At 38.9% G+C, this 57,671-nt stretch carries 51 protein-coding genes (1 of these 51 running past the window's edge); 41 read left to right on the top strand and 10 right to left on the bottom strand.

Translation table 11 applies throughout. The annotated features are described in order from the left end of the window. The 4 genes in view from nadA to E7274_RS11780 are tightly spaced (at most 22 nt apart) and all read left to right on the top strand, a layout consistent with a single transcriptional unit that may run on beyond the window. Positions 1-445, top strand: partial view of a quinolinate synthase NadA gene (gene nadA / locus E7274_RS11795; protein WP_304176144.1) — the end only. The gene continues 464 nt to the left of window position 1, outside the view; the window shows 445 of its 909 coding nt (coding positions 465-909); its start codon lies off the left edge, out of view; its stop codon occupies positions 443-445. Between the two features lie 22 nt (positions 446-467). Then, positions 468-1,775: an L-aspartate oxidase gene (locus E7274_RS11790; RefSeq protein ID WP_304176142.1), complete on the top strand. Its 1,308-nt coding sequence runs from the start codon at positions 468-470 to the stop codon at positions 1,773-1,775. Beyond that, on the top strand, positions 1,776-2,627 hold the full coding sequence (gene nadC, locus E7274_RS11785) for a carboxylating nicotinate-nucleotide diphosphorylase (protein ID WP_304176140.1): 852 nt from the start codon (positions 1,776-1,778) through the stop codon (positions 2,625-2,627). A gap of 20 nt (positions 2,628-2,647) precedes the next feature. Then, positions 2,648-3,175, top strand: coding sequence for a transcription repressor NadR (locus tag E7274_RS11780; protein WP_090395434.1), 528 nt, complete (start codon positions 2,648-2,650; stop codon positions 3,173-3,175). Between the two features lie 2 nt (positions 3,176-3,177). Here the strand turns inward: E7274_RS11780 and E7274_RS11775 are convergent, their stop codons facing one another. Then, on the bottom strand, positions 3,178-4,947 hold the full coding sequence (locus E7274_RS11775; protein WP_304176138.1) for a sensor domain-containing diguanylate cyclase: 1,770 nt from the start codon (positions 4,945-4,947) through the stop codon (positions 3,178-3,180). A 173-nt stretch (positions 4,948-5,120) separates the two neighbouring features. Between E7274_RS11775 and ung the strand changes: the two genes are divergently transcribed. The 6 genes from ung (at position 5,121) to E7274_RS11745 (ending at position 14,975) form a co-directional block, all read left to right on the top strand. Further along, on the top strand, positions 5,121-5,795 hold the full coding sequence (gene ung / locus E7274_RS11770; protein WP_074792298.1) for a uracil-DNA glycosylase: 675 nt from the start codon (positions 5,121-5,123) through the stop codon (positions 5,793-5,795). Positions 5,796-5,937: 142 nt separating this feature from the next. After that, entirely contained in the window at positions 5,938-8,382 is a 2,445-nt protein-coding gene (locus E7274_RS11765; RefSeq protein WP_304176136.1) for an ATP-binding protein, read from the top strand. Positions 8,383-8,398: 16 nt separating this feature from the next. Then, a complete protein-coding gene (locus E7274_RS11760; RefSeq protein ID WP_074792295.1) occupies positions 8,399-9,169 on the top strand; it encodes a response regulator in 771 nt (256 codons plus the stop codon). A gap of 126 nt (positions 9,170-9,295) precedes the next feature. Beyond that, entirely contained in the window at positions 9,296-11,365 is a 2,070-nt protein-coding gene (locus E7274_RS11755; RefSeq protein ID WP_304176134.1) for a methyl-accepting chemotaxis protein, read from the top strand. A 150-nt stretch (positions 11,366-11,515) separates the two neighbouring features. After that, the gene (locus E7274_RS11750; protein WP_304176132.1) at positions 11,516-12,352 is read left to right on the top strand and encodes a Cof-type HAD-IIB family hydrolase; all 837 of its coding nucleotides are present in this window, start codon (positions 11,516-11,518) and stop codon (positions 12,350-12,352) included. A 7-nt stretch (positions 12,353-12,359) separates the two neighbouring features. Next, positions 12,360-14,975 carry a PRD domain-containing protein gene (locus tag E7274_RS11745; protein WP_304176130.1) on the top strand — a complete coding sequence of 872 codons (2,616 nt, stop codon included), beginning with the start codon at positions 12,360-12,362 and terminating at the stop codon, positions 14,973-14,975. Positions 14,976-15,030: 55 nt separating this feature from the next. On the opposite strand, the gene E7274_RS11740 is transcribed toward E7274_RS11745, so the two are convergent. Beyond that, a complete protein-coding gene (locus E7274_RS11740) occupies positions 15,031-15,468 on the bottom strand; it encodes a DUF3284 domain-containing protein (RefSeq protein WP_090482122.1) in 438 nt (145 codons plus the stop codon). Between the two features lie 318 nt (positions 15,469-15,786). On the opposite strand from E7274_RS11740, the gene E7274_RS11735 reads away from it, so the two are divergent. The 9 genes from E7274_RS11735 to E7274_RS11695 all read left to right on the top strand — a co-directional run bounded on the left by E7274_RS11735 (position 15,787) and on the right by E7274_RS11695 (position 26,696). Further along, positions 15,787-16,119: a PTS lactose/cellobiose transporter subunit IIA gene (locus E7274_RS11735; RefSeq protein ID WP_090395441.1), complete on the top strand. Its 333-nt coding sequence runs from the start codon at positions 15,787-15,789 to the stop codon at positions 16,117-16,119. 35 nt (positions 16,120-16,154) lie between these two features. Next, the gene (locus E7274_RS11730) at positions 16,155-16,451 is read left to right on the top strand and encodes a PTS sugar transporter subunit IIB (RefSeq protein ID WP_090395442.1); all 297 of its coding nucleotides are present in this window, start codon (positions 16,155-16,157) and stop codon (positions 16,449-16,451) included. Between the two features lie 38 nt (positions 16,452-16,489). After that, the gene (locus E7274_RS11725; RefSeq protein WP_097075904.1) at positions 16,490-17,809 is read left to right on the top strand and encodes a PTS sugar transporter subunit IIC; all 1,320 of its coding nucleotides are present in this window, start codon (positions 16,490-16,492) and stop codon (positions 17,807-17,809) included. Between the two features lie 59 nt (positions 17,810-17,868). Beyond that, positions 17,869-19,353 (top strand): family 1 glycosylhydrolase, encoded by a 1,485-nt coding sequence (locus E7274_RS11720; RefSeq protein ID WP_304176128.1) that lies wholly within the window; start codon positions 17,869-17,871, stop codon positions 19,351-19,353. 14 nt (positions 19,354-19,367) lie between these two features. Beyond that, positions 19,368-19,625, top strand: a complete 258-nt coding sequence (locus E7274_RS11715) for an HPr family phosphocarrier protein (RefSeq protein ID WP_090395445.1) — start codon at positions 19,368-19,370, stop codon at positions 19,623-19,625. Between the two features lie 12 nt (positions 19,626-19,637). After that, positions 19,638-21,251: a phosphoenolpyruvate--protein phosphotransferase gene (ptsP, locus tag E7274_RS11710; RefSeq protein ID WP_304176127.1), complete on the top strand. Its 1,614-nt coding sequence runs from the start codon at positions 19,638-19,640 to the stop codon at positions 21,249-21,251. Positions 21,252-21,269: 18 nt separating this feature from the next. Then, positions 21,270-22,736: a glycoside hydrolase family 1 protein gene (locus E7274_RS11705; RefSeq protein ID WP_304176125.1), complete on the top strand. Its 1,467-nt coding sequence runs from the start codon at positions 21,270-21,272 to the stop codon at positions 22,734-22,736. 205 nt (positions 22,737-22,941) lie between these two features. Further along, positions 22,942-24,027, top strand: coding sequence for a metallophosphoesterase family protein (locus E7274_RS11700; protein ID WP_304176123.1), 1,086 nt, complete (start codon positions 22,942-22,944; stop codon positions 24,025-24,027). After that, positions 24,024-26,696 (top strand): AAA family ATPase, encoded by a 2,673-nt coding sequence (locus E7274_RS11695; RefSeq protein WP_304176121.1) that lies wholly within the window; start codon positions 24,024-24,026, stop codon positions 26,694-26,696. Before E7274_RS11700 ends, E7274_RS11695 begins: the two co-directional genes overlap by 4 nt. Positions 26,697-26,699: 3 nt before the next feature. Here E7274_RS11695 and E7274_RS11690 read toward each other — a convergent pair whose 3' ends face one another. The 3 genes from E7274_RS11690 to E7274_RS11680 are packed head-to-tail and all read right to left on the bottom strand — an operon-like array spanning position 26,700 to position 29,649. Continuing rightward, the gene (locus E7274_RS11690; protein WP_049960317.1) at positions 26,700-26,972 is read right to left on the bottom strand and encodes a hypothetical protein; all 273 of its coding nucleotides are present in this window, start codon (positions 26,970-26,972) and stop codon (positions 26,700-26,702) included. Positions 26,973-26,981: 9 nt separating this feature from the next. Next, complete coding sequence (murD, locus tag E7274_RS11685; RefSeq protein WP_074792286.1) at positions 26,982-28,271, bottom strand: UDP-N-acetylmuramoyl-L-alanine--D-glutamate ligase; 1,290 nt, start codon at positions 28,269-28,271, stop codon at positions 26,982-26,984. Continuing rightward, positions 28,255-29,649 (bottom strand): hypothetical protein, encoded by a 1,395-nt coding sequence (locus E7274_RS11680; RefSeq protein WP_074792284.1) that lies wholly within the window; start codon positions 29,647-29,649, stop codon positions 28,255-28,257. Before E7274_RS11680 ends, murD begins: the two co-directional genes overlap by 17 nt. An 89-nt stretch (positions 29,650-29,738) precedes the next feature. Between E7274_RS11680 and E7274_RS11675 the strand changes: the two genes are divergently transcribed. Next, entirely contained in the window at positions 29,739-30,704 is a 966-nt protein-coding gene (locus E7274_RS11675; RefSeq protein ID WP_044936285.1) for a helix-turn-helix transcriptional regulator, read from the top strand. Positions 30,705-30,763: 59 nt separating this feature from the next. Here E7274_RS11675 and ymfI read toward each other — a convergent pair whose 3' ends face one another. Continuing rightward, positions 30,764-31,495 (bottom strand): elongation factor P 5-aminopentanone reductase, encoded by a 732-nt coding sequence (ymfI, locus tag E7274_RS11670; protein WP_304176119.1) that lies wholly within the window; start codon positions 31,493-31,495, stop codon positions 30,764-30,766. Between the two features lie 232 nt (positions 31,496-31,727). Here ymfI and hpf point away from each other — a divergent pair, with 232 nt between their 5' ends. The 4 genes from hpf (at position 31,728) to E7274_RS11650 (ending at position 35,766) form a co-directional block, all read left to right on the top strand. Further along, complete coding sequence (gene hpf, locus E7274_RS11665) at positions 31,728-32,261, top strand: ribosome hibernation-promoting factor, HPF/YfiA family (RefSeq protein ID WP_044936281.1); 534 nt, start codon at positions 31,728-31,730, stop codon at positions 32,259-32,261. A 94-nt stretch (positions 32,262-32,355) separates the two neighbouring features. Then, positions 32,356-33,234, top strand: a complete 879-nt coding sequence (locus E7274_RS11660) for a helix-turn-helix domain-containing protein (RefSeq protein ID WP_304176117.1) — start codon at positions 32,356-32,358, stop codon at positions 33,232-33,234. A gap of 87 nt (positions 33,235-33,321) precedes the next feature. After that, positions 33,322-34,362, top strand: coding sequence for a D-alanine--D-alanine ligase family protein (locus tag E7274_RS11655; protein ID WP_097075894.1), 1,041 nt, complete (start codon positions 33,322-33,324; stop codon positions 34,360-34,362). Between the two features lie 24 nt (positions 34,363-34,386). Next, positions 34,387-35,766 (top strand): UDP-N-acetylmuramoyl-tripeptide--D-alanyl-D-alanine ligase, encoded by a 1,380-nt coding sequence (locus E7274_RS11650; RefSeq protein WP_090482090.1) that lies wholly within the window; start codon positions 34,387-34,389, stop codon positions 35,764-35,766. A gap of 35 nt (positions 35,767-35,801) precedes the next feature. Here E7274_RS11650 and E7274_RS11645 read toward each other — a convergent pair whose 3' ends face one another. Beyond that, complete coding sequence (locus E7274_RS11645) at positions 35,802-36,533, bottom strand: lysophospholipid acyltransferase family protein (protein WP_304176115.1); 732 nt, start codon at positions 36,531-36,533, stop codon at positions 35,802-35,804. Between the two features lie 321 nt (positions 36,534-36,854). Here E7274_RS11645 and E7274_RS11640 point away from each other — a divergent pair, with 321 nt between their 5' ends. From E7274_RS11640 to E7274_RS11575, 14 genes are all read left to right on the top strand, one after another. After that, a complete protein-coding gene (locus E7274_RS11640) occupies positions 36,855-37,094 on the top strand; it encodes a Veg family protein (protein WP_033152984.1) in 240 nt (79 codons plus the stop codon). Between the two features lie 209 nt (positions 37,095-37,303). Further along, positions 37,304-38,407, top strand: a complete 1,104-nt coding sequence (locus tag E7274_RS11635; protein ID WP_304176113.1) for a coiled-coil domain-containing protein — start codon at positions 37,304-37,306, stop codon at positions 38,405-38,407. Beyond that, complete coding sequence (locus E7274_RS11630) at positions 38,404-39,114, top strand: hypothetical protein (RefSeq protein ID WP_074792272.1); 711 nt, start codon at positions 38,404-38,406, stop codon at positions 39,112-39,114. Before E7274_RS11635 ends, E7274_RS11630 begins: the two co-directional genes overlap by 4 nt. A gap of 19 nt (positions 39,115-39,133) precedes the next feature. Continuing rightward, a complete protein-coding gene (locus tag E7274_RS11625) occupies positions 39,134-40,006 on the top strand; it encodes a methionyl aminopeptidase (RefSeq protein WP_044936754.1) in 873 nt (290 codons plus the stop codon). Then, complete coding sequence (locus tag E7274_RS11620) at positions 40,006-40,701, top strand: pseudouridine synthase (RefSeq protein ID WP_304176112.1); 696 nt, start codon at positions 40,006-40,008, stop codon at positions 40,699-40,701. The genes E7274_RS11625 and E7274_RS11620 overlap by 1 nt, the downstream gene beginning before the upstream one ends. A gap of 122 nt (positions 40,702-40,823) precedes the next feature. Further along, a complete protein-coding gene (locus tag E7274_RS11615) occupies positions 40,824-42,011 on the top strand; it encodes an ABC transporter substrate-binding protein (RefSeq protein ID WP_090482081.1) in 1,188 nt (395 codons plus the stop codon). Between the two features lie 231 nt (positions 42,012-42,242). Continuing rightward, the gene (locus E7274_RS11610) at positions 42,243-43,124 is read left to right on the top strand and encodes a branched-chain amino acid ABC transporter permease (protein WP_044936268.1); all 882 of its coding nucleotides are present in this window, start codon (positions 42,243-42,245) and stop codon (positions 43,122-43,124) included. A gap of 9 nt (positions 43,125-43,133) precedes the next feature. Continuing rightward, the gene (locus E7274_RS11605; RefSeq protein ID WP_304176110.1) at positions 43,134-44,207 is read left to right on the top strand and encodes a branched-chain amino acid ABC transporter permease; all 1,074 of its coding nucleotides are present in this window, start codon (positions 43,134-43,136) and stop codon (positions 44,205-44,207) included. Continuing rightward, positions 44,207-44,965, top strand: coding sequence for an ABC transporter ATP-binding protein (locus tag E7274_RS11600; protein ID WP_044936266.1), 759 nt, complete (start codon positions 44,207-44,209; stop codon positions 44,963-44,965). The genes E7274_RS11605 and E7274_RS11600 overlap by 1 nt, the downstream gene beginning before the upstream one ends. 27 nt (positions 44,966-44,992) lie before the next feature. Beyond that, positions 44,993-45,697, top strand: a complete 705-nt coding sequence (locus E7274_RS11595) for an ABC transporter ATP-binding protein (protein WP_304176108.1) — start codon at positions 44,993-44,995, stop codon at positions 45,695-45,697. A 12-nt stretch (positions 45,698-45,709) separates the two neighbouring features. Continuing rightward, a complete protein-coding gene (locus E7274_RS11590) occupies positions 45,710-46,330 on the top strand; it encodes a cytidylate kinase-like family protein (protein WP_033152996.1) in 621 nt (206 codons plus the stop codon). A 137-nt stretch (positions 46,331-46,467) separates the two neighbouring features. Beyond that, on the top strand, positions 46,468-47,124 hold the full coding sequence (locus E7274_RS11585; RefSeq protein ID WP_304176106.1) for an HAD family hydrolase: 657 nt from the start codon (positions 46,468-46,470) through the stop codon (positions 47,122-47,124). A 19-nt stretch (positions 47,125-47,143) separates the two neighbouring features. Beyond that, positions 47,144-49,618, top strand: coding sequence for an endonuclease MutS2 (locus E7274_RS11580; RefSeq protein WP_044936262.1), 2,475 nt, complete (start codon positions 47,144-47,146; stop codon positions 49,616-49,618). A gap of 92 nt (positions 49,619-49,710) precedes the next feature. After that, on the top strand, positions 49,711-50,124 hold the full coding sequence (locus E7274_RS11575) for a hypothetical protein (RefSeq protein ID WP_304176104.1): 414 nt from the start codon (positions 49,711-49,713) through the stop codon (positions 50,122-50,124). A gap of 34 nt (positions 50,125-50,158) precedes the next feature. Here the strand turns inward: E7274_RS11575 and E7274_RS11570 are convergent, their stop codons facing one another. After that, on the bottom strand, positions 50,159-52,201 hold the full coding sequence (locus E7274_RS11570; protein ID WP_033153001.1) for a beta-galactosidase: 2,043 nt from the start codon (positions 52,199-52,201) through the stop codon (positions 50,159-50,161). Positions 52,202-52,379: 178 nt separating this feature from the next. Here E7274_RS11570 and E7274_RS11565 point away from each other — a divergent pair, with 178 nt between their 5' ends. Together E7274_RS11565 and rlmD are read left to right on the top strand one after the other, a co-directional pair. Then, the gene (locus E7274_RS11565; RefSeq protein ID WP_044936258.1) at positions 52,380-53,330 is read left to right on the top strand and encodes a 3'-5' exoribonuclease YhaM family protein; all 951 of its coding nucleotides are present in this window, start codon (positions 52,380-52,382) and stop codon (positions 53,328-53,330) included. After that, positions 53,330-54,715, top strand: a complete 1,386-nt coding sequence (gene rlmD / locus E7274_RS11560) for a 23S rRNA (uracil(1939)-C(5))-methyltransferase RlmD (RefSeq protein WP_304176102.1) — start codon at positions 53,330-53,332, stop codon at positions 54,713-54,715. The genes E7274_RS11565 and rlmD overlap by 1 nt, the downstream gene beginning before the upstream one ends. A gap of 264 nt (positions 54,716-54,979) precedes the next feature. Here the strand turns inward: rlmD and E7274_RS11555 are convergent, their stop codons facing one another. Both E7274_RS11555 and E7274_RS11550 read right to left on the bottom strand, forming a co-directional pair. After that, positions 54,980-55,372 (bottom strand): pyridoxamine 5'-phosphate oxidase family protein, encoded by a 393-nt coding sequence (locus tag E7274_RS11555; RefSeq protein WP_044936255.1) that lies wholly within the window; start codon positions 55,370-55,372, stop codon positions 54,980-54,982. Positions 55,373-55,439: 67 nt separating this feature from the next. Then, positions 55,440-56,168, bottom strand: a complete 729-nt coding sequence (locus E7274_RS11550; RefSeq protein ID WP_044936254.1) for a CPBP family intramembrane glutamic endopeptidase — start codon at positions 56,166-56,168, stop codon at positions 55,440-55,442. A 173-nt stretch (positions 56,169-56,341) separates the two neighbouring features. Here E7274_RS11550 and E7274_RS11545 point away from each other — a divergent pair, with 173 nt between their 5' ends. Beyond that, positions 56,342-57,529 carry a hypothetical protein gene (locus E7274_RS11545; RefSeq protein ID WP_304176100.1) on the top strand — a complete coding sequence of 396 codons (1,188 nt, stop codon included), beginning with the start codon at positions 56,342-56,344 and terminating at the stop codon, positions 57,527-57,529. The last annotated feature ends 142 nt before the right edge of the window (positions 57,530-57,671 follow it).

Here is a 57,671-nt window from a genome sequence, read left to right as displayed (position 1 = left end):
TAGTAAGGTTCCGGAGAAGAATTTCATCTTTAACGACGGTTATTGCCATGTGCATAAGGCTGTTACTGTGGATTCAGTAAAGAGGGCGAAGGAGGCTCATCCGGATGCGGAGGTTCTGATTCATCCTGAGTGTACATTAGATGTATTGGAGTATGCGGACTATATTGGAAGCACTTCAGGAATAATTGATTATGCTACTGCATCTGATAAAAAAGAATTCATCATATCTACGGAGCTTGGGGTGCTTTATCAGCTCAAGAAGAATAATCCAGATAAGACATTTTATTCAGCAGGTTCTGTTCAGATTTGTCCAAACATGAAGAAGGTTACTTTGGAGAAGGTAAGAGATTGTTTGAGAGATAGAACTGGGGTTGTTGAAGTAAGTGATGAGAAGAGGGAAAAATCACTTATTCCACTTAAGAGAATGCTGGAGTTGGCAAAGTAGTTTGCGGGAAAGAGTATGAAGCATGGAAAAGAAATATGATGTAGTAATTGTAGGTACAGGTGTTGCAGGTTTGTTTTGTGCACTGAGCCTGCCACAGGATAAAAAAATATTATGTATCTCAAAGGATGCCTTGGATGGATGCGATAGCTTTTTGGCGCAGGGCGGCATATGTATGCTTAGAGATGAAGCAGACTATGAGGCATATTTTGAGGATACAATGAGAGCGGGTCATTATGAAAATCGTCGGGAGTCGGTTGAAATCATGATAAAGAGCTCTCAGAGTATAATCAATGATTTGGTTAACTATGGGGTAGAATTTGATAAAAAGGATGGTGAGTTCCTCTTTACAAAGGAGGGAGCTCACTCCAACAATCGTATTCTGTTTCATGCAGATATTACAGGACGCGAGATTACAAGTAAGCTTTTGGCGAGAGTACAGGAGCGAGATAATATCACATTGATGGCACACACAACTATGGTTGATTGGGTTTGTCATGAAAATGTATGCTATGGAATTGTTGTTGCAGATATGGATGGTAAAACAACAGCAATAGAAGCGGATGTAACAGTGCTGGCCTGCGGAGGCTTAGGCGGTGTTTATCCTCATTCAACAAACTTCAGGCATATCTCTGGGGATGCTTTGGCACTTGCTATGTATCACAATGTTAAGCTGGAGAACTGCGATTATGTACAGATTCATCCTACAACTTTGTTTACAAAGCAGGGTGGACGAAGCTTCTTGATTTCAGAGTCTGTTCGTGGAGAAGGAGCAGTCCTTAGAGATAAGAACGGTGAAAGATTTACAGATGAATTACAGCCAAGAGATGTGGTTAGTCATGCAATCTTTGACAAGATGAAGGAGCAGGGAACTGAGCATGTATGGCTGGATTTTTCACCAATTCCAAAGGATGAAATTTTAAATCATTTTCCAAATATCTACAATAAGTGCAAGGAGGCTGGATATGATCCTCTTACTGATTGGGTTCCAGTGGTGCCTGCACAGCACTATTTCATGGGCGGCATTTATGTAGATAAAGACAGCAAAACCACAATGGAGCAGCTGTACGCAGTTGGCGAAACCAGCTGTAATGGAGTACATGGAAGGAATCGTCTTGCTAGCAATTCATTGCTTGAAAGCCTTGTATTTGCAAAGCGTGCCGCACTGGATATTGCAGCAAGAAATGACTATAAATCAGCAGAGGATTTTGATAACCTTGTAAACATGGATGGTTATGAGGATCTTCCAAGCATTATGGAAAACTATCATGCAATGGTGGTTGGTGAAATCAAAAAAGAAGCAGACTTAAGAGCCGAAAAGGAGGCCATATAAATGAACAATATTACAATGAAGCTTAATGCTGATGAGCTTATTAAAATGGCGTTAAGAGAAGATATTTCAAGTGAAGATGTTACTACAAACTCTGTTATGCCTGGTCCACAGGCAGGCGAGGTGGAGCTTATCTGCAAGCAGGATGGTGTAATTTGTGGAATGGACGTATACGAGCGTGTATTCAAGTTGCTTGATGAAGATACAATTGTGGAAAAGTATGTAAAAGATGGAGATAAGGTCACAAAGGGACAGCTTATGGCAAAGGTAAAGGGAGACATTCGTGTGCTTCTTTCAGGAGAGCGCGTGGCTCTTAACTACCTTCAGCGTATGAGTGGAATTGCCACATATACAAATCAAGTTGTTAAGCTTTTAGAGGGCAGCAAGACCGTTCTTCTTGATACTAGAAAGACTACACCTAACATGCGTATTTTTGAGAAATATGCAGTAAAGTGTGGCGGTGGACAAAACCACAGATACAATCTTTCTGATGGTATTCTTTTAAAGGACAATCACATAGGAGCAGCAGGCTCTATTACAAAGGCTGTTCAGATGGCAAAGGAGTATGCTCCATTTGTTAGAAAGATTGAAATCGAAACAGAAACTCTTGAGCAGGTTAAGGAAGCAGTGGAAGCAGGTGCTGATATTATCATGCTTGATAATATGGACGTGGCAACTATGAAAGAAGCAGTTGCAATAATTAATGGTCGCGCTAAAACAGAATGCTCAGGAAACGTGACAAAAGAGAACATAAAAAATATAATAGACAGCGGAGTTGATTATGTTTCAAGTGGAGCATTAACTCATTCAGCTCCAATTCTTGATATTTCAATGAAAAACTTACATGCAGTTTAATCTGCATAAAGGGAGGAACTATGGACGGACAGGCAAGAAGAAAAAGACTTATAGAGATAATTCGAAAATCGGATAAGCCTGTATCGGGCACAGCACTGGCAAATGAACTTGATGTTAGTCGCCAGGTTGTGGTTACAGATATTGCATTAATTAGAGCTAATGGCATAGAAATTACTTCAACAAACAGAGGATATGTATTAGCATCTGAGAATAAATGCAAAAGAATAATAAAGAGTCATCACAATGATGATCAGATATTAGATGAGCTTTTTGCAATAGTTGATAATGGTGGTTGTGCAGAGAATATCATTATTAACCATCGCTTTTATAATCGCCTCGAGGCGCCACTTAATGTTAGCTCAAGACGTCAGGCAAAGGAATTTATGGAGGCGATAGCTTCAGGAAAATCAAAATCCCTAAGCTCTGCTACAAGTGGATATCATTATCATATCATTAGTGCAGATAATGAGGAGACACTTGATATTATTGAGCAGGAGCTTAAGGATTTGGGCTTCTGGTTACCTCTTGATGATTGGATTTTGCAGTAATACTAATCTAAATGGAATTTGACTTGATTTCGGCCATTTTCCTTGGCTTCATATACTGCGTCATCCGCTCTTTTTACAAATGATGCAAGGGTGTCATTTGGTTTTGCCAATGTGACACCTAAGCTTATTGTTATATGTTTTACAGTCACAAAGCATATATCGTCGATTTTCTTTCGTATAGATTCGGCAAATTCTACTGCAGTCTTTTCATCCGCATCCGGGATAATATAAACAAATTCTTCACCACCCCATCTGCCAAATATATGGCCTTCTTTCAGACTTTCCTTGATAACATTTACAACTGATAAAAGAACTGAATCACCAACATCATGGCCATAGGTATCATTTACATGTTTGAAATGGTCAATATCGATAAAGAACAGGCCATAGGACATGCCTTGATTTGTGAGTTCCAGCGCCTCTTCTATTTTTCTTTCTAATTCCCAACGGTTATAGATTTTAGTAAGTTGATCCGTATAGGCTACCTTGCCAAGTTCCTTGTTTAGGTTGTCCAATTCCTTAGAAGTGCTTTCCAGGAAAGTTAAGATACGTTCTAAAAATGGGATTTCTTGATCAACATTCGTATCCTGAGAGGCAGATTCTTCCACAATATACTCTCTACATGGAATTATACAGTCTGTAGAATTGTCAGACTCTTTGAAGCCTACTGCAACTAAAGCACTATTTAAGTCTCCACCAAATCCATCATCAGTATAGAATAGCTCAGCATAGCCGGTAGTTACTGATAATTCAGGATAATAGTGGTAGTACTGATTGATTTCTTCTAAATATTTATCCTTCAAAAACTTTACTCGATTGCCACATTCAAAGATGAAAAGCGCTTCTGGTTCAAAATTGTGTACATCATTTACGGATTGAGCAGTGAGAGCAAAGAGATTATCAGGATTTGCATAAGATAATCTAAAATGGTCTCCTTTTTGCACATCTGACGTGAAGGAAATGCTGCCATCTTGCAAATATCCAGAAGGAACTCTTGCAATTTTGAAATTATTTCGCTCGATTATCAATGGAAATTCGCAAACATTCTGAACAAAGTGATTATTGGGCGAAACTTTCAAATATTTAGAAAATATATCGACCGCAGGCTTTTTATCAACTTCAACGACAGTGCTATTACCGGATGTTTTGGTGATAGCCATTTCCAAACCGATGGGTTGCCAACCAAGATTGTTATCCATATATATTTTTAATGAAGTACTTACAAAGGCAACAACAATAAATCCGGTAGAGTATACACCTTTGCCATATATATGAGCAGGATTTAACACTCGAATGTTTCTTCCAGCCTTCGCTCCGAATGTAGGTATATGGTGATGGTTAAACTCATGGACAAAACTGTTTATTGAAATACTGTTTGCATAATAAAGTATTTGAAGACATTTTACATTCTCTAATTCTTCTAATGCTTTGCTCATAAAGCGGCCAGCCACGAAAGCGGTTGTGTTTTCCATATCGAATTCAAATTGAACAAGCTGTGTTTCTTTAAAATATGTAACAGATAGCTGCAATGGAAAATTGCTTATATCGTATTCTTCTGTGGCAATATTGGCTGCAGTCATACCAGTAAGACATGCCTTAGGACATTGGCTTATAATTATATTAATTATGGCCTGCTCATCCACGTCAGTCTTTGAGTTATATAATTGCATCAAAATACCAGAAGCAGAATTGTATGCTTCCGAATTTGAGATTGTATTTAATATATCATCGAGCTCATCTATGCTTTGAAAATAATAGGTTTTTTGAAACATATGACCTCCAAATTAATAGTTCAAAATTATATTTTGTAATCATAATACCATTATGTTGTGATTATTTTAAGACTAACCTATTACTTTGATAGTCGAATAGAATGGTTTTAATGAAAACAAGGATAAGATATAATAAAAGGCAAGAAATATATGACTTATAGAAGGGAAGAATAATGTCAGCAATTACTAATGATTGGCTTGAGCCTCTTACTCCAGAGTTTAAAAAGCCATATTATAAAGATTTATATGAAACAGTGAAGAAGGAATATCACGAGCATCCTGTGTATCCACCGGCAGATGATATTTTTAACGCTTTTGATTTCACGCCATTATCAGAAGTAAAGGTAGTTATTATTGGTCAGGATCCATATCACGAGCCTGGTCAAGCCCATGGACTTTGCTTTTCGGTTAAGCCTGGAGTAAAAACACCACCTTCACTTGTGAATATATATAAAGAGTTGAACGATGATTTGGGATGCTATATTCCAAACAATGGATATTTGGAAAAATGGGCACGCCAGGGTGTTCTTATGCTTAACAATGTACTTACAGTTCGTGCACATCAGGCTGCAAGCCATGCAGGTATCGGCTGGGAAAAATTCACCGATGCGGTAATTGATATTTTAAATCAGCAGGACCGTCCAATAGTATTTTTACTATGGGGCTCACCAGCTGCCAAAAAATGCGCAAAGCTAAATAATCCGAATCATTTAATACTTAAAGCGCCACACCCATCACCTCTTTCTGCATACAGAGGTTTCTTCGGTTGTAAGCACTTTTCAAAGACTAACGAATTTTTGAAATCTAAGGGATTAAGCACCATTGATTGGCAAATTGAGAATATATAGTTGATAGATGTGATGTTTTCACAGTTTTTTCACGAATTATTCTTGGGTCCGGTATTGTACAATTTTATTTATTCCTTTATATTTAATTTAGGGTATTTTCGGTGAAAATACACACTTTATAAGGAATAATGGGGACGTTGTTTTGAACAAACTAAGGGTATTTCAGAAAAAGTATTTTAGTCCAGACCTACCTATAGATTTGGTGTTATTCAATATCATTACTATTGTTGGATTGATTGGTGGAATTATCACTATTCCATTCAACATTATTAATGGTATGTCAGGAATTTTGACTGCAGTTATTTTCGTTTCTGTGATAATAGATGCAGTCTGTATATATATGGCCAACTATATGAATAGGCTGAAAAACAGCACTATCGCAGTATGTTTTGTGGTGGGAATAGCTCTGTTCCCAGTTATGTTCTTTGTTACCGGAGGAATCAACAGCGGTATGGTTTGCTGGTTCTCCATGGGACTTATTTTTATATTCATGCTTTTAGACGGCATGGATTTCTTATTTATGTTATTAACTGATGTGGCAATCATTATTGGTTGCTACGTCATTTCTTATTATCATCCAGAATATGTAGTGAGCTTACAGACAAAGCGAAGCGTATTTTTTGACGTGGTGCAATCAATGATGATTAGTGCCTTCGCCATCGGCTCAATTATTAAATTCCAGAGATCAATTTATGAAAAATTATATAGACAAGCTGCTATCAATAACGATGATTTGCTAGAAAAGACACTGCAGGCTAAAAAGGCCGAGAAGCAGGCACAGACAGCGACAGAAGCAAAGAGTAATTTCCTTGCAAATATGTCTCATGAAATCAGAACTCCAATCAATACCATCATGGGTATGGACGAGATGATTTTGAGAGAAACCTCAGAAAAGGTCGTTGAAGAATATGCTTTGGATATCAAGACGGCTTCACAAAACCTGCTTTCATTAATAAATGATATTTTGGATATCACCAAAATCGAGTCAGGTAAGATGGGCATCGTTAAAGGTGAATATGATTTCATGAGCCTTATGCATGATGTTTTAAATAATATCGTGCTAAGGGCAAAGGAAAAGAATCTGGAATTAAAGCTTAACATTGCAAGCAATATCCCTTGCAATATGTTAGGTGATGATATTCGAATCAAGCAGGTGCTTACAAACATCATCACAAATGCAGTAAAGTATACCCAGGAAGGCTACATTGAAATAACCACCACCTGTAAAAAGAGCTTTGGCGAATATGTTGAGCTTACCTTTTCTGTAAAAGATACAGGTATAGGAATAAAGCCAGAGGATATCAAAAGGATGTTTGAATCCTTTGAGCGATTGGAAGTAAATCGAAACAGAAATATCGAAGGTGCTGGCCTTGGAATGACCATTACTCAAAATCTTCTTAAGATGATGGGTAGCACATTAAATGTAGATAGTACCTACGGCGAGGGCTCTACTTTCTCATTTACCATTAGCCAAGAGGTAGTAAATCCCGAGCCAATTGGTGATTTTGAGCAGAAGTTAAAGCAGCTTACTTCAAATTACGAGTACAGCACAAGTTTTGAAGCACCAAATGCTACTTTCCTAGTTGTAGATGATAATGCTATGAACCGTAAGGTGTTCGTTGCATTGCTTAGAGATTCCAAGGTAAAAGTTGTTGAAGCTGAAAATGGATATGATTGTTTGCAGCTTATCAAGAATCAGCATTTTGATATGATTTTCTTGGATCATATGATGCCGGGTATGGATGGCGTCGAAACCTTCAAAGCTATGGCAAGGCTTGAAGGTAATAAGTGCTTGGGCACACCAGTAATAGCACTTACTGCAAATGCTATTGCAGGAGCAAAAGAAAGATATTTAACACTTGGTTTCCATGGCTTCCTTTCAAAGCCGGTAGTGCCTGCACAGCTTGAAAAAACAATCCGTGATTTTCTTCCAGAGTCGTTGCTGGAGTATCATGAGCCTGATGCAAAAGATGAAGCAAGAATGAATCGTGTTAAGAAAATTGAGCTTCCTGATATTGAAGGAATTGATTGGGATTATGCATTGTTGCATTTCCCTGATACAAACATGGTATTTCAGACGGCGGTGGATTTTTATGATTCGATAATGTTTGAAAGGGATGAGATACTTAGGTATTATAAAGATATAGACAGTGGAAACACTCTTGAAGATTATCGTATAAAAGTTCACGCAGTTAAAAGCATGGCCAATACAATTGGCGCTACAGCCTTAGGCGGACTTGCAAAGACTTGTGAGTTTGCAGCGAAGGACAATAATATCGATAGAATTAAAGCTATTACACCAATTCTTATTGAAGAGTTGGAAATAATGCATGACAGGCTGAAGGTGCTTTCATCGGATGTTGAAAAGCCAAAGCTGGAGGATATTGATGAACTGTTTGCTTTGCTTGAAATGTTGAAGATGTCTATTATGACACATGACTCAGAGCAGGCTGACAATATTATGAAACAGATTATGTCATATTCTTATGACGATGATAAACAAGTTAAACTAGAGCAATTAAATCTTCGTATTATGAATTTGGAAGAAGATGAGGCACTTGCAGATATTGAAGAGCTACAAAGCTAGTTAAGGAGAATACAAAATGCGTAAAATACTTATAGTGGGAGATTTCAGTAACGAATCTCCATCAGATGTAAATTCATTCCTTGCACAACATTTCCATACACAGTTATGTACTAGTAGTGCAAAAATAGTTAAGAGCATGTTGAAGTTGTACGCTCCTGATTTAGTTTTGATGGACATTGATGACTTCGAGATGCATCAGGAAGATATTTTTGAAGCGATTCGAGAATACAATGAACAGCTTCCTGTCATAACATTTGGACGAGAGCTTAAGAAACAAATGTTTATTTCATACTATTATTCAGGACAGTGCAAGCATATTCCGCAGCCAGGACGTGAAGAGATTATAAAGGAAATCTGCAAGGCTTTTAGTATGAATGCAGATGCTATTCTGAATGCTGTAGTAGAAACGGAGAAGCGTCACATCATTGTGGTAGATGACAACCCAGTACTTCTTAGAAATATGAGAAATATGCTTCAGGATAAGTATCGAGTTACTCTTGCAACATCTGCTGCTCAGTGTATGAAAGCTATGGGACAGGATAGACCGGATTTAATCATTCTTGACTATGAAATGCCAGTTGTAGATGGTAAGCAGACTCTTGAAATGATTAGAGCAGAGGATGATTACAAAAATGTTCCAGTAATTTTCCTTACAGGAATTGCAGATAAGGAGCATGTAGATGCTGTACTTGATCTGAAGCCAGCAGGCTATTTTGTAAAGCCTCCAATGCAAACAAAGATTATAAATGCGATAGAAAATATTTTCTTAAAGCAAGCAGAATCATAAAGCAAGCGCCCTTCGGGGCGCTTTTTTATGCACAAAATGTTCACTTGATGACGTTGAATTTTCAACATTTGTACACAAATATAGATTAAAATATAGACAATTATCCGACAATACGGAGGGGATAATATGAGTTTTAAGAAAATCGGAACCAAGATGCTGGTAATGATTTTGCCAATACTTGTTATTGCTCAGATAGTATTGACTATTATGTCTGCAACATCAAGTGATGCTCTTGTAGATACAAAAACACAAGAGTCAATGAGTGCAGAATTACGTGCAAATATTTCTGAGGTAAGTGGATATTTACAGGATGTTGAAACTCTGGCAGATTCAATCGCTATCAGTGTTGCTTCATCATATACATTCACAGCATGGGATGCATATGAGAAGATGCTTCAGGATATGATTGCAACAAACGATATCGTGTTAGGATCCGGATTGTGGTTCGAACCATATGCCTACGACCCAGAGCAGCAATACTATGGTCCATACGTATATAAGGATGGTGACAAATCAGTTACTACATGGGAATATAGTAATTCCGCATATGATTATTTCGCTCAGGAATACTATACAAATGCAATGGCAAGCGATGGCCCAGTTATAACAGATCCTTATTATGATCCAACATCAGGAACAGTAATGTCCTCATGTTCTACCCCTATTGTTGTAAATGGCACAAAGATTGGTTGTGTTACAGTAGATATTGAACTATCTGCAATCACTGAAATTATCAGTAATGTAACAGTAGGAAAAACAGGTGTAGGTATCCTTACAGCTGCAGATGGTCTTCTTATTGCAGGATATGACGATGAAAAAGTTCAATCAGGATCATATTTAACAGAAGATGAAAATGCATCAGTTGTTTCCATGATGAGTACAGTGCTTGCTGAAGATGAAGGAACATCTGGCTATACTGCAGGAAAGACTGATTACAAAGTATACTTTGATACTATTGATTTGACAGGATGGAAGCTTATGGTTTCCATTGATGCATATGAATTAAAGCAGCCAATATACCTGTTAATCAATCGTTTAATAATCGTATGTATTGTGGCATTGGTAGTAGCAATAGTAATTATTGTTATAGGTATCGGTGGCGTAGCAAAGACAATCAGAAAGGTTCAAAACTTTGCTACAGAGCTTGCGGAGGGTGATTTTACAATTGAGAAGCTTTCTGTAAAAGGTAAGGATGAGCTTGCTGTAATGTCAACGTCATTGAATGATATGTACGGAAATAACAAGGGTGTTATTCAAAGCATTTCAGATTATTCAGTGGATATTAACGAGGCAAGTAATAATCTTAAATCTTCTGCAAATGAGCTGAAGATTGAGTTCGATAAGATTGTAGATATTATGACAGCAGTAAATGAGGATATGATGAATTCCTCAGCTGCAACACAGCAGCTTTCAGCATCTGTTGAGCAGGTTGCAATGTCTACAGACAGCTTAAATGATGAGACAAAGGGCAGCTTGGATCTTGCTATTGATATTCAGAAGAGAGCTACAGAAATCGGTAAGAACAGCCAGGATGCATTCGATAAATCTCAAACCTTGCAGTCTAGCTTCGAGACTAAGCTGGAGGACAGTATTGCACAGTCTAAGGTTGTTGAAAACATTGGTGAGATGGCAAGTGTAATTGCAGACATTGCAGATCAGATTATATTGCTTTCTCTTAATGCATCAATCGAGGCAGCACGTGCAGGCGAGCAAGGAAAAGGCTTCGCAGTTGTTGCAACTGAAATTGGAAAGCTTGCAGGTCAGACAACAGATTCTGTAGAAAAGATTCAGGAGACTATTTCTGGTATACAGGATGCCTTTGAAGGCCTTGCTACTAACGCTAAATCCCTTCTTGACTATGTTTCAAATACAGTAACACCTGATTATAAAAACTTTGTAGGTGTTGCTGAAAGATACGGTCAGGATGCAGAATCAATTAAAGAAACATCTGAAAAGCTGTCGAACATGACAGAGTCAATTCAGGAGATTATGAACGAAGTAAAATCTGCAATTCAAAATATTGCAGAGGCTACTCAGAATACAGCTGCAAACAGTGGCGAAGTAATGGATTCTGTTTCCGAACTATCTGAGACAGTAACTGAGATTAACGGAATGTCAGATAAGCAGAATGGCATTGCACAGGATTTAACAAGAGTTGTAAGCCAGTTCAGATTAGATACAGAGACTGCGGAATAATCCGAATAATACAAAATTTTGATAAGGGGTGGGGCCATTTATGTAATCATAGGTGACCTCACTTTTTTATGCATATTTTAAAAATAATAGTCTAGACAGATATTTTTAATTATGGAATAATCGAATTAATTACGACGAGGTCTAGATATTATGAGTAAGAAAGTTATATTTTTTGATATTGATGGTACACTCATCAATTTTGGCGGGGAATTTCCAGAATCCGCCAAAGAAGCTTTAAGATTGGCTAAGGCAAATGGCCACAAGATTATTTTATGTACTGGCAGAAGCATCTGCCAAATTGAAGAAAGACTATTAGAATTCGGATTCGACGGATTCGTATCTGCAGCTGGAGCGAATGTTACATACGATGGAAAAGAAATTTTTGCAAACCATATGACGGAGGCCCAGCTATCTAAACTTCTTGATTTTATGAAATCTCAAGAAATGATTTACATGCTTCAATGCACCGACAAGGTGGTTGGTACATCTGAGTGCTTTGAGGCGATGCATGAGAATTTTAAGGAACGTCTAAAGGACAGAGTTCCAGAGAATATTTCCAAAATTTTTGAGCATGAATATGTTGATGACAATTTAATAAATAATGCAGGAAAGTATAAAAACGCTGAAAAAATATGCTATTACAAAGCTGGATTGTCGCTTGGGCAGATAAAAGAGATGCTTGGGGAAGATTACTACATTACTGCCATGAGTTTTAAAAATGAGAACGAGTCCTCTGGTGAAATAGCAGTTGGTGGAATCACAAAGGCTGTGGGAATGGAAAAGCTTGTTGAATACTTAGGTATCACAAGAGAAGACATAGTTGCATTTGGTGATGGGCCAAACGATTTTGAAATGATTGAATATGCTGGCATTGGGGTTGCCATGGGAAATGCTTCAGATGATTTAAAGGCGATAGCGGATTTCGTTACAACAAATATCACTGAAGACGGAATATATAATGGGATGAAGGAATTGAATTTAATCTAGGTGGGGTATGAAGAAAAATCGCGACATTGTCTATGAATATCTTTGGAAAGAAACCATAGCTACAGGAAAAACAAATTGGAAAACTGATGAGGTTGCAGAAGCTTTAAATATGCAACGAACAAACGTAAGCACACTATTAAATGAGCTTACAACGGAAGGTTTGCTGATAAAGTCAAAAACGAGGCCAGTTTTATACAAGGTGGCATCACGTACACCGGATACTGTTGAAAGAAAGCCTTTTGAAGAGCTGGTGGGCTTTGATGGCAGCCTGAAAAAGGCGGTTGATGATGTAAAAAAGGCTTTGATGTATCCAGCTGACTCATTGAATATTCAGGTGGTTACTGATGCAGGCAGTGGCTCAACTGCATTTTGCAATGATATTTATTACTACGGTTTGATGATGGGAAAGTTTGGCAAGAACAGTCCATTTATTTATGTTAATTGTAGACATTTCAATAAAAATCGTAGTGCATTAAATGATGTGATTTTTGGTGATGAAAGTGGAATAGAAAAATCAGCATTCTATCAAGCGATGGGTGGAGTGCTGTTTATCGACCATATGGAGCTTTTAGAACCGGAACAATATAGCCGAATATCAGGGTTCCTTGAAACAGGAAAAATCGATAGTGCGGTTGACAAAAGAACAGAATATATAAAGAATCTTGTATTTGTATTTACCATGACATCCTGGGATGAGGAACAGGTTGACTGGAGAAATACTGTTTCTATACCATTACCACGGCTTAATGACAGACCAATGACGGAGATTTTTAAGCTTATTAAAAACTTCTTTGAAAAGGAAGCTGAAAACTCAGGATGCCAGATTAAGGTAGACGCGGATGCCATGAGAATATTGATGAATGTGGAATACCCTCATGGAATAAAAACGATGGTAAATGGAATAAAAAGTGCCTGCGCTAATGCATACATAAAGCTTTTGGACGAAGAAGGCAAGACCATGTATGTAACAGGACAGGATTTACCAGAAGATGTCCAAGCTAATTTCAGACCAATAGGAGCCATTGGTGCTCAAATCGATAGTATTATTGGTACTGCAAACTATTTTTCTTTTGGAGATAAGTCCAGTGATGAAGGTGAAATAGAGGCCACTGAAGTTTACGGTCAGTTAAAGAATCAGTATCAGGGAATGATAGACAAGGGAATATCAGCGGATGCAATCAAAAAGGTTATTGGTTCATATCTGGATAACATATGCTTTGATATGCCTAAAAATCTGATTTCAGGCTCAAACATAAATATAGGCCAGCTGGCTCAGATTGTTGATACAAATGTAATAAACTATGTCAGTCTATTTGCTGAAAGATACAAGCATGACTATGGAAAAGAGCTGTCTGATAGCATGTTTTGCGGTCTTTGCTTGCATATTAATAGCATTCTGAAAAAGGATAAAATCAGTCCAAAGAGAATTGATGATGATCAGGTAAGAGCTATCATTACGCATTATCCTAAAGAGTATGCAACTATGCTTGATTTCACACATGTTTTGTATGAGCGCTTTTCTCTAAAGTTTTCGATTGAGGAAGTTGCTATACTTACCATGTATTTGATAGATACCAAGGAAGCAGATGATAGTCCTGTTTTGCTATATGCTATGCATGGAAAAGGCGTGGCTTCTGGCTTGGCGGAGGTTGCCAATACAACTACAAAGGAAAATAATGCATTTGCCCTGGAACTTGATGTCAATGAAGATGCATCTGCAACTAACCTAGCTTTGGAACAGAGGATTAAAGAAGTGAATCAAGGTGGTGGAGTGGTTGTAATATACGACTCGTCTTCCATGGAGGTAATGTTAGATAGCATAGCAGAGCGTTGTAATATAAAAATACGTGGTATGAATATACCGATTACAACCATCGGAGTGGTGGCCTCACGAAATTGCAAAAAAGAAAATGATATTGATAAGGCATATCATGGAATCAGAAAATCCATGAATCATATGTACTACGAATATAAACGTCCAATGGCAATTGTAACCTTATGTCATACATCTGAAGGTGGGGCTGAGCAGCTAAAGAATTACATCAGCAGATATTCAAAGCTGGAAATGCCGATATTTGCCCTTTCAATGGGAAATAAAGATAAGCTTATAAAAGAGGTTATCGAGATTAAGAAAAGCTACAGAATACATGCCTTTGTAGGTACATTTGATCCTGAAATTTTTGGTATTCCATTTATATCTATTGCAGATGTGTTCGAGTGCAGCAAGGAAGATTTGGACCATGTGTTGATGTTTGAAACAGTTCAAAGAAAATATATGGGCTATGAAAAAGTAATTGATAATTATGGCAGAGAAGCAAAATATCTTACTGCTGAAAAGCTTCGTAAATACGTACCGGATACAGTTGAAAAGTTGGCCGTGGCTTATGATTTGGATGCTGATGAGCGAGTAGGATTGTGTGCTCACATTGTCTATATGCTGGATGTCCTTAGCTCGCCAAACTATAAAATCAAGGGAATAAACAATTCAAAGTATTTTGCAGATAACCCTACCGACTATAAGGTAATATCTAATTATCTAAAAGCACTGGAAAAGAACTTTCATGTGATAATTAGCGATGAAGAGGTTGCAACCTTAATGCGCATACTGAAAAAAGAAAGATAAACCTAAAAAAGAGTGGAACCATTCACTGGTTACCACTCTTTTTCAGTGCGAAAAATTAGTTTGCTCTAGCTTTCAATACGGCTCTTTCAACATCGTAAAGAGAGTTAGACATGCGAGAGAGATATAAGGCTTCGCCGAGCTTTGCAAAGAACCCTTTGCTTTCGGCTTGGAAATTGTTTAAATTAACTTGCTCATAATCTACAAGGATATTATCGTCTTTCGGAGTAATCAGATAACTCATCCTATATGAATCAGTCAATGAAGAAGCAGTCGCTTCGTAAAATTCCCCTTTTTTGTACTTGTTGATAAGTAATTCGACCTTATTGATATCGGTATCACGATTCTGAATAATGCGAAAACCTTCCTGAATATCTGAATTGGTATAGGCCTCCTGCTCCTCATCCAAATTATCGTTAGCGATTTTCAGTAGCTGGTTTTCCAGGTAGTCAAAGAACTCATCTGTTGTAATAGTAAGTGTTCTTGATATCTTCATAGGGGCATATTAGCACAGTAATTTTATACAAACAAGGTCACTAAAATCCGGATTTTTTAGACAGAATTTATACAAAAGCATGATAAGACTAGGAGGATTTATACACAAAGAAAATACGGCAAAAAAACTATACACAAACAAATGTGTAGAGTTTGTGTATAAAAATTTAACTGTGTCTAAATTGTGAAATTATACACTATGAAAAGAAATATTGTGCAATATTCACTAAATAAATATAACGAAAATATTGATATATTGACACTATTGCACAATGAATGTAAAGTAGTAACATAACAACTAGCAAGGAGGGTTTTAGCTATGGCAGAGGTTCAAGAGCCTATCGATGGCGAGATGATTGCGATGGGGATAATTGCCAGTGCAGGTGATGCTCGTTCATATGCTTTCGCAGCACTCGAGGAAGCAAAGAAAGGGAATTACGAGGAAGCAGATAAGCTGTTAGAAAAATGCAAGGAAGCTGGTGTTGGGGCACACCAGAGTCAGATGGATTTACTTACAGCTCAGGCAAATGGCAATGCTCCTGAAATGGATGTGCTTTTAGTACATGCTCAGGATCATTTCATGACAAGCATGTTAGCAGAAGAGTTAATCAGGGAAATTATCCAGCTCTATAAAAGACTGGACGAAAAATAAAAACTAAAGGGTTAAAGAAAAGGAGAGGTAAAACTATGAAAATCTTATTAGTATGCGCAGGCGGAATGTCAACAGGTCTTCTTATGAAGAAGATGAAAGAGTATTGGGAGCAGCAAGGAGAGGAACTTACAATCGACGCTGTTGGTTTGGCTGAATATAAGGATGTATTCCAGGATTACGAATGCGTTCTTGTAGGACCACAGGTTAGATATAAGTTAGAGGATATCAAGAAAGATACAGGTCTTCCAGCAGACGTTGTAAATTCACTTGATTATGCTGTTGCTAACTGTCCAAATATTATGAAGCAAGTAAAGGGGATGCTGGCTTCTTAATATAAAACTATTTACATATCTAGAAGGAGAAAAATTTTATGGAAGGTATTTTTAACTCAAAGGGCATGATTGCCTTGCAGGAATTTGGGCAGAAATTGGGACAGAACAAATTCCTTAGCTCTTTACAGGCAGCAATGATGGGTTCAATGTCACTCATCATGACTGGTTCGGTATTTCAGATTATATGTGCAGTATTGTCGATGCTTGGGGTATCATCAGATTCAACAATCTACACAATACTCTATCAGCCATATAATTTTACAATGGGTTTGGTAGCTCTTTGGATTACAGGTATGATCGCATTCAATTACGCAAAGACAAGAGGAGTTAAATCTCCACTTCTTTCAACAATTGAAGCATCAGCAGTATTTGCAATGGTAGCTTGCTTTGATCTTACACAGGGCTCTTCAATTGCAAATCTTTCAGTTACATATCTTGGTTCACAGGGAATGTTCCTTGGATTCGTAGTTGCATTCTGCTGTGTAAATGTTGATTACTTCTGCCAGAAGAATCACGTACAGATCAAGATGCCAGATGTTTGCCCACCATCACTTGTAAACGCTATGGCAGCAATCATTCCATCATTCTTCAATGCAACAATTTGGCTTGGTATTTCAGCAATTGTTATCTCTGCAACAGGCGGAGCATACAACCTTGCATCAGGATTTATGGCTGTTCTTTCAGCTCCTCTTGCAGCACTTACATCAACAGCAGGTATCTTTGTACTTTGTGCATTTGCTTGTTTTATGTGGTGCTTCGGTATTCACGGAACAATGCTTATGATTTCAGTTCTTATGGCTCCAATCATTATGGCAACTTCTGAGAATGCAGCAGCTTATGAGGCAGTAATTGCAGCAGGAGGAACAGTAGCAGAGGCACAGGCAGCTCTTACATTCTATCCAGTTGCACTCTTTGCTTGCATCGCAATTTGTGGTGGTACTGGTAACACTCTTCCACTTTGCTTGTTCGGACTTAAAGCAAAGTCAGAGCAGATTCGTGCCGTATCAAAGGTTGGTGTTGTTCCTGGATGGTTCGGAATTAACGAGCCTGTAACATTTGGTATGCCAGTAATGTACAATCCAATCCTTTGCATTCCATACATCTTAAACTGCTTAGTAATCATGGTGCTTACATACTTTGCATACAAGTTTGGATTCTTAAGACCAGCACATGTATACATCGGTGCATTGATGCCTATGGGCTTTGCACAGTTCCTTGGAACATTCCGTTGGCAGAATGCTCTTTGGGATTATCTTATGATTATCCCAGCAGGCCTTGTTTGGTATCCATTCTTCAAGGTATATGACAATCAGCTTGCAGCTAAGGAAGCAGAAGCTAAGGCAGCAGAGAATCAGTAAAGCTATTGAACTGCCGTTGAATTAAATATCAATGGCAGTTCTCTTTTTTAGGAGGAGACATGAGTAAATTTCCAAAAGATTTTTTATGGGGAGGCGCTACAGCAGCCAATCAGTATGAAGGAGGCTACCTTGAGGGGGGCAAGGGCCTTAATACTTCTGATGTTATGACAGCCGGAAGTCACACAGTTCCACGTAGAATTACATGGAAAAATGAAAAGACAGGTGAGACAGGTTACACAGGAATGGGTTTTGGAAGTGATATGACATTTCCTGAGGGAGCTGTCCCAGCAGTGCTTGATAATACATATTATCCTAGTCATGTTGCGACAGATTTCTACCATCATTTTAAGGAAGATATTGCATATATGGGGGAGATGGGATTTAAAACATTTCGTCTTTCTATGAACTGGGCTAGAATCTTTCCAAATGGGGACGACGACAAGGCAAATGAAGAAGGACTCAAGTTTTATGATGAGGTTTTCGCTGAGTGTAAAAAATATGGTATCGAGCCACTAGTTACTCTTTCACATTATGAAACTCCACTTCAGCTTCTTATCAACTACGGGGGCTGGAAAAATAGAAAGCTTATAGGCTTTTTTGAAAAATACGCAAGAACAGTATTTGAAAGATATAAAGGTAAAGTTAAGTATTACCTTACATTTAATGAAATTAATATTATGGACATGGCTCCATACATGGGCGGCGGAATGATGGATAATTCTGACCAGGCAAAAGCCCAGGGTGCACACAATCAATTTGTTGCCAGTGCTCTTGCTGTAAAAGCAGCTCATGAAATTGATCCAGAAATTAAAGTGGGACAGATGCTTGCATATGCACCACTTTATCCATACACATGTGATCCGGCTGATCAGATTCTTCAGCTTGAAATGTCACAGCACACATTATTCTATTCTGATGTACAGACTGGAGGATTTTATCCAGAGTACAGACTGAAGGAATATGAAAGGAAAGGAATAGTATTAGATGACACTCCAGAGGATTATGAGTTAATCAAAAATTATTCATCAGATTTCCTTAGCTTCTCATGCTATGGTGGACACACACTCACAACTCATAAAGATGTGGAAGGCTCAGGAGGCAACTTCTTTATGGGAGTTAAGAATCCATACATGGAGACAAATGCATGGGGATGGGCTACTGATCCAGCATGCCTAAGACTTGCATGCAACACACTTTATTATCGCTATCGCAAACCAATCTGGATTGTAGAAAATGGAATAGGTTGGAGCGATGTAAAGGAAGCTGATGGAAGCGTTCACGATGATTATCGTATAGATTATTTGAGAAAGAACATTAAATCTATGTCAGACGCAATCAATCTTGACGGTGTAGATTTGATGGGCTACACGATGTGGGGATGCATTGATTTAGTATCTGCAGGTACAGGTGAAATGAAAAAGCGTTACGGTTTTGTATATGTAGATATGGATGATGAAGGAAATGGTACGCTAGAACGTTCTAAGAAGGACAGCTTTGAGTGGTACAAAAAAGTAATTGCCTCAGATGGCGAAGATTTAGATTAAAGGGGAAAGAGAAAATGGTAAGTTTCAATTATACAATCACAGATGAAGTAGGAATTCATGCAAGACCAGCTAGCCTTTTGGTTACAGAGGCAAAGAGCCATGCAGATAAAATCACAATAGTTAAAGGCGAAAAGAGCGCCGACGCAAAGAAGCTAATGGGATTATTGTCACTTGGTGCAAAGCAAGGGGAGGAAGTTACTGTACAGGTTGAGGGAGAGACAGAGGCTGACACTCTGGTTAAGCTTGAAGAATATTTCAAAAACAATTTGTAGGAAGAAATGATTATGAAAAAACTTACTGGAAAGAAAGTCTTTAATGGTGTTGCCATTGGAAAGATATATTTTTACGCAAAAAAAGAAAATATAGTAACAAGAACAAAAATCACAGATACAGATGCAGAGTGGCAAAGATATTTGGATGCAAGGGAAGAGGCAATTTCCCAGCTTACTGCTTTGTACGAGAAAACAAAAAAGATTGCATCAGAGGAAGAAGCTGAAATTTTCAATGTTCATATCATGATGCTTGAGGACGAGTTTAGCGATTCAATTGAGAACATGATAAAAACTCAAAACGTAAATGCGGAGTATGCAACAGCTCAGACTGGCGATAATTTTGCGGATATGTTTGCAAACATGGATGATGATTATTTCAAGGCGAGAGCTGCAGATGTAAAAGATATTGCAGAGCGTGTAATTTCGATTCTCCTTGGTAATCAATCAGGTGAGACAAACTTTGATGAGCCTGTAATTGTGGTGGCAGAGGATTTATCTCCAAGTGAAACTGTTCAGATGGACAAGGACAAAATTCTAGCTTTTGTAACAAAGCTTGGATCTGAAAATTCTCATACAGCTATTCTTGCAAGAACAATGGGAATACCTGCATTGGTTGGCGCCGCAGATGTATCTGAAGACGTAAATGGTAAAGAGGCAATAGTTGATGGTACTGAAGGCTTAATGATTGTTGAACCTGATAAGGAGACATTGGAAAACTACGAAAAGGTTCGCGAGCAGAACAGACGTCAGAAGGAATTGCTTAAAGAGCTGAGGAATAAAGACACTGTTACTAAGAGTGGCAGAAAAGTAAATTTGTATGCAAACATTGGTAGTATCGGTGATTTAAATTCTGTTCTTGTAAATGGCGCAGAAGGTATTGGGCTATTCAGAAGTGAGTTTATATATTTGAAATCAGACAGTTATCCTACAGAGGAAGAGCAGTTTAAAATTTATCGTCAGGTAGCAGAAACAATGGCCGGTAAAAAGGTTATAATCCGAACACTAGACATTGGTGCAGACAAGCAGGTAGATTATTTTGATTTAGGACATGAAGATAATCCGGCTCTTGGCTTTAGAGCTATAAGAATTTGTTTAGAGCGACCAGAAGTTTTCAAGACTCAGCTTAGAGCTTTATACAGAGCAAGCTACTATGGAAATATCTCGATTATGTTTCCGATGATTATTTCAGTTGATGAGGTTATACGTATCAAAGAAATAGTAGCAGAGGTAAAACGCGAGCTAGATGAAGATGGCATTCAGTATAGGGATGTAGAGTTAGGTGTAATGATTGAAACACCAGCAGCTGTAATGATGAGTGAGGAAATTGGAAAAGAGGTTGATTTCTTCTCTATAGGAACCAATGACTTAACTCAGTATACGCTTGCAATTGACAGACAGAATCAGCGTTTGGAAAACTTCTATGATCCACATCATCCTGCAATTTTGAAGATGTTGAAAATGATTGTGGATAATGGGCATAAGAGTGATTGTTGGGTTGGCATTTGTGGAGAACTAGGTGCCGACCTGGAGCTTACAAAAACATTTGTTGAAATGGGATTTGATGAATTATCAGTCAGCCCTGCAATGGTACTTCCAGTAAGGGAAGCAATTAGAAATGTGGATTAATACTTGGAGGATTTAAATATGTCATTTCCAAAAGACTTTTTATGGGGTGGCGCTGTAGCAGCAAACCAGTGGGAAGGTGCCTGGGACGTAGATGGAAGAGGCCCAGCAAAAACAGATGTTACCACAGGTGGTACTGTAAACACACCTAGATATATCACATACATAGACAAAGATGGCAATCCAGGAAAGGTAATGCAATTTGGCAAAATTCCAGAGGGTGCAAAATTTGCAGTCCTTGAGGATTATCACTATCCAAACCACAATGCGGTAGATGGATATCATCACTACAAAGAGGATGTTGCTCTTATGGCAGAAATGGGATTTAAGCAGTTTAGAACTTCCATTTCATGGTCAAGACTTTATCCTACAGGCTTGGAAAAAGAGCCAAATAAAGAAGGAGTGGAATTCTACAGAAATCTTTTTACAGAGTTAAAGACAAACGGAATTGAACCACTTGTTACACTATGGCATTTTGATACACCTTTATATATAGAGCAAAACTTAGGTGACTGGAAAAATCGTGATACAATCGAGCTTTTTGTTCGCTACGTAACCACCTGCTTCACAGAATTCAAAGGCTTAGTTCACAACTGGCTTACATTCAACGAAATCAACAATACAATCCAGTTCCTTGATATGATGGGCAATCCATCTGACAAGGACTTCCAGGATTCATATCAGCATCTACACTATCAGTTTGTTGCATCTGCAAAAGCAGTTCAGATAGGACACGCCATCGATCCAACAAACAGAATTGGCTGCATGATTTGCGGTATCACATGGTACCCTGCAACATGCGATCCTAACGACATACTTGCAAATCGTCATGCATGGGAGAGAAATATATTCTACTGTGGAGATGTTCAATGCAAAGGCGAATACGGCACATATGCAAAACGTCTTTGGAAAGAGCACAATGTAAATCTCGATATCACAGAAGAAGATTTGGCTGACCTCAAGAGAGGCACTGTTGATATGTACACATTCTCTTACTACATGTCACAGCTTGTAACTACACATGAGGTAAAGGAAAAGGTAGGCGGCAACTTCTCAGCTGGTGCAAAAAATGAGTATCTTCAGTACAGCGATTGGGGCTGGGCTACTGATGCAACAGGCCTACAGTACTACCTAGAAACAATCTATGACAGATACCAGATTCCGCTCATGGTTGTAGAAAACGGACTTGGGGCATACGATACAGTAGAAGCTGACGGAAGCATCCACGATGATTACCGAATCGACTACTATCGTCCACACATCCAGGCAATGTCAAACGCCATCGACAACGGCGTAGACCTGATTGGCTACACAACCTGGGGCTGCATCGACGTAGTATCTGCCGGCACAGGTGAAATGCGCAAGCGCTACGGATTCATCTACGTAGACATGGACGACGAAGGCAACGGAACCATGGCCCGCAGCCGCAAAGACTCCTTCTTCTGGTACAAGAAAGTCATCGAAAGTAACGGCACCCACTTAGACTAGTAAAATGGCCGGGCTCCCCCACCGTGGTACGGGCGCTGTCACTCCCTTGCAGTGCCAGCGCCCGTACCACAGTGGGGGAGCCCGGCCCCATGAAAAAGTGAATAGTGGGTGCCGTTACTTTTTGGTGAAAAAGAAGATGTTACGGGGGCGGGAGATGTGCTAGAATTATAGGCAAGAATAAGGGAGATATTGTTAGGGAGATTGTATGCGAATTATTCATTGTGCAGACCTGCACTTAGACTCCAAGATGGAAAGCAATCTTGATAAAGACCAGGCACTTCTTAGGCGTTCAGAGTTGATTGAGACTTTTGAACGTATGGTTCAGTACGCTCTTGATAATCAGGTGCGTGCTATTCTTATTGCCGGAGATTTATTCGATAAAATCCACATTAGAAAAGAAGTTAAAAGAAGAGTTGTTGAGCAGATAGTAAATAATCCTCAGATTGAGTTTTATTATCTGAAGGGCAACCACGATAGATGCGATTTTATGGAAGAGGGTATAGATGAGATACCTTCTAATTTCCATATGTTTACAGATGATGGATGGACCAGCTATGAGCTTGATGATGTTGTGATTACTGGTATGGAGATTAACTCTACAAACGTTGCAACTATGGCTCAGCGATTGGTGCTTGATTCTGCAAATACTAATATCGTTATGTTGCACGGGCAGCAGTCTGATTATGATGGCAGGGATGGTGCTGAGATTATCAATACCACTGCTTTGAAGGGCAAGTTTATTGATTATCTTGCTCTTGGTCATGTGCATAAATACATTTATGAGCAGTTGGATGACAGAGGAGTGTATTGTTATCCAGGATGTCTGGAGGGCCGTGGCTTCGATGAGACCGGAGATAAGGGCTTTGTTTTGATGGAGATAAACGATGGTCAAATCACATCAGAGTTTATTCCTTTTGCCCTTAGAAGACTTCATGAGATTCAGGTAGAGGTTACAGCTGATATGTCATTGCAGGATACTGTGGCAAAGGCAAAAGAGCTGTTGGTCGATGTGGATGATCAGGACCTTATCAAGTTTGTTATTACTGGTGAGCGTGAGCTGGATGATGAGCTTGATATTGTGCGCTTCGTTCGTCTCTTTGAGAATAAATACTTCTTCGTAAAATGCTACGACAGAACAAAGACATTAGTTGATTACGATAGCTTCAAATATGACAAGAGCTTGAAGGGCGAATTCGTTCGACTTGTTCAGGCTCAGGATATGGATGAAGAGGAGAAAGCCAAAATTATCGAACTAGGAATTAGAGCCATTATGGGGGAGGATATTGAATGAAATTAGTATCATGCTATATTGCCCACTTTGGCAAGATTACAGAATTTAAATACGATTTTGATGAAGGTTTCAATCCAATACTTCAGGAAAATGGATGGGGAAAGACCACATTTTCAGTATTCATCAAGGCCATGTTTTATGGATTGGAATATTCTCCAAATACAAAGAAAAAGCTTTTAGAGAGAAATCATTATCTTCCATGGGATGGTAGTCTTTGTGGAGGAAATATCGTCTTTACGGCAAAAGACCGTAGATACCGAATTGAGCGTACCTTTGGCAAGACAGACAAGGATGACACATTTGCTCTTTATGATGATGTGACAGGGCTTTTATCAAACGACTACACCGAGGATATTGGTGAAGAATTATTCAGAGTTGATAGGGATTCATTTGAGAAGAGTGTTTATATTCCACAGCTTTCTTTGGGAACAGGAATGACAGATTCCCTCAATGCAAAAATGGGAAATCTTACTGCTGCCAGAGATGACATAAGCAACTTTGATGTAGCCTTAAAGAGCGTAAAGGATGCACGTGTTGAATATACTAGAAATAGTAAAATCAATCCAGGCAAGCTTTATGGCGTTAAAAGCGAAATAAATAAATGCAAGGAAGAATACGAAAAGCTTCCAGCTATAGAGGAAAGCGTTGAGGCTATGAGTTGCCTGGTAGAGGAAAAGCAGGGCAATCTTAATCAGCTTAATGCAGAAAAAACTAAGCTGGCCGAGACAATTCAGCTTCAAAGCAAAAAGGAACAGGAGCTTGGCGCATACAAGATTCATAAAGAAAACCTTGATAGCGAGCTAGGAAAGCTATCTGAGCTGGAAGAATTCTTTAAATCAGGGCTACCAACTGATGATGAAATTGTTATGCTGGAACAGACTGAGCGAGATTTGGCTGTTCATGAGCGTGCCCTAAGAGGATTATCAGAGGATAGAAGTAGAGAAACTCCAGTTTTTGATAAGCCATTTTCAGAAAGAATACCAGATGATTCTGAGTTTGCTATGTGGAACAAAATGGCATCGAATCTTTCAGAGCTCCGTGCAAAGGCAGAGCATTCAAAGCTCTCAGAGGAATCCAATAAGCAGCTCACAGAGCTTAAATTCTTCTTCGATAAAATGGAGCCTACCGACGAACAGCTTTCTCATATAGAACGCCAGACAACGTTGATTACTGGCCTTGAGGCGAGGGTGAGTCAAAGCAACGAAAGGCTTATCGCCCTTAGAGCGGAGCGAGAGGCAAATGAAAAACTCAACAAGAAAAATACAGTTAGCGTTTGGCACATTATCGGCACAATCTTCCTGGCTATCTTTATTATGACAGGTGTTGTGTTTAGCAACTATCTGACAGATATTGTTGGAAGAATTGTAGAAATAGTCAGCTTTGTAGCTATCATTGTGGATGTGGTTATTCTTTCAATCAGCGGAAGACGCACCCACAAAAATAAAATGAAACAGGCTGCAGAATACGAGGAGCGTGTATCGGAAGAAGAGGATGCTCTTGAACTCAGCACATTAGAGCTTAGAGAATTACAGGAAGAGTGCTCAGAATTTCTGTCTCACTTCCTTCTTACCAGAGCTGATACCATGCAGGAAAATGTATACGAAATTCGTAGAAAGCTGGATCAGTATCGTCATCTTCTTGAAGAAGAAAAATCAAGACATCAGGAAGCAGAAGGCACACTTGATGAGCTTGCAGATTTGCAGCTAGAGCTATACACAAAGATACAGCCTTTTGCTACATGGTATGGAATCAATCTCTACGAAATGGGTGGAGAGTACGAATTCCTTGCTCAGCTCAAAAAGGATGCTGAAAAGTATGCAAAATACCTTGAGGAGCAGGAAGAGATTGACAGTCATGAAAGCTCTATAAAGACTATGACTGAGGATATTAACAACATCCTTTCAAGATATCCAATTGATAAGTCACTTGAGCGTCTTGAACAGATTCAAAGCATCAGTATTAAAAAGCGCGCCTACACTGCTATAAAAGAGCGTGTGGACAACCTCAAGGAAGAAATAGCCAAATTTGAGGAAATGTACGATGTGAATGAGCAGGTTCAGTCAGTGGATGATCTTCAGCAAAAGCAGAATATTTTGGATGAGCAGATTATGGAGCTCAATAGACAGATTATGCAAGAGAAAGATAATCTTGCGCAGGCACTTGAGGATGTTGAAAGATTAAGCGATATTTCTGAGCAAATAGAACGTCTTGAGGTAAAGGAAAAGGAGTTCAAAAAGAACGCAGAGTTACTTACAAAGACAGAGGATTTCCTTCAAAGAGCCAGGGAGAGCTTCCAGTCAAAGTATATGCAACCACTTCAAAATGGACTTCATAAATATCTTAGCTTGATTAATGGTCCAGAGGCTACAAAGTCAGGCTATGCCATTGAAGACTTCGAGCTTGATATGGATTTAAATATAAAGCTGGCATACTCGGGAAGTACCAAAAGCGCGGAATACCTATCTCAAGGATACCAGGATTTGGTAGCGCTTTGTTCCAGACTTGCTCTTGTTGACGTGCTTTATCCGGATGAGAAGCCAATTCTTATTTTGGATGATCCATTTACAAATCTTGATGACAAAAAAATAAAGGAGTCGTTAAAACTCCTTCATAAAATTGCCGACGAACGACAAACAGTATATTTCACATGCCACGACAGTAGAATATAAATTCTACAGTTGTGGACGTGTTTTATATTCCAAGTGACCATCACGGACCCACTCATGGATGATACTTCGGTCGATACCAAACTCTTGAGCAACAATCATTTCGTTGACATCATAGTTTTCATTAATGAACTCTTTCACCTTTGGAAAGAGTTCTTTTTTCATGCATTCTTTGCACTGGTCATAAGGCGAGCTAAGTGGTATACGTCTACCACATTTAGAACAGTGTTTTACTGCAGGACCTTCATCATTCAAAAAAGAATATCGTGTATTACTCATACTTTATCCTCATAGTCCAATATGTTCTTTAAAGAAATCGCCTCTCTGCTCAAAATTCTTGAAGTGACCATAGCTTGCCGAAGCTGGAGAAAGAATAACAGCAGTACCCTTAGATGCGTTTTCTTTAACATAGGTGCAAGCATCTGCAAGTTCTTCTATGTAGTGTACATGAGTCATGAACTCATCGTTTGTAGCTGCTTTAAGCTTTTCTAAAATAACTTTTCCGCTATCATACATTAAAATAATATGCTCTAAGCTTCGTGTCTGTAAGAAATCAACCAAAGGATCGTAATCAATACCTCTGTCCATTCCTCCGAGAAGAATTGTGCCAGCATTTGGAATGGCTTTAATTGCACTAATAGCAGATTCTACTGTTGTAGAGATTGAATCATCGTAGTAATCAACGCCATCTAAAGAACCGAGGAACTGTAAACGATGAGCCAAAGTCTTGAAAGAAGCTAATGCCTTCTTGAACTCATCATCGGTAATGTCATATCTTCTGCAGATATCGTAAACAAAGGCGGTATTGAAAAGATTGTGTGTACCGCGGAGTGTTACGCCTTCAATCTCGTCAAATGAGTTGAATGGTAAATCAGCAGATTTAACCTTGATAACAGTAGCTTTGCATTCACCAGGAGCTGGTAAAAACTCTGGATTGCAGAAAAGGAAATCGCAGTAGCCTTGATTTCTATAAATATTTTTCTTTGCATTCCAGTATTTTTCAACTGTTCCGTAATGATCAAGGTGGTCCTCATAAAGATTTAAGAGGATTGCCTTTGATGGTGAATAGTGAGCATATTCAAGCTGGTGGCAAGAAAGCTCAAATACAATAATAGTACGAGGATGAATCTGATCAGTGATATCGAAAATTGGTAATCCGATATTTCCTCCGAAGAGAACATCCTTACCACACTCCTTAAGTATATGATATAAAAGTGAAGATGTTGTGGATTTTCCCTTAGTTCCTGTAATTCCTATTGTCTGAGCACCATAAACCTGTAAAAACAGGTCAGCCTGACAGGTAATATGGCAGCTGTATTCCTTAATATCCTTAGGAAGAACAATTCCTGGACTTTTGAAAACAACATCATATTCATCAAGGCAGTCAAGATAATTAGCACCTGTGATAACCTTGTGGCTTGCTGTTAAATCAGAACTAACAGCATTTGCATCGGCAATATCAAGCACCTGGTACCCGCCTACAGAGCTAATCATACGAAAGCTTGATTGTCCTTCTCGTCCATATCCTAGAATTAAAACTTTTTTGTCTTTGATTAAATTTCTAATTGTTTCTTTCATTATTAAGAGCGTCCTTGATTATTTTTTCAAAGTATTCATTTAAAGCATGTTCTGTTGAATATTGCTTTATATATTTTGCAAATGGAATAGCTGGAACAACAGCTTCATCCTGATAGTGCTTAAGTAGTACAGGAAGAGGCATTTGACGAGCTGCGTATTTGCTGATTGCTTCAGTAACAGATGCATTTACCTCGTCACGACTTCCGACACATTCAAATGGTTTTTCTGGAAGAATGCCGCAAAGCTTATCAAAATCTTCCATTAAGGTTTCATCCTCAAATAAGCGCTTTCCAAATATTGCATCCAATTCCTCAACTGAAAGATAAGGAGAAAGGATGATATAAACAAATAAGCACTTAGGGCAATGTCCGCACCAGATATCCTGTTTACTTCCTACATTACAGCTCTTGAAAATGCCATGGTATTTTTTGAAACGAGAAAACAGCATGGCAATCTGAAGCTCTGAAAGTGGACGAAGGAAGCTGAAATAAAATACCCCAGAACCGATATAATTTTTTTCGTAGCTTCTAAAATCAGCTTCAAACTCGAAGCTTTTAGAATACTGATGGTTTACATAGCTGTTCAATACTGTGGACTCATTGGCACTTCCCTCATTTGAAAGAGCAACAAAGCTTAATCCGTTAAGGTATCCTGCGATGATGCTTGAAAAAGCAACTAAGGCAGAAAATGGTGTGTGCCCGTTTAAGAAGCCCTGCTTGTTTAAATCAAGCATGTTTTTATCTAAAGTACGCTTTGCGTAGATTGTATTGTCAGTGAGATTTGCAACTTCAACAGTGGCGTCAGTGGCGCCTCGTGAATTAATAACATAGCAATTGATATCGGCATGTTCTTTGAGTAATTCAATAGAAACAACACTGTCCTTGCCGCCGCCTACAGGTATAAGAACCTTTGGCTTTTTATTAGCAGAAGCTGTAGGTATATCTACTGGGGCAAACTGGCGAGTAGTCTTGTCGCTTTCGCATTTAACTGTCATGAAGGCGTCGAAATCTTCATCAATTCCGTTTGTGTAGTAGAATTCACCAAGCCCATTAAAATAGAGCTTCTTCCACCAGCTAATCTGCTGGTCTGTAAGCTTTCTATCTTTAATAATAACGGTAGGAGGGCAAGCTATTTTCCAATAGCTAACAAGCTCAACCATACCAAGGGAGAATACCATATCATCAATAAGTGATTCGTCAATAGAATCTACTGCATTGATGCGAGGTATGAACCAGGTTGGATGAAACTCGGATAATCCATCAATTGAAAAATCAAAGGTCATGCTAATGCCTTCGTCATTTAAATCGTACGAATATCCCTGATAAGTAAAGGTAGGATAATCTAATCTGCATTTTTTATAAAAATCTGTTCTACTCATATAATTCCTTTGAAACATTCTATAAATCTTTTATAATCAAATATATAATATATCATAATACTTTAATAAAAAATAGTTAAGGAGACGTTATGCCACACGTTGGAGGACAGAAGTATAAAATTCTAAACGAATACCAAATCCTCATGAATGAAAGTGATGAGCAACACCAGATTAACGCTATCGAAATGACAAGACGTCTTGAGGCAAGAGGAATTTCGGCAGAGCGAAAAACGGTCTATAAAGACATGGCTACACTTATGGAAGCCGGTGTTGATGTGGTAAAAGGGGACAAAGGCTATTACATAGGCTCACGAGTATTTGAGCTTGCGGAACTCAAACTACTTGTGGATGCGGTAGGTGCATCAAAGTTCATATCGCAAAAGAAAACAAAGGAACTTGTGGAAAAGATAACCACGCTGGCCAGTATGGATGAAGCTACTCAGTTGACTCGTCAGGTTGTTGTGCCAGAGAAAAGGTCCACAGGAAATGAAAAGATTTTCTATTCCATTGATGTGATTTACCAGTGCCTTGATAATAATAAAAAAATGTCTTTTAAATATCAGGACTGGACTCTCACGAAGGAGATGAAGCCTAGGCACGGTGGCAAAATTTATGTTGTAAGCCCGGCATTTCTTCTTAGAAATGATGAAAACTACTATCTTGTAGCATACGATGATGATAGCCAGCAGATAAGGCATTATCGCGTAGATAAAATAATATCTGCCGAGATGCTTGAAGAGGAAAGAAGTGGTGATAAACAGCGCGGTGCTCTTAATCCTCACGAATACGCAAAGCAACACATCAGTATGTTTGCAGGTGATGAAAGAGTGGTAACCATCAGATTTGATAAAAGATTGATTGGTGTTGTGTTGGATAAATTTGGGGCGGATATTGATATTCGAGCAGAAGGAGAAGATTTGGTTAGAGCTCGTATATCAGTTGCAGTTTCACCTCAATTGTACGGCTGGCTTACAGGAATAGGGGCAACGATATGCTTTCCGGAGGAGGAAGAAAGGAAGTTTAAGGATTATATAAAAGCAATAATAGATAAGTAGGTGTAGAATATCAATCGAAAGTGGATTGGGATAAAATCGAAATATTGATGGCGGAATAATTAAATATATCCGCCATCCACACCAATAATTTGCCCTGTCATGTATGATGGGGCTTTTATTATGCTAAGAACTGTCTTGGCAATTTCTTCGGGCTGGCAGAAACGGCCGATAGGAATTTCTTCAGCAAGTTCAGCTTTTTCATCGGCTGATAGCATTCCGTTCATATCTGTATCAACTACACCGCAAGTGATAGCGTTAACGGCGATATTGTTAGGTGCCAGTTCCTTGGCCAAAGCTTTTGTAAAGGAATTGACTCCACCTTTTGTAGCAGAATAAGCGACTTCGCAGCTGGCTCCAACAGTGCCCCACATTGAGCTGATATTAATAATGTTGCCAGATTTTTTGTTTACCATGGAAGGAACTACGACTTTGGCAGTGTAGAACAGAGGGGAAAGGTTGGTGTTAACCATTGCGTTCCACTGGTCCACAGACATATCTGTTAATAAACCTATGTGAGCAATACCTGCATTGTTAACAAGCACATCTACCTGACCTAGTTTGGCAAGTGCATCCTTGCAAGAATCTATTACAAAGCTACTATCAGAAATATCACCTTGATAAGTGTATACCTCAACTTTATATTCATTTTTTAGATCTGAAGCTAATTGATTTAGCATTTCTATATTGTTATGACAAAACAATGCCAGATGATATCCTTCTGCAGCAAGGGCTACAGCAATGGCTTTTCCGATTCCTCGGCTGGCACCTGTTATAATTGCAGTTTTCTTCATAAATATACGCCTTTCCAATGTAATATCTGTGCTTAGTATAACACAATACGCTAGAGACTGTTGTATACACAATTAATAATTATTTAAGAAAGATTTCAGATAAAAGCCTTGAGAAAATGAAATACTATTGGTATAATTTTTACATGAAAAACTTCCTAGCAAATATAAAATTAGTGAATGTCACTAATCTGTTTTATAGTTTTTCAAATACGTCGCAAAGGTGGTAGACATCATGAAAACAACAATTACTGGAAAGAACATTGAGTTAACACAGGGATTAAAGGACGCAGTGGAGGAGCGTTTTAAGAAATTAGACAAATACTTCAATAAGGACACAGAAGCTATCGTTACTTTAGACGTAGAGAAAGGACGTCAGAAAATAGAAGTTACTATTCCAATGAAAGGCTCTTATCTTAGAGCAGAGGAAGTTACTTCAGATATGTACGCTTCAATTGAAGCAGTTACAAACACATTAGAAGCTCAGTTAAAGAAACACAGAAATAAAATTATAGATAGGAAACAATCAGATTCTAGAACAATATTTGCACAGGATTTCATCGAGGAGAAGGATTCGGACGAAGAGACAATCCAGATTATCCGTAAGAAAACATTCGATATGAAACCAATGTATGCTGAGGATGCATGCCTTGAAATGGAAATGTTAGGACATGACTTCTTCATGTTCCGCAATGCAGATACTGATGAAATCAATGTTGTTTATAAGAGAAAAAATGGAGCTTACGGTTTAATTGAACCAGAGTTCTAAATTCGCAATTTTATAATAAAATTTTCAAGGAATTTTAACCTCCTGATTATATAATCTCCGCTTTGTGAGAAAGATATATCAGGAGGTTATTTTTATGGTATTGAAGAATTTAGGAAGAAATATGCACAGCTACAGAAAGTCTAATGGTTGGAGTCAAGAAACCATGGCGTGGAAACTGAAATGTGCACCTTCAACCCTTTCTGGAATCGAAACAGGAAAGACTTGTCCTAGTGTAAAGACATTTGACAAAATTTGCGTTGAGTTCGAGGTAAATGGTGTTGATTATCATGAACTGACAATGGATGAGAACCTGGAATTTCAAAAAGTTAAGGAGGAACTTATTTCGGCCTTAAATACTAAGGGGAAAAAGACAATAGAGAAGAAATTAGAGAAGTTTAAGAAGTATATGGATCACGAAAACGAGGAGCATCAGAAATATGTGTTGCTCAGCGATTTGGTTTACATGCTGAAGAGTGGAATGGATAAGGAGGAGTTTATTGAGCGAATAGAGGAACTGTTTCCTACAAATCATGGGACGGAGAAATCGGATATGCTGACAGGCCAGCATTTTACGAAACTAGAGCATTTTGGTATTTATCTGAAAGCTAACGCACTTCTGGAGACGGGCTATTTGGAAAAAGCCCAGGAGCTGTATGAGTTATTGTTAAATAATGGTTTTAACGACAACACTGATTATTATAGAAAAAGACGTAATTCTGTTTCAGCTGGTTTAGCTAAACTACTTATAGCAAAGCATGACTATATGAAAGCGGAAAAGTGTATTGGATATATTTTTTCAAAAGCTATAAAAAACATAGATGGAAGAGTGTTCTTCCAGGTTATGTGTCTGCAACAAGAATTGTTTAAAGAAATGGGAAATACTGAGGGTGAGAAAATAATAAATGACTTCTTTGAAGCGGCGGCAGCTATGATAAATTATTTTAATAAGTATTACACCATAACAGACCAATAAAGTAGATAAATAAAAAAGTGGCTTTATATATTGAAAGAAAAAACGTATAATGTGGTTCGGAAAAAACATTTTTAAAGAGGATATATTATGGATATAGTAGTTTTAGCAGGCGGACTTAGCTCTGAGCGTGACGTATCTTTTAAATCTGGTTCAATGGTTGCAGAGGCACTTAGAGCCAGAGGACATAGAGCATTAGTACTTGATGTTTTCATGGGATATTCTGATGCAGAGTGTGATATCACAGATATTTTCGAGGACAGCATCAACAATTCAGTTAAGGTTGAAACTATCCCATCAGAGGCACCAGATATCAATGCAATCATCAAAAGCAGAGCAGATCAAAGTCCAAGCTTTTTCGGACCAAACGTTATAAAGATTTGTCAGAAGGCTGATATTGTATTTATGGCGCTTCATGGCGGAGATGGCGAAAGCGGCAAGGTTCAGGCTGCCTTTGATTTATATGGAATCAAATACACAGGAAATGATTACATTTCAAGTGCCATAGCTATGGATAAGCAGATGACAAAGGAATTCTTCAACAGAGCAGGAGTTCCTACACCAGTTGGTACATCTCTTAAAAAGGCAAACAGAAAGGGATTCAAGTTTGATAAATTCCCTTGCATCGTTAAGCCAAACTGCGGTGGTTCTTCCATTGGAGTTACAATCGTAGAAAAGTCAGAGGATTTAGATGCAGCTTTAGATGCAGCATTTGAATGGGAAGATGAAGTTGTAATTGAGCAGTTCATTAAGGGACGTGAGTTCTCTGATGGTGTTATGGAAGGCAAGGCACTTCCTGTTATCGAAATCGCACCAAAGCAGGGATTCTACGATTACAAAAATAAATATGCAGCTGGTTCTGCAGTAGAGACATGCCCAGCAGATATTAGCGAGAAAGCTACTCAGGCCATGAAGAAATACGCCGAGATGGCATTCAAGGCACTTGGACTTACAACATATGCACGTATGGACTTTATGATGGATGAAGACGAAAACATCTACTGTCTTGAGGCAAACACACTTCCAGGAATGACACCAACAAGCTTACTTCCACAGGAAGCAAAGGTTATTGGAATGGATTTCGAAGATTTATGCGAGCATTTGATTAAGGTGTCTTTAAAGAAATACTAAGATATAGAAGTAAGAGTGATATTTATGAAGAACATGACATTGGCAAGGATTGCCGAAGTTACAAATGGAAAATTGGTTTTAGTACCAGGTTGTGAAGCAGCAAAAAATCAAGAAATAGCAGGAGCTGTAAATGATAATCGTAAGGTTGAAAAGGATTTCCTTTTCATTCCTATGGTTGGTGCTCGTGTAGATGGACATGATTTCATAGAGGATGCATTTTCAAAGGGTGCGTTAGCATCATTGTCTGAAAAAGAGCTTGATAATCCTAGCGGACCATATATTCAGGTTCAGGATACAAAGCTTGCACTTAAGCAAATTGCGACAGCGTACAGAATGGAGCTTTCTATTCCAGTAGTTGGTGTTATTGGTAGTGTAGGAAAGACTAGTACAAAAGAAATGATTACATCAGTTCTTGAAACAAAGTTTTCTGTTTTAAAGACTGAGGGTAACTTCAACAACGAAATCGGTCTTCCACTTACAATCTGCAGAATAAGAGATAATCATCAGGTCGCAGTTGTTGAAATGGGAATATCTGATTTTGGAGAAATGCATCGTCTTGGCGATATTGCAAAGCCAGACATTGTTGTTATGACAAATATTGGCCAGTGTCATTTGGAGTTTTTAAAGTCTAGAGACGGTATTCTTCAGGCAAAGACAGAGGTATTTGAACACATGCCAAAGAATGGTCTTGTTATCCTTAATGGTGATGATGACAAGCTAATTAATGCCGACACACTTGGGCTTAGAAAGATTTTCTATGGTCTAAACGGTCAGCAAATCAATGCCACTGACGTAAAGCCAAATGGTCTTACTGGAACAGATGCTACTCTCAATATGGATGATGAACATATCGATGTTACAATTCCATTGCCAGGCAGCCATAACGTTATGAATGGTCTTGCAGCAGCTGCTGTTGGAAAAGAGCTTGGTCTTACAATTCAGGAGATTGCAAAAGGCTTATCAAAGGCTGAAACAATTGCCGGTAGAAACAACATTATCACTATTCGTGATATCAATATCATCGATGATTGCTACAATGCAAACCCTGTATCAATGAAGGCTTCTATCGAGGTCCTTGGAAAGGCTACAGGCAGAACAATTGCAGTCCTTGGTGATATGGGAGAGCTTGGACAGGATGAGCGTGAGCTTCATTATGAAATTGGACAGGCTCTTGAGGATAATCATATTGGATATGTATTCACTGTAGGAGATTTATCAGAAGAGATTAATAAATCATTATCTCAGAAGAATAGCTCTTGCATGGCTCATCATTATACTGATGTGGATGTTATGCTTGAGGATTTACTTCCTATCATCCGCGGTGGAGATACCATTTTAGTAAAGGCATCACACTTTATGAACTTTACAAAAGTAGTTGAAGCGTTAAAAGAAAGATTGGCATAAATATTAAAGGCACCTCATATGAGGTGCCTTTTGTTTTAGATTAATGTTGCGTCCTTTTTTAATTGTTCCTCAAGAATTCCTCTTACGTATGCGCCAGGTTTCTTTTTGTTGTCGCCCTCAAGTGCTGTAGTGTCAATTGCAGGGCAGAAAGTAACGATAACGTGAGTTTTCTTTAAACGAGGAAGATGTGTCTCGAAAACTTCTCTTGTGTTTGTGAAAGCTACTGGTACGATAGGACAACCAGTTTTTGTAGCAATCTTAAAGCTTGCTTCGTGGAATTCAGACATCTCGCCAGTCTTTGAACGAGTACCCTCAGGGAAAACAAACATTGAAATGCCAGATTTAATGTATTCCTGAGCTTTTATAATAAGCTTTAAATCCTGTCTAGGATCTGTTCGTGTAAGGAATAGGCAATAATTCATGTACATCCAAACATTTAAAAGTGGTACCTTTTCAAAAGTTTTCTTTGAAAGGAAACCAGTGACTGCTGGGCAAAGGTGATAACCAAGTACTACATCGAAAAAGCTTTGATGGTTACCAATGAAAAGTACTGCTTTGTCCTTTGGAATATTCTCAAGTCCTTTTACTTCGTATTTTACTCCGGCTAAGAATGCAACTACGCCAAATGCCCAAGCTACAATGTTGTAAGCAATTTTATCTTTGGCTGGTTTATTGAACAAACCTAAGATAAGAAGAATTAGCCAGATTGGAATACTGCAAATTAGGAATATAACAACGAAAGCTACAGTTATTATGGTTCTAATCATAGAGTCCTCCATATTTTGATGTATTATTCAGATATTTTCTCCGAATATTTATATTATAGAATAGCTAATATTAATTATCAATGTAGAGGAAATGAATAATTACTCACAAAAAGTGAATGGTATTAATAAACTATCAGTTATATCTAAATTTAATTTGGCGTAAAATGGTGATGATAGTAAGTGGTTCAGGAGTTTTTTATAATAATTATTCAAAAAAACGGCCGTACTTTTTGACAAAATTCACAAAAAGTGATAAAATGGCCCCAACGACATAAGAGTATATCATTAAATACTCAAATGCTAGAAAAGGGGGAGGACATCATGGAACGCGAGGACTTTGACAAAGTACGTGAATCGGTTAGATCGCAGTGCGGTAGTAGAGTTGTAATTCAGTTAGACAGAGGACGTAATAAGGTAGACATCCAGCAGGGTGTTATACAGGAGGCTTATCCTAGTGTATTCACTATCTTAGTTGACGACACAGAAACAAGCCCATCACAGTTACTTTCTTTCAGTTATACAGATATTATTACTAAAGAGATTCGCATGAAACTTTGCTAAGCTTGGCTTGCTAGTTACAACTAAATATGGATTTGGTAGGACCGTCGGATTATTCCGGCGGTTCTTTTTTGTTTTTTTGTGAAGGATATCTGAATAGTTGTGTAAAATTATTGAAAACTGGGCTTGTAACTTGTATCATAATGTGGAGAGATTATGAGAATTTGCACTAGATATTGGGCCTAAGGCTCAGGTTTTTGGAGATAGTGTTTATGAAATACAAAAAAATATTTAAGTCTGTTTTGGGAGTAGCCCTTATAGGCTGTCTTCTTGCATCAGATTCAATTATTTCTAAAGCGGTACGTTCTGTTTCGGAAATCGAGGCGGAGCAGGATGCTTTACAGGATGAAATCGACACATTGGATTCTGATTTATACGAATTAGTTAGTCAGATTACAGAAATAGAAACAGCCATTTCAGATACAGAAGCAGAAATAGAAGAAACAGCAGCAGCCTTGCAGGAAGCGCAGGATGCAAGGGATGAGCAGTACGAAGCTATGAAGCTCAGAATCAAATACATGTATGAGACTGAGGAACCTAGCGTTTTTGAAATGTTACTTGAGTCTGGTTCCATAAGCCAGTTTTTAAATAGACTAGAATACGCAAGCAGCGTTTACGACTATGATAGAGAAAAGCTTGAGCAGTTCGAAGCTACACAAGCCGAAATCGAGGAATTGGCAACTGCCCTTGATGAGGAAAAGGCAGGTTTGGAAGCTTCCAAATCAGAATTAGCAACTCAGGAATCAGCCCTTGAAACTATGATTAGTGAAAAGCAGGGTGAGATGGATGATTTGGATGAAGAACTGAAGGAAGCAAAGGAAATAGCAGCAAGAGAAGCGGCACTTGCAGCAGCAAGAGCAGCAGCTGCAGCGGCAGCAAATGGCAACACATCCGGTGGTGCCAACACTTCAGCAAGTTCAAGTTACAATGTTAATGGAGACTTGAATCCTGGTTACGCTACTGGCATTAGCGGTTCCAGTGTTGTTTCATATGCAAACCAATTCGTTGGAAATGCCTATGTATGGGGAGGTAATTCCCTTACAAATGGATGTGACTGTTCAGGTTTTGTTCAGCAGGTATTAGCCAACTTTGGCGTTACTTATGGTTCGCGAATGACTTCTGGTTCATTTAGGAGTGTGGGTCAAGAAGTTAGTTATAATTATATGCAACCCGGTGATATAGTTTGCTACCCAGGACACGTAGCAATATACCAAGGTGGAGGTACAATTGTGGAAGCACAAAGTACTGCTACAGGTATTACTAATTACCGATCAGTTAATTGCCATTCAATAATTACTATACGAAGGGTACTATGAGAATCAATAAACTCGTAAAACCTATAGTGTTAATTCTGTGCGTAGCTGTAATGGTCTACGCACTTCTTACTATGGGAAACAACAGAGCAAAGCTGGACTATCAGGAGCATCTTGAGGATACAGCGGTTACCGTTGATTCAGAGGAAATCACATTCCAAGATTTGGCTTTTTATATCCTCTACGAAGAAGGTAAGATAGAAGAGCAGGCTAGAATCTATAATCCTGATTACACCAAGGATTACTGGAATCTTCACACAAACGATACCTTTATCCAACTGGAGGCGAAGGAGGTTGTGCTGGGGATGGCTGTGCATGACCATCTTTTTTATCAGATGGCAGTGGCGGAGGGCATGGATACCCTTACAGACGAGGAAGAGCAGGAACTGGAATATCGAATTACAGATTTTTGGGAAGACTTGCTTGATATTCAATGGGAAAAGCTTCCATGTTCAGAAGAAACTATCAACGAACAAATCAGACTTGCAGCCATAGCTGAAAAATATCAGAACTATTTGGCAGAGGAGCTTGGCCCTAGTCAGGCTGCCTACAAGTATGATGGATACTATTATCAGCAGATAATGGAGCAACACCAGGTCAAAACAAATGACAAACTATGGGACAGACTGGTACTTGGTGATATAACATTATCCCACGGTAAGCTTAATTATATTAATGGATTAACTGATGAGGACAAGAAAAAGAAATAAAAGAAGAAAGGCAATAGAAATGGTTAAATTAAACAGAAACGACCCTTGCTGGTGTGGCAGTGGCCGTAAATACAAGCAGTGCCATGAGGCAATGGATAGAAAAATCGAAAGCTTTGCAGTTAAGGGCCACAAGGTTCCAAGACATGATATGCTCAAAACACCAGAGCAGGTTGCTAAGATTAAAGAATCTGCAGTTATTAATATGGCATGTCTTGATGCAGTTGCAGAGGCTATCTGCGAAGGTATGCCAACATCTGAAATTGATAGAATCGTACACGATACAACAATTAAAATGGGAGGTATTCCAGCACCACTTAACTACGAGGGCTTCCCATATAGTGTATGTACATCTGTAAATGATCAGGTATGTCATGGATATCCATCTAAGGATGTTATTCTTAAAAGTGGAGATATCGTAAATGTAGACTGTTCTACAATTCTTGATGGTTATTTCTCCGATTCATCAAGAATGTTTATGATTGGCGATGTAGATCCAGAGACAAAGAAGCTGGTTGAAGTAACAAAGGAATGCTGCGATTTAGGCTTGGCACAGGTTAAGCCATGGGGATTCCTTGGCGATGTAGGTGCTGCTATTTGCGAGCATGCTCATGCAAATGGATACCAGGTTGTACGTGAAATCGGTGGCCATGGTGTAGGCTTGGAGTTCCATGAGGATCCATGGGTTGGATACAACACGCTTCCTGGCACAGAACTACTATTAGTTCCAGGATTCATGTTTACAATTGAGCCAATGATTAACATGGGCACACAAAAAATCAAAACTGACCCTAACAATGGCTGGGAGGTTTCTACTTTAGACGGTAAGCCTTCTGCTCAGTGGGAATATCAGGTACTTGTAACAGAAACAGGCTATGAGGTAATTTCATATTGATGCGATTAGATAAATTACTGGTTGAATTAAATATCGGAACCAGGTCTGAAGTAAAGGCTCTTCTAAAGAAGGGCCTTATTTTAGTTGACGGAGAAAAAATAAATAAACCTGAAACAAAGGTAGATGAAAATAGTGTAACTATTTCTTATGGTGGCAAAGACTATGCTTATGCCCAGTTCCACTACTATATGATGAACAAACCTAAAGGAGTGATTACAGCCACTGAGGACAAAAAAGAAGCCACAGTAATGGATTTGTTTTACCGCGAATGTCCTGATGCACCAAAAGGCTTAGCTCCTGTTGGTAGATTAGATAAAGATACTACTGGTTTGCTCCTTATCACAAATGATGGAGCCTTGGCTCATGAATTACTATCCCCAAAAAAACATGTAGATAAAACGTATTTTGTTACTTTGGATGGTCCTCTTACATCTGAAGATATAAATTCACTTGAAAATGGCGTTCATATTGGTGAAGGAGACTTAACAGCACCTTCTACCATCAAATATGAAGGTGGAAATACATGTTATATAACAATTCATGAAGGAAAATTTCATCAAGTAAAAAGAATGTTTTTTGCAGTTGGAAGACAGGTGCTAGAGCTGAAAAGAACGGCGTTTGGACCACTTTTGTTGGACGAGGAATTACTACCCGAAAGTCACATCATCGAACTAAAGCGTGAAAGTTTTTATTGACGATTTAATTTACAAAGTTTAATATAATTTCAACGAGGGGTTTTAGCCTTTAAAGTGATGAAGTAAGAAAGTGGAATATGCTTTTTGGGGAAAGCCTATTTCATGTCATAGGAGGGATTAGTATGAAGAAAAGAATGTTAAGCCTTGCTCTTTGCGGTGCAATGGTAGCAACAATGTTTGCAGGATGTGGGGACAATAGTGCATCAACAGGTTCGTCTGAGAATGTTGACACATCAGGAGAGCTTACTTGGAAGATTGGTGGTATTGGACCAACTACAGGAGGAGCTGCTCAGTACGGACAGGGTGTTATGAATGCAATACAGATTGCTGTAGATGAAGTTAATGCGGCAGGCGGTATCAACGGATATCAGGTAGCATTTAATTTCCAGGATGATGAGGCAGATCCTCAGAAGGCAGTTAATGCTTACAACACATTAAAGGATTGGGGAATGCAGATTCTTGAAGGTACTGTAACATCAGGCGCATGCGCAGCAGTATCTGCAGAGACTTACAATGATAGAATCTTCCAGATTACACCATCTGCATCATCAACAAGTGTTACTGAGGGACATGATAATACATTCCAGATTTGTTTCTCAGATCCTAACCAGGGTACAGTTTCAGCTGATTACATTGCAGAAAATGGTCTTGGAAGCAAAATTGGTATTATCTATGATAGCTCAGATCCATATTCAACAGGTGTATATCAGAACTTCGCTACAGAGGCAGCAAATGTAGGACTTGAAATCGTAGCAACAGAAGCTTTTACTGCTGATTCAAAGACAGATTTTACAACACAGCTTCAGAAATGTAAGGATGCAGAAGCAGATCTTCTTTTCCTTCCTTTCTACTATACAGAAGGCTCAATCGTACTTACACAGGCTAACAAGATGGGCTATGAGCCAACAATGTTCGGTGTAGACGGATTCGACGGATTACTTGGTGTTGAAAACTTCGATGTAAGCCTTGCAGAAGGTGTATATCTTCTTACACCATTCGCAGCTGATGCTGAGGATGAGGCAACACAGTCATTCGTTTCTAAGTATGAAGAGCAGTACGGTGGAACACCAAACCAGTTCGCAGCTGATGCTTACGATGGAATCTACATCCTTAAGGAAGCTCTTGAGTCAGCAAATCTCACTCCAGAGGCTTCAAATGAGGAAATCTGCGAAGCACTTATCGCAGCAATCCAGGAAGTAAACTACGATGGACTTACAGGAGAAGGCATGACATGGAATGCAGCTGGTGAAGTTTCTAAATCACCAAAGGCTGTCATCATCCAGGATGGTGGATACGTATCTGTACAGTAATCCACATCCGGATGTTACGCTCACAAGCCTGATGAATTCTTCGCTCGAAGATTTCTCGCTTAAGAATTATCAGAGCTTGTTAGCTACATCCTCATCTAGATGATGTACACATCGAATGTGTGCTACATCCTCATCTAAATAGTGTACACATCAAAGACGATGCGGACGAACTCCTCCACCACGGGGGAGGCCGCATCGTGTTTAAATTATACGGGAAAGAGAGTAGTAATTATGGGTTTTTTAACTTATTTAGTTAATGGGTTAAGCCTTGGTAGCGTTTATGCCCTTATAGCACTTGGTTATACCATGGTTTATGGTATTGCAAAGATGCTTAATTTTGCCCACGGAGATGTAATCATGATTGGTGCATACGTGGTGTTTATGTGCATGTCTAATTCCGGCATGCCTGCTGTTGTTTCTATTGTTATTTCAATAGTATGCTGCACAGCCTTAGGAATGATAATAGAAAAGATAGCATACAAACCACTTAGAAAGGCAACAAACCTAGCGGTCTTGATTACAGCTATCGGTGTCAGCTACTTCTTGCAGAATATGGCACTTATGATATTTGGCTCAAATCCAGTATCCTTTACATCTGTTATTAATTGGGAAGGCCTTTCATTTGCAGATGGTGCATTAAAGATTACAGGAAATGCCATTGTTACAATCATCACTTGCGTTGTTATCATGATTGTATTGATGTGGTTTGTAAAGAACACTAAGCCAGGTCAGGCAATGAGAGCTGTATCAGAAGATAAGGATGCTGCAGTGCTGATGGGAATTAACGTAAATGCAACTATTTCTCTTACATTTGCAATCGGCTCTGGGCTTGCAGCAATAGCAGGTGCATTGCTTTGTTCATCATATCCATCACTTACACCATACACAGGCTCAATGCCAGGTATCAAGGCATTTACAGCTGCTGTATTTGGTGGTATCGGTTCTATTCCAGGAGCACTTGTTGGTGGATTATTACTTGGAATAATCGAGATATTAGCTAGAGCTTATATTTCAAGTCAGCTTGCAGATGCTATCGTATTTGCAGTATTAATCATTGTATTGCTTGTTAAGCCAACTGGTATTTTAGGCAAGCAGATTAAAGAGAAAGTGTAGGTGACAGAAATGAAGAAACTAAACAAATCTACACAGAAATTAATAACAACCGTAGCGGTAATAGTTGTTCTTTACATCATAATGTCGATAGTGGATGGAACTGGAAATCTAAGCTCTTTAATGAGCGGTTTATTAGTTCCAGTATGTGCGTATTCTTTGGTGGCTGTAGGACTTAACCTTTGTGTTGGATATTTGGGTGAGCTTTCACTTGGACATGCAGGATTTATGTGCGTCGGCGCATTCACATCTGCGTTTTTCTCAAAGTTATTCCAGGATTCCATCCCAGATGTACCACGTTTCATCCTTGCTCTTATCATTGGAACACTGATGGCAGCGTTATTTGGATTTTTGATTGCCATTCCAGTACTTCGATTAAGCGGTGATTACCTTGCAATCGTTACACTTGCATTTGGCGAGATTATCAAAAACGTAATCAATGTTTTGTACGTAGGTGTTGATTCAAATGGACTTCATTTTTCAATCAAGGACCAGATGTCACTTGGGATGGAGCCTACCGGCAAAATGCTTGTAAATGGTGCCCAGGGAATCACAGGAACACCTAGACAATCAACATTTACTATAGCAGTTATTCTTTTGATAATTGCGCTTATCGTTACACACAACTTTGTAAACTCAAGAACTGGTAGAGCAGTAAAGGCAATCAGAGACAATCAGATTGCAGCAGAGACTGTAGGTCTTCCAGTTACAAAATATAAGCTTGTTGCATTTACTATTTCTGCAGCCATAGCAGGCGTTGGTGGAGTTTTATATGCTCACAACATCAACTCACTTACAGCTACAACAAACAACTTCGGCTACAACATGTCTATCATGATTCTTGTATACGTAGTTCTTGGTGGAATCGGAAATTTCTCTGGTTCTGTAATTGCAGCAGTTGTTCTTACAATGTTGCCAGAAATGCTTAGAGGACTTTCAACATACAGAATGCTTATTTACTCAATTGTCTTGATTGTGCTTATGTTATTTAACTGGGCTCCAGCAATTCTTAAGTGGCGTGAGGAACACGGCATTACTACAGCGGCAATTGTTGGCAAGTTTAAAAAAACAAAGGAGGTGCGCTAATGAGCTTACTTGAAGTTACTAATCTTGGCATTTCCTTTGGTGGACTTAGAGCCGTAGATGAATTCAATTTGAAAATTGAGCAGGGAGAGCTGTACGGATTGATTGGTCCTAATGGTGCCGGTAAGACTACAGTTTTCAATATGCTTACAGGTATTTACCAGCCAACAGATGGCAAAATCTTCCTTGATGGAAAAGATATTACAGGAAAGAAAACTGCAGAAATCAATAAAGCTGGTATAGCTAGAACATTCCAAAACATCCGTCTTTTTGGAGATCAATCAGTACTTGATAATGTAAAAATCGGATTACACAATTCCTTTGACTATGGAACGGCCACTGGAATCTTCAGATTGCCTAAATATTTCAATGTGGAAAAGGCAATGGATGAAAAGGCGCTTGAAATTTTGTCGGTGTTTGGACTTGATAAGGAAGCAGATGTACTGGCATCAAATCTTCCTTATGGAAAGCAAAGAGAGCTTGAAATTGCCAGAGCCCTTGCTACAAATCCAAAGCTTCTTTTATTGGATGAGCCAGCAGCTGGTATGAATCCAAACGAGACAAAGGACTTGATGAACACAATCGCGCTGATTAGAAAAGAATTCGGCGTAACAATTCTCCTGATTGAGCATGATATGAAGCTGGTTTCAGGTATTTGTGAGAAGCTTACAGTTTTAAACTTTGGTCGTGTGCTTTCACAGGGACAGACAACTGATGTATTAAACGACCCAGAAGTAATTAAGGCATATTTAGGAGAATAATTAAGAATAAAATCTAGAGGTTTACATATGTTAAAGGTTGAAGATTTAGTTGTTAATTACGGTGTTATTCAAGCACTCAAGGGCATTAGCTTTGAAGTAAATGAAGGCGAGGTAATTGCCCTTATCGGAGCTAATGGCGCTGGTAAGACAACAACATTACAAACAATTTCAGGAATGCTTACTCCTACCTCAGGAAAAGTACTGTTGGAAGGCACAGATATTACTAAGGTTCCAGGGCATAAAATCGTGTCCATGGGAATGGCTCACGTGCCTGAAGGACGTAGAGTTTTTGCGGGATTAACAGTACTTGAAAACTTGAAAATGGGAGCATATACTAGAAGTAACAAGAGTGAGATTGCAGATGCATTTGAGCAAGTTTACGAGAGCTTCCCAAGGCTTAAGGAACGTCAAAATCAGCTGGCAGGAACATTATCAGGCGGAGAGCAGCAGATGCTTGCTATGGGACGAGCCTTGATGAGCCAGCCACGTATAGTTTTGATGGACGAGCCTTCAATGGGACTTTCACCAATCTATGTAGAAGAAATATTCAATATCATAGAATCTATCTCAAAGGCAGGCACCACAGTACTTTTAGTAGAGCAGAATGCTAAAAAAGCTCTTGCTATTGCGGATAGGGCTTATGTCCTTGAAACAGGCAATATAGTACTTTCTGGTGATGCAACAACTCTTCTAAATGACAACTCCATAAAGAAAGCTTATTTAGGTGAGTAGGGGGTACATCACATGGATGACAAAAAACTAGTTATCACAATCGCCAGAAGCTATGGCTCAGGAGGCTTGACTCTGGCAAAGAAGCTGGGAAAGGAATTGGGGATTCCTGTATACGACAGAGAAATTCTTCGTATGGCTTCAGATCAAAGTGGTATCAACGAGGAGATGTTCGGACAGGTTGATGAGCATGTTAGAAAGATATTCATGTCCGCAAAGGGCAAATACAAAGGCATGCCATTGACACCTGAGTATGCAGCATTTACTTCCGACGACAATCTTTTCGAACTGACGGCGGATGTTATCAAACGTATAGCTAACACAAGCAGTTGTATTTTCGTTGGTAGATGCGCAGATTATATTTTAAAGGATCGACCATATGTATTATCGCTTTTCTTCTATGCATCAGAGGATGATTGCTTGGAGCGACTCCACAAACAGGTTAGTGGAACAGATGAAGAGCTGATAAAACGTATGCATGATATCGACAAACATCGTGCCGACTACTATCGTTATTACACAGGTCATGATTGGAATGATGCTAGGAACTACGATTTCTGTTTAGATACAGGAGTTATGGATTATGACAAATTAATCGAAGTAGTAAAGTCATACATCGATATTAAAAACAGATAAGATTAACTATTAAAGAGAGTTACTTTGGCAATCAAAGCAACTCTCTTTTAATGTGCTTTAAACCCGGTAATTCTTGCTTTTGCAGGTAGGCAGTGTTAAAGTCTTTTTGTTAAGATTATAGGATGAAGGATTCTTGTATGGAGAAAAAAATAAAGGCAGTTCTATTTGATTTAGATGGAACCCTTACAGATACAGAAAAATACTATCAGTCAGCATGGCCAGAGGCACTTAAGCATTTTGGATATGAGATGTCACCAGAGAAGCCACTTGAGCTTCGCTCCCTAGGAAGGCCATTCGTATTCGAAAAGTTTAGGGAATGGTATGGCGAAGATGTAGACTATTGGGCAATTCGTGAGTATCGAAAAGCTTTGGTAGAGGATATTTTAAAAGAAGAAGGAATCCCTTTAAAGCCAGGTGTTCATGAAACACTTTCATGGCTTAAGGAGCATAACATCTTTATTTCTCTTGTGACAGCAAATGATAAAGAGCGTGCCCATAGATATCTTAAAAAAATCGGTCTCTTTGACTATTTCAACGCTATTATATGCGCAGATATGGTAGAGCAGGGGAAGCCTGCGCCAGATATATACGCCTATGCATGTAAAGAGTTGCAGGTGAATCCAGCAGACACTTTTGCAGTTGAGGATTCTCCAAACGGTTGCATGAGTGCCTATAGAGCGGGATGTAATGTAATAATGATTCCGGATTTATCTGAGCCAGACGAAGAACTGCAAAAGATTTTATATGCACGACTAGATAGTTTAATGGATATGAAAAGCTTATTTGAAGCCTAACCCAATCAGGAGTGATTAAATGAATTTAAAAGTATTAAAGACACTTGAATATGACAAAATAATAAATAGACTTGCAGAATTGGCAACATGCGAGGCGGGAAAGAAAAGATGCCTTGAGCTATTGCCAATAAACGATATAGAAGAAATCAAAATAATGCAGCAGGAGACAGCTTGCGCTTTTAATCGTCTTGTAAAGTTTTCAGATGTTAGCGCTAGCGGCACCACAGACTTGCGTCCATCCCTTGCCAGATTGGAGCTTGGCTCAAGCCTTACCATAGAAGAGATTCTTGCAGTGGCTTCAGTTCTTGAGGTTACAAAAAGAGTTGCTACCTATGGCAAGCAGATGGAAGAGGAAGATGCATTAACATTCTATTTTAATGGCCTTTCACCAGAGGTGGCCATCTTAAATGAAATTAGAAGATGTATTATTGATGAAGAGACAATTGCCGACGATGCCAGCACAGCTTTGTATGATATTCGTATGGGAATGAAGAGAACAAATGACAAGATTAAGTCAGTTATGAATTCACTTCTCAACAATACAACTACTCGTGGCTATTTACAGGAGCCAGTTGTTACAGTACGTGGCGGCAGATTCTGCTTACCAGTGCGCTCAGATTTTAAATCAAGAGTTCCTGGAATGGTACACGACCAGTCATCTACAGGTTCCACATTCTTTATTGAGCCAATGCAGGCTGTTGATTTAAATAATGAGTTGAGAGAGTTGCAGGTTCGTGAACAGGATGAAATTGCCCGCATTCTTGCAAATATCTCAAACAGAATTGCAGAATCATCAGAAGGTATCATCAGAAACTTTGAGCTTCTTACAGAAATCGATTTCATTCTTGCTAAGGGTCGTTATGCAATCGAGCTTAACGCCAGCAATCCTGAGTTTAACGAGGATGGAATTATTAATCTTAGAGGTGCAAGACATCCACTATTGGACCCTAAAAAGGTTGTAGCTACAGATATCAAGCTTGGTGAAGATTACAATCTCTTGCTTGTTACAGGTCCAAACACAGGTGGTAAGACAGTTTCGCTAAAGACATGTGGTCTTCTTACTTTGATGGCGCAGGCAGGTCTTCACATTCCAGCAAAGGATAGAAGCCAGATTGCTGTTTTTGATGATGTATACGCAGACATTGGAGATGAGCAGTCAATTGAGCAGTCCTTATCAACATTCTCATCTCATATGGTAAACATTGTCCACATTCTTGAGGCAATAAACAGTGGAAGCTATTCCCATGAGACAGAGGAAATGCTTGCAAAGACTCAAAAAGATTTGCATCACTCAAAGGTAATATATGGAACTAATCAGGAAGCTAAGGTTCCACAGTTCTTGATTCTTATTGATGAGCTTTGCGCTGGTACAGATCCAAAGGAAGGTGCAGCATTAGCTCAGTCTATTCTTGATAGATTACATACCTTGGATGTACGTACAATGGCAACTACTCACTACAGTGAGCTTAAGGTTTATGCTCTTTCGACAGAAGGAGTAGAGAATGCATCTTGCGAATTCTCACTTGAAACACTTAGCCCTACATATCATTTGATAATTGGTGTGCCGGGAAAATCCAACGCTTTTGCAATTTCATCAAAGCTTGGAATTCCTCAGGATTTAATAGATGACGCCCAGGGCCGTCTTTCAGAGGATGATAGATCATTTGAAGATTTGATGGTAGACCTAGAACAGAAGCGTCACCAGGTGGAGGAAGATGCGGCAAAGGCAGCTGCAGACTTAAAGGAAGCAGAAGCAAAGCTTGCTAATGCCACAGCAAAAGAGGAAAAGATTAAATCACAGCGTGAGGAGCTTATTCGTCAGGCTCACGAGGATGCAGCAGCAATCCTTCAGGAAGCAAAGGATATTGCAGACGAAACTATTCGTGACTTCAATAAATTTGGTAAGGGCGGCGGAAACATTTCCGCAATGGAAGCAAAACGTGCAGCCCTTGGTAAAGGTATTAATAAATCTAAGAGCAAAGCAAAAGAAAAGGTTGAGGTTCAGGAGAATCATAATGTACCAACAAATCTTCATGTGGGAGATAAGGTAAAGGTATTGTCTATGAATCTAACTGGTAACGTATGCACTGCGCCTAATGCCAAAGGAGATGTTACTGTTCAGATGGGTATTATGAAATCTACAGTAAATATCAAAGATTTGGTACTTATCGAAGAGGAAGATAAATTCGTTCCAAAGAAGGGAACTAGAGTCAAGAATATGACTTACGGTGGTTTCAACAAAGCAGCATCTATTTCACCGGAAATCAATCTTCTTGGTTGCACAGTAGATGAAGGTATAGCGAAGCTTGAAAAATATCTTGATGATGCATATATCAGCCATCTTACATCTGTACGTGTTGTTCACGGAAAGGGAACTGGAGCCCTTAGAGCAGGTGTACAGCAGTATCTTCGCAAGTGTAAAAACGTAGCAGAATTCCATCTTGGAGAGTTTGGCGAAGGTGATGCAGGTGTCACAATTGTAACGTTTAAGTAGTTTAAAAGATTTACTATATAATGTTAATCCTTGCAATTTTTCAACAATAGAAGTATATTATATAAAGTTGTCGAGAAATAAAGGGGAGCATTATGGAGACTAATAGAAAAGAATTATTAACAGATGATCATTTAAATAGCCTTTTAAATCAGGCTGTATTTAAGAAATACCCACTTTTAATATTGGGTAATCTGACACAAAACACATACTACATGCTTACTAGTGAGAATTTCACATCCACTAAGTGTAGCGCTGCTGGCACCTTTGATGAATTAATAGAGTCGGGGTGTACCACCATCCATGATATGGATAAAGAGTTATTCAAGAAAACATTTTCTAGAGAAAATCTTTTGAAGGAGCACGAGAAAGGTGCAGATAAGGTGGAAATCAGAGTTATTCAAGAAGGTGATGATGGTCAGCTTCGCAGAGTGGAAATAACAGATTTCTTTGTTGAGGATGAAGAAACAGATGATGTGTTAGTAGTGTCATTTAATCGAAATATGTAAAAATTAGGACTGGCTACATGAGCCAGTCCATTTTTTAATTCTTTATTACAGCTACGCCATATTTGTCTAGGTGTAGTTTTCCATCAACTGATGTACAAGAAATCAGTTCAAATCCATTTATCTTTGATATACATACTGGTTTGTCGGTACAGTTGAGATAGAAGTCATATCTAATATCATTAGCGAATCTAGTGTGTTTTTCGATTCCTGCTGGAAGCTTGCTATAAGGAATTTCAGCTCTATCAAGCATTTCACGATATAGGAATTCGATGTCATCTTGATTAGTACGACATGCTACGTAGTAAGCATATCCTTTTTTAAATTGATTTCTTGTAATGGCAGGAGTTCCAGCCATATAGTCGTTGTCATATCTTGCCAAAACATCTGCAGTTACATCTCTAAGTAATTCCTGGTAATCACGAACTGCAGCAGAGTGATATGTAAATCCTGTTTTATGTCTTATTCTAATATTTACAACATCCTCTGGATAAAGTGTATCGATTTCTTCAGAGCGAAGGCCAAAAATATTGTGAAGCCCATCACCTGGAAATCCTCCAAGCCAGTTCAAACAACTTTTATCAACATAGCCGGTAAAGTAGGTTGCCATGAATTGTCCACCTTCGCCGATGAAATCAGCTATCTTATCCCCAATTCCATCGTGAAGAAGATAAAGCATTGGTGCACAAATAATTTTGTAATTTGACCAATCCATATCAGATGAAATAATATCCGGCTCAATTCCAAAGCTCATAAATTCATTGTAGATTTCCATACAGGTCTTGTCGTAGTTCTTCGTATCTTTTGCAAGAGCCCAAGCATCATCTATGGCCCACCTATTGTCCCAATCAAAAAGAATAGCTACTTTATTGTCTGAAACAGATCCTGTTATCTCTGATATGTGATTTAAATCATCACCAAGTGAGGCTACTTCTTTGAAAATTCTTGTATCATTGGTACCAATATGGTCTATAACAGCACCGTGATATTGTTCGGAAGAACCTCTACCCTTTCGAATCTGGAAGTATTGAACTGTATCCGAACCAGTTGCAACAGCCTGCATTGAAATAAGCTTATGTACCCCAGGACGGCGATATTTGTTATATGGTCTCCAGTTAACTACACCAGGAGCAGACTCCATCATCATGAAAGGTTGACCTGGCTTCATACTCCTAAATAAAGCATGATTGAAGCTTCGCTCAAGCATAGTATCTGCGTCGGATTGCCAGTTGTTGTGGAGCTCAGGATAGTTGTCCCAGCTGATTACATCTATGAACTGACTCATATAGTGGTAGTCATAATCCATAAACATTTCCATAAAGTTTGTGGTAGTAGGTTCTGTCGCACCGTTTTCTCTTAAAGTATCTATTTCAAACTTCATGAAATCTGTAGCCGACCAGGTGTTAAATCTTTTCCAGTCTAGATTGAGACCAAGCACGCAGTTCTCACCATTTGCATATGGCGGATCAATTTGATCAAAGCTATTGAATTTATGAGACCAGAATGTGGTCCACCAAGCCTTATTTAATTTTTCAATGTCATTATCATATCTATCTGCCAGCCATTCCTGAAATTTCTTGCGGCAAGTATCACAGTAGCAATATCCACCCAACTCATTTGAAATATGCCACATTAGAATGGCAGGATTTCCAGCAAAACGCTTTGCAAGAGCAGTATCAATGATGCGAACCTTCTCCCTATATTCTGGGGACTGCATACAATGATTGTGACGAAGCCCATGATGATTTCTTACACCCATTTCATCACATCGCATAGCAGATGGATATTTTTCATCAAGCCATGCTGGACGAGCCCCGGATGGAGTTGCAAGTACAGTATAGATATTGTTGTTGTATAGCTTCTCAATAATAGCTGCAAGCCAGTCTAAATTGATGTTTCCTTCAGTGGGTTCGTGTACAGCCCAAGAGAAAACACCTAAAGTGACAGTATTAATATGGGCATCTCGCATGTAGGCAATATCTTTATCCAAAATATCTGGTCTATCAAGCCATTGTTCTGGATTGTAATCACCCCCGTGTAAAATCCCAGAAATCTTTGTAAAAAGCCTATTTCTTTCCATATTTTCTTCTCCTTATACTAAAAAGAATAATATCATACGAAAAGTGCAAAAATGAATAAAAAAAAGAGAAATAATTTATATTTTCGACCATCCCATTCGCATTGATTATCGATGGGCTATCACTTATAATTAAATACATCTTTTGTGGCAATTTATTTGCCTTAGAATGGAGTAATAAATGAAATATATTAACACCCTCAAAGAGGGAGACAGAGGTACAGAGACATACTTATGTAAGAAGAAAACACTTGGTGTATCTAAGACTGGAAAGGCATTCGAATCACTTACTCTGTGTGATAAGACAGGCACTATCGATGCCAAGATTTGGGATGTAGATTCCGAAGGCATCAGCGATTATGATGAGCTTGATTTCATTACAGTTACCGGCGATATCACTAGCTGGAATGGTGCTTTACAGTTTAATATTAAAAGACTTCGCAAGGCTAATCCTGGCGAGTTCGAAATATCTGATTATATCCCTTCTAGCAAGAAGGATATCGGTGAAATGTGGAGTGCTTTAATCAAGCTTATCAATTCCGTAAAGTCACCATATATGAAAGCATTACTTAACAAATACTTTGTTGAAGATAAAGAATTCATCGAGACATTCAAGGGACACTCAGCTGCTAAATCTGTTCATCACGGTTTCACAGGCGGCCTTTTAGAGCACACTCTTTCAGTTGCTACAAACTGTGATTACTTCAGCAATCAGTATCCATTTTTAGATAGAGATTTGCTTATCACAGCAGCTATTTTCCATGACATCGGAAAGGTACGTGAGCTCTCAGAATTCCCTAGAAATGACTACACTGACGAAGGCCAGCTCCTTGGTCACATTTTTGTTGGTGCCAGCATGGTAGACAGAGCTATCGACGACATCCCAAATTTCCCAGAGGTTAAGCGTAAAGAGCTTATCCACTGTATTCTTTCTCATCATGGCGAGCTGGAGTTTGGCTCACCAAAGAAGCCAGCTATTGCAGAGGCTATCGCCCTTTCATTTGCTGACAATATCGATGCCAAGATGGAAACAATCTTTGAAGCTCTCGAAAATGTTGAGGAAAACAACCTCACATGGCAGGGATTCAATCGTTTATTGGATTCAAACATCCGTAGAACAGGAAAGAATTAATGAATAAGAATGATATTGTAAGACTTACAATTGAAGATATGTCCTTGGAGGGAGCAGGAATTGGTCACACTGATGGTGTGACCATTTTTGTGAAGGATGCCGTGGTTGGGGATGTATGTGACGTCATCATCACAAAGGTTAAAAAGACCTATTGTTTTGCTGCTCTTAAGGAAGTTGTGGAGGCCAGCCCATATCGAGTGCAGCCTGCCTGCCCAAATGCAAAGCAGTGCGGTGGGTGCCAGATTATGCAGGTATCCTATGATAAGCAGCTTGAGATTAAGGATAATATTGTAGCAAACAACCTTGTCAAAATCGGCGGATACGATAGAGCCTTTGTGGACTCTATACATGAGCCTATTATCGGCATGACCGAGCCACTTCGCTATCGCAATAAGGCCCAGGTTCCAATCGGCCTTGATAAAGATGGCAATATTATTGCAGGCTTTTACGGAGCCAGAAGCCATAGAATTGTTCCATCAGATGATTGTAAGATTTGCTCGAAGAAGAGCATGGATATCGTATATGCGGTAATCGATTATATGAATGAATGTGGCATCAAGCCATATGACGAGGCTACTGGAAAAGGCCAGATTCGTCACGTCCTGGTCCGCGAGGGTAAGGCCACAGGTGAGACAATGGTATGCGTAGTAGTTAATGGAGCTTCACTGCCTAAGGTAGATTCGCTAGTGGCTCATATCAAAACAGTAGAGTCAGAGCTTGCATCACTTGTGCTTAATGTTAACACTCGCCGTGACAATGTCATCATGGGATATGAGACAAAAGCTTTATACGGCAAAGAAGCAATTCGCGATACAATCACCCTCACTAGCGGTGATACAATCGCCTTTGATATCAGTGCCAATTCCTTCTATCAGGTGAACCACGACCAGATGGAAAGACTTTATAGTAAGGCGCTTGAATATGCAGATTTGCACGGTACAGAGGAGGTCTGGGACCTTTACTGCGGCATTGGTACCATTTCGCTTTCTATGGCAAAGCGAGCAGGCCGTGTAATCGGTATCGAGGTAGTACCTCAGGCCATCGAAAACGCCAAGGCCAATGCAAAGCTAAATGGACTTGGCAATGCAGAGTTCTATTGCGGCGAAGCGGAAGTAGTCCTTCCGGAGATTTATGAGAAGATGTCCCATCCGGATGTCATCATGGTAGACCCACCTCGTAAAGGCTGCGATGTAGTGGCTCTTGATACCATGATAAAAATGCAGCCATCTCGCATCGTTTATGTGAGCTGTGACAGCGCCACCCTAGCACGTGACCTCAAGCATTTGGAGGAGCATGGCTATCATTTAGAGAAATATACAGTGGTTGATCAATTCGGTCACACCATGCACACAGAGACGGTTGCAAAATTAGTTATAAAACGATAAATATTTCACAAAAACATCTTGATACATAACGAAAAAGGGATTATACTTCTCGTAATGTTTATTTTATGGTGAATGCTAGAAGTCGCCATATAAAAGGGAGAAGCGTAATGGCTTTATATATGTATGTTTGCTCGAAATGCAAAAAGAAGGTTTATTTGAATTTTAATGATGTGAAATTATATATTGCTGATGGCAGGAAGCATATCTGTCCAGAATGTAAGAAAAGCATGTAAAAAGGGAGGTTTGAACCTCCCTTTTAGTATATTAGAAATTGATTGTCTTTGGAGCTGCTGTGAATGATGAGATAGTAGCTACTGCGTTCTTGAAGTAGAGTACCTCAGTGTTATCATCTTCTGCAGAGTACTGAGCCTTTAAGTCAGGATAGTTATCAAGCATGTGAGCCTTTGCTTCTACACGATCATCTCTTACAAGCTCTCCGCAAATACGAATCCACTGACCATCTTTGAAAGCACAGATTTCAACCTTAGGATTAGCCTGAATCTGCTTTGAAACATCTTTAGACTTTCCTGTCTGGATGTAAAGCTTATCTTCGAAAATTTCAATTGTGCCGAATGGGCGAACTCTTGGCTGGTCACCTTCTACTGTTGCAAGGTAGTAAACGCCAGCATCTTTTAAAAACTGACAAACTTCTTTCATGAAAATATCCTCCTTATGAAATGAATTGTACACAATCTATTATAGATAAATGACTGTATATTTTCAATTAAAAAGAAAAGGTTATTTTTTGCAGCTGTAAAGTAAATAACAACTGACCAAGAATAATATGAACCAGCATGCAAACCCAAAGGTTTTTAGTACGACGATAAATGTAATTCATAAATAAAACAAATAGAATTGTGAGCGCTATCATTGGAAAACCGTAGGTGTAATGCATAGCACCAAAGAAGAGTGCCACAACAGAAACAGATTTATGTTTCCTGTGGTTACCAACTAACAGTGTGCGCATTCCGTCATAACCCATGACATTCATACAATATTCCTGCCAAAATGCAGTGAATGGGTACAACATTGTGTTGGTTGTGATTTTTCCTGGAGTCAATCTATCAAGATAAAAGAATGGCTGGCATCGCTTAAGCATAATTGGATTCAGCTGCAGTATTGCAAATTTTAATAGAATCATTAATCCACCGAAAAAGGCACAAACCAAAAAGCCTCTCGTAATAGCATTCCAGATTTTTGCTTTGTTTACTTTTAGTGGTTCAATCAGAAAGTCTGTAGGCACTTTTCTTACCAGCGGCACCAGAGTACCGACTGCTAGTATCAGTCCAACATAGTTCCCGATTCTGTATATGGAAGCGGATTCATAAAAATAATCGATGGCTGAATTAAAAATGATATACAGCGACATGTAAGTCAGATACGCAATAATGAGATACTCAGAATATTGCTTTTTTGGATCGATTCCAGATTTTGAAATTACCTTATTGTCCATAACGTGAGCCCCTTTAATACATTATAAAAATATTTTATCACATTTTTTAGCGTTGGAACTATAAATTGTCAGTTTTTTATCCGATATAAAATACGAAGACTAGGCACATGGATGTGCAACAGTTTTCGGCGTTTGGCACTTTTATATTCTTTATTTGTGGAAAGGAGTCCGCTATGAAGATTGAAAACAGCCATGTAAACATGGCATCTCAACACAATTCTTATTCTTACACCCATATTGAAACCGTTACAATTGAACAGAGAGCGAATGTGGATACGCTTGGTGCGATTGTTGAGTTATCAAAGGATGGGGAAAAATCATTAAAAGAATCACTAGAAGAGTATCAGAAAACTGAAAAGGAACAGGAAAAGGAAAGACAACAAAAGAATCTTCAAAGCATGATTAACCAAATGGCTGAGCATGATAAGCAGATTCGAGAGGCTAATGCTCAGATGTCCCAGTGGGATTTCGAAGATTTGCAGATCAGTCTTGTGAAGAAGATTCTTGATCTTCTCAATGGAAAAACAAGCCCTAACGACAAAAAGTTGTCTGATCAAGTGCGAGCCTTCAATGATTGGCAGCGCAATGTATTTTCAAAATGCGAAGTGGATGGAGTTAAGTTTAGTGTAAACGGAGCAAAGCAAAACACACTTGATTTATCATCTGCAGGTAGTACAACTACCCAGGTATGGCAGCGTATCACAGCAACATCGGGGTCTCATTTGGAGTATGAAAATACAGGATTTAAGAGCACAGGAACAGTGCAAACCTCCGATGGCCGTAGCATAAACTTTAATGTGGAAGTTCAGCTAGGCCGCAGCTTGTCTCAAAAGATTGATTCCATATCAGAAGAGACTTACACAAGAATTCTAACAGACCCTCTTGTAATAAATATGGATACAAATGCTACATCAATATCAGACCAAAAATTTAAGTTTGATATTGATTCAGATGGAAAGGAAGATGACATTTCTTTTGTTGGACAGGGAAGCGGCTTCCTGGCGTTGGATAAAAATGAGGATGGCAAGATTAACGATGGTTCAGAATTATTTGGAACAAAGTCAGGTGATGGTTTCAGAGATTTGTCAGAATATGATGAAGACAAAAATGGTTGGATTGACGAAAATGATTCTATCTTCAACAAACTTAAAGTTTGGACCAAGGATGCAGAGGGAAATGACAAACTTCTGAATCTGAAGCAGGCTGATGTGGGAGCCATTTACCTTGGTAATATAGATACTGAATTTTCATATAAGAATGTGGCTGGTCAGACCGATGCAGTTCTTAGAAAATCAGGAATATATCTAAAAGAAAGCACAGGAGCTGCGGGGACTGTAGCCCATGTTGATTTGTCGTTGTAGTATTAGTATTTAGAAGTGCCATAATATGAAGTTTTGAACTAGGAGTCTTAGGTAAAGGCTCCTAGTTTTTTATTGTTAGGGCAAGGCCCTATTTTTCAAAGTCTTAGTTTTTTTATTTTAGATAAAATAGATACTTTGAAAA

It is taken from the genome of Pseudobutyrivibrio ruminis (genome assembly GCF_015057245.1).
Classification (GTDB): domain Bacteria; phylum Bacillota; class Clostridia; order Lachnospirales; family Lachnospiraceae; genus Pseudobutyrivibrio; species Pseudobutyrivibrio ruminis_E.
This window is presented reverse-complemented; position numbering and strand designations above follow the sequence as displayed.

Bases quoted from the DNA above. Each gene is read 5' to 3' on its own strand.
- E7274_RS11760 (WP_074792295.1), top strand. From the start codon at position 8,399: ATGCGTAAAATACTTATAGTGGGAGATTTCAGTAACGAATCTCCATCA.
- E7274_RS11790 (WP_304176142.1), top strand. From the start codon at position 468: ATGGAAAAGAAATATGATGTAGTAATTGTAGGTACAGGTGTTGCAGGT.
- E7274_RS11680 (WP_074792284.1), bottom strand. From the start codon at position 29,649: ATGAGTAGAACAGATTTTTATAAAAAATGCAGATTAGATTATCCTACC.
- E7274_RS11745 (WP_304176130.1), top strand. From the start codon at position 12,360: ATGAAGAAAAATCGCGACATTGTCTATGAATATCTTTGGAAAGAAACC.
- E7274_RS11545 (WP_304176100.1), top strand. From the start codon at position 56,342: ATGAAGATTGAAAACAGCCATGTAAACATGGCATCTCAACACAATTCT.
- E7274_RS11655 (WP_097075894.1), top strand. From the start codon at position 33,322: ATGGATATAGTAGTTTTAGCAGGCGGACTTAGCTCTGAGCGTGACGTA.
- E7274_RS11695 (WP_304176121.1), top strand. From the start codon at position 24,024: ATGAAATTAGTATCATGCTATATTGCCCACTTTGGCAAGATTACAGAA.
- E7274_RS11625 (WP_044936754.1), top strand. From the start codon at position 39,134: ATGGTTAAATTAAACAGAAACGACCCTTGCTGGTGTGGCAGTGGCCGT.
- E7274_RS11660 (WP_304176117.1), top strand. From the start codon at position 32,356: ATGGTATTGAAGAATTTAGGAAGAAATATGCACAGCTACAGAAAGTCT.
- E7274_RS11750 (WP_304176132.1), top strand. From the start codon at position 11,516: ATGAGTAAGAAAGTTATATTTTTTGATATTGATGGTACACTCATCAAT.
- E7274_RS11705 (WP_304176125.1), top strand. From the start codon at position 21,270: ATGTCATTTCCAAAAGACTTTTTATGGGGTGGCGCTGTAGCAGCAAAC.
- E7274_RS11590 (WP_033152996.1), top strand. From the start codon at position 45,710: ATGGATGACAAAAAACTAGTTATCACAATCGCCAGAAGCTATGGCTCA.
- E7274_RS11585 (WP_304176106.1), top strand. From the start codon at position 46,468: ATGGAGAAAAAAATAAAGGCAGTTCTATTTGATTTAGATGGAACCCTT.
- E7274_RS11755 (WP_304176134.1), top strand. From the start codon at position 9,296: ATGAGTTTTAAGAAAATCGGAACCAAGATGCTGGTAATGATTTTGCCA.
- nadC (WP_304176140.1), top strand. From the start codon at position 1,776: ATGAACAATATTACAATGAAGCTTAATGCTGATGAGCTTATTAAAATG.
- murD (WP_074792286.1), bottom strand. From the start codon at position 28,271: ATGAAAGAAACAATTAGAAATTTAATCAAAGACAAAAAAGTTTTAATT.
- E7274_RS11690 (WP_049960317.1), bottom strand. From the start codon at position 26,972: ATGAGTAATACACGATATTCTTTTTTGAATGATGAAGGTCCTGCAGTA.
- E7274_RS11735 (WP_090395441.1), top strand. From the start codon at position 15,787: ATGGCAGAGGTTCAAGAGCCTATCGATGGCGAGATGATTGCGATGGGG.
- ymfI (WP_304176119.1), bottom strand. From the start codon at position 31,495: ATGAAGAAAACTGCAATTATAACAGGTGCCAGCCGAGGAATCGGAAAA.
- ptsP (WP_304176127.1), top strand. From the start codon at position 19,638: ATGAAAAAACTTACTGGAAAGAAAGTCTTTAATGGTGTTGCCATTGGA.
- E7274_RS11580 (WP_044936262.1), top strand. From the start codon at position 47,144: ATGAATTTAAAAGTATTAAAGACACTTGAATATGACAAAATAATAAAT.
- E7274_RS11615 (WP_090482081.1), top strand. From the start codon at position 40,824: ATGAAGAAAAGAATGTTAAGCCTTGCTCTTTGCGGTGCAATGGTAGCA.
- E7274_RS11635 (WP_304176113.1), top strand. From the start codon at position 37,304: ATGAAATACAAAAAAATATTTAAGTCTGTTTTGGGAGTAGCCCTTATA.
- E7274_RS11740 (WP_090482122.1), bottom strand. From the start codon at position 15,468: ATGAAGATATCAAGAACACTTACTATTACAACAGATGAGTTCTTTGAC.
- E7274_RS11570 (WP_033153001.1), bottom strand. From the start codon at position 52,201: ATGGAAAGAAATAGGCTTTTTACAAAGATTTCTGGGATTTTACACGGG.
- E7274_RS11565 (WP_044936258.1), top strand. From the start codon at position 52,380: ATGAAATATATTAACACCCTCAAAGAGGGAGACAGAGGTACAGAGACA.
- E7274_RS11610 (WP_044936268.1), top strand. From the start codon at position 42,243: ATGGGTTTTTTAACTTATTTAGTTAATGGGTTAAGCCTTGGTAGCGTT.
- rlmD (WP_304176102.1), top strand. From the start codon at position 53,330: ATGAATAAGAATGATATTGTAAGACTTACAATTGAAGATATGTCCTTG.
- E7274_RS11700 (WP_304176123.1), top strand. From the start codon at position 22,942: ATGCGAATTATTCATTGTGCAGACCTGCACTTAGACTCCAAGATGGAA.
- E7274_RS11575 (WP_304176104.1), top strand. From the start codon at position 49,711: ATGGAGACTAATAGAAAAGAATTATTAACAGATGATCATTTAAATAGC.
- E7274_RS11720 (WP_304176128.1), top strand. From the start codon at position 17,869: ATGAGTAAATTTCCAAAAGATTTTTTATGGGGAGGCGCTACAGCAGCC.
- E7274_RS11780 (WP_090395434.1), top strand. From the start codon at position 2,648: ATGGACGGACAGGCAAGAAGAAAAAGACTTATAGAGATAATTCGAAAA.
- E7274_RS11650 (WP_090482090.1), top strand. From the start codon at position 34,387: ATGAAGAACATGACATTGGCAAGGATTGCCGAAGTTACAAATGGAAAA.
- E7274_RS11640 (WP_033152984.1), top strand. From the start codon at position 36,855: ATGGAACGCGAGGACTTTGACAAAGTACGTGAATCGGTTAGATCGCAG.
- E7274_RS11645 (WP_304176115.1), bottom strand. From the start codon at position 36,533: ATGATTAGAACCATAATAACTGTAGCTTTCGTTGTTATATTCCTAATT.
- E7274_RS11775 (WP_304176138.1), bottom strand. From the start codon at position 4,947: ATGTTTCAAAAAACCTATTATTTTCAAAGCATAGATGAGCTCGATGAT.
- ung (WP_074792298.1), top strand. From the start codon at position 5,121: ATGTCAGCAATTACTAATGATTGGCTTGAGCCTCTTACTCCAGAGTTT.
- E7274_RS11725 (WP_097075904.1), top strand. From the start codon at position 16,490: ATGGAAGGTATTTTTAACTCAAAGGGCATGATTGCCTTGCAGGAATTT.
- E7274_RS11675 (WP_044936285.1), top strand. From the start codon at position 29,739: ATGCCACACGTTGGAGGACAGAAGTATAAAATTCTAAACGAATACCAA.
- E7274_RS11630 (WP_074792272.1), top strand. From the start codon at position 38,404: ATGAGAATCAATAAACTCGTAAAACCTATAGTGTTAATTCTGTGCGTA.
- E7274_RS11595 (WP_304176108.1), top strand. From the start codon at position 44,993: ATGTTAAAGGTTGAAGATTTAGTTGTTAATTACGGTGTTATTCAAGCA.
- E7274_RS11620 (WP_304176112.1), top strand. From the start codon at position 40,006: ATGCGATTAGATAAATTACTGGTTGAATTAAATATCGGAACCAGGTCT.
- E7274_RS11555 (WP_044936255.1), bottom strand. From the start codon at position 55,372: ATGAAAGAAGTTTGTCAGTTTTTAAAAGATGCTGGCGTTTACTACCTT.
- E7274_RS11715 (WP_090395445.1), top strand. From the start codon at position 19,368: ATGGTAAGTTTCAATTATACAATCACAGATGAAGTAGGAATTCATGCA.
- hpf (WP_044936281.1), top strand. From the start codon at position 31,728: ATGAAAACAACAATTACTGGAAAGAACATTGAGTTAACACAGGGATTA.
- E7274_RS11600 (WP_044936266.1), top strand. From the start codon at position 44,207: ATGAGCTTACTTGAAGTTACTAATCTTGGCATTTCCTTTGGTGGACTT.
- E7274_RS11550 (WP_044936254.1), bottom strand. From the start codon at position 56,168: ATGGACAATAAGGTAATTTCAAAATCTGGAATCGATCCAAAAAAGCAA.
- E7274_RS11605 (WP_304176110.1), top strand. From the start codon at position 43,134: ATGAAGAAACTAAACAAATCTACACAGAAATTAATAACAACCGTAGCG.
- E7274_RS11730 (WP_090395442.1), top strand. From the start codon at position 16,155: ATGAAAATCTTATTAGTATGCGCAGGCGGAATGTCAACAGGTCTTCTT.